Source organism: Streptomyces sp. NBC_01261, from assembly GCF_036226385.1.
GTDB lineage: Bacteria > Actinomycetota > Actinomycetes > Streptomycetales > Streptomycetaceae > Streptomyces.
Genome location: NZ_CP108463.1, coordinates 688,889 through 745,106 on the forward strand (window position 1 = coordinate 688,889; position 56,218 = coordinate 745,106).

The following is a 56,218-nucleotide window of genomic DNA, read 5'->3' on the forward strand; positions in this document are numbered from 1 at the left end:
CGCGTTCCTCACCGCCAAGAAGTTCGCCTGACCGACACGTTCGTCCGACCGCCCCAAGGAGCCCAGCACCGTGGCCGAGATCCTCGTACTCGTCGATCACCTGGACGGCACCGTCCGCAAACCGACCCTCGAACTCCTCACCCTGGCCCGCCGGTTGGGCGAACCGTCGGCCGTCTTCCTCGGCCCGGGCGCGGACGCCGCGGCCGAGACCCTCGGCCGGTACGGTGCGCACAAGGTCTACGTCGTGGACGCACCCGAGGTCGAGGAACTCCTCGTCACTCCGGCCGTCGACGCGCTCACCCAGATCGCCGACAGCACGGCCCCGGCGGCGATCCTGCTGCCGTCCAGCCCGGACGGCAAGGAGACCGCCGCCCGGGTCGCACTCCGGCTCGGGTCGGGGCTGATCACGGACGCCGTCGACATCACGGCGGGCATGGACGGGCGCCCGGTGACAGAACAGTCCGCGTTCGCGGCGACCTACCAGGTCACGGCCCACGTCACGCAGGGCATACCGGTGATCACGGTGAAGCCGAACGCCACCGCGCCCGAACCGGCCCCCGTCACAGCCGAGTTGGAGAAGCGGGACGTCGTTCTCGGCCCGACCTCCGCCGCCGTACAGGTCCTGTCCCGCACACCCCGAGAGCGCGGCGACCGGCCCGAACTGGCCGAGGCCGACATCGTCGTCTCCGGCGGCCGGGGCGTGAACGGTGCCGAGAACTTCGCCGTGATCGAGCACGTCGCCGACGTCCTGGGCGCGGCGGTCGGCGCGTCCCGGGCCGCCGTCGACGCGGGCTGGTACCCGCACAGCCACCAGGTCGGCCAGACCGGCACCCAGGTCTCCCCGCAGCTCTACCTCGCGGCCGGCATCTCCGGGGCGATCCAGCACCGCGCGGGCATGCAGACCTCCAAGACCATCGTCGCCGTCAACAAGGACGCGGACGCCCCCATCTTCGAACTCGCCGACTACGGCGTCGTAGGGGACCTCTTCCAGGTGCTCCCGCAGCTGGTGGAGGAGATCGAGCGGCGTCGGAGCTGATCCCGGGCCCTGCCTGTGACCTCCGCCCCCGCCCGGCCTTCCACCTGGCGACCGATACAACTAAACTCACTAACTGATTACATCTATTGACCCGAAGGAGCACCATGACGAAGATCTGGGTCAACTCCGGGGACTCCCACGTGATGGAGCCCGACGACCTGTGGGTCCGGGCGCTGCCGCCGCGCCTCGCCGACCGGGCGCCGCGCAGTGAGCGCGGTGACAAGTACGAGGTGCTGTACATCGACGGCGAGCGCATCGACCGCCAGCTCAACGACTTCATGGACGCCATGCGTCCGCCGGGTGCCCGGGACCTCCAGGTCCGCCTGAAGGACCTGGACCAGGAAGGTGTGTGGGGTCAACTCGCCTTTCCCTCCATGGGGTTCTGGCTGGTGTCGATCACCGACCGGGAGCTGGCCCGGGAGACCGTGCGGGCCTGGAACGACTGGGCGCACTCCGAGATCCTGGGAACGCAGAAGCGGATCATCACCCCCGCCTGCGTGTCGACCGCCGACGTCGACGACGCGGTCGCCGAGGTGGAACGGGTGGCGGAGATGGGCTTCCAGTCGGTGTTCCTTCCGTGCCAGACGCGGCCCGGCGAGGAGTACGCCCTGGACCGCTGGGAGCCGCTGTGGACGGCGGCCGAGCGGGCCGGTCTGGTGCTGGGCTTCCACATCGGCACCGGCGGCGAGAACGTCGTCTTCCGCGGGCCCGGCGGCGCGGTCGTCAACTACATGGAGACGACCTACCCGGGCATGCGCGTCGTGTCCCACATGGTCGCGGGCGGTGCCCTGGACCGGCACCCCGACCTGAAGATCCTGATCGCGGAGGGCGGCGCGGGCTGGGTGCCGGCCATCGGCGACCGGATGGACGAGGCCTACCGCCAGCACGGCATGTTCGTCCGGCCGAAGCTCGGCCGGCTGCCCAGCGAGATCATCCGGCAGCAGGTGTACGCCTCCTTCCAGCACGACAAGAGCTCGGTGGAGATCGTCGAGTCGACCGGCTACCGCAACGTGATGTGGGGCGACGACTACCCCCACCTCGAAGGCACTTACGGCCACACCCAGTCCACCCTGCACGACCTGTTCGACGGCGTGCCCGCGGACGTCCGTGAACGCGTCACCCGGGGCACCTTCGACGAGCTGTTCCGCCTGCCGGAGCGGACTCCCCAGGAGGCGGCCGTCTGAGCGGCGACACCCCGATGAGCAGTCCGCCGTACCCCGAGGACCTGGAACGACCGGGCCTTGTGCGCACCGGCCGGTCGACGTTCGTCCGGCCCGTCCGGCCGGAGGACGCCGACCGCCTGGTCGCCTTCGTCGGCGGTCTGTCCCGGGCGACCCTGGCGTATCGGTCTCTCGGCCCGGTGGTCCGCGCCCGCGACGACGTCATCCGGCGTGGCGCGCACGTGGACTACCTCAACGAACTGGCGCTGGTCGCCCTGGCCGGTGACGAGATCGCCGGTCTGGTGCGCTACGTCCGCGACCCCGAGGAACCGGAACACGCGGAGGTCACCTTCACCATCCGCGACGACCACCAGAGCGAGGGGTTCGGCAGGCTGCTCCTGGAGCACATCGCGGGCGCCGCCCGCACTCGGGGCATCCGGGTCCTGGAGGCCGACGTCCTCGCCGACAACACCCGCATGATCAACGTGTTCCTCGGCTCCGGCTACCGGGTCGAGTCCGGGCCGCCCGGTCAGATCGTCCACTTCGAGATCGCCGTCGACCCGCAGGCCCAGGCCGTCGCCCGGGCCGAACGCCGCGAGCACACAGCCGTACGACGCTCCCTGCGACCGCTGCTCGAACCCCGCTCGGTCGCGGTGATCGGCGCGAACCGCGGCCCCCTGACGATCGGCCACGAGATCGTCGCCAACCTGCTGCGGGGCGGTTTCCGCGGCTGCGTGTTCCCGGTCAATCCGCGGGCCGAGCTGATCGCCGGCGCACGGGCGTATCCGAACGTCAGGGCGCTTCCCGAGGTGCCGGATCTGGCATTGGTCGCCGTGCGGGCCGAGGCGGTTCCCGAGGTCGTACGCGAGTGTGCCGAGGCCGGCGTCAAAGCCGTGGTCGTGGTCTCAACAGGCTTCGGGGAGACGGGAGTCGAAGGTCGGACGGCCGAGCTGGAGCTGGCCCGCTTCGCCCGTGCCTCCGGGATGCGGCTGGTGGGCCCGAACTGCATGGGCGTGGTGAACACGACGCCAGCGGCCCGGCTGGCCGCGACCTTCTCCCCCGCGCTGCCGACGCCGGGCCGGGTCGCGATGTCCAGCCAGTCCGGACCGCTCGGACTGGCGGTGCTCGACTTCGCGCGGCGGCTGCGGCTGGGCTTCTCCGGGTTCGTGTCGGTGGGCCACGCCGTGGACGTCTCCACCAACGACCTGCTCCAGTGGTGGGAGGAGGACCCCGAGACCTCGGTGATCCTGCTGCACGTCGAGACCTTCGGCAACCCCCGCCGGTTCGCCCGGGTCGCGCGCAGGGTCGCACCGCGCAAGCCGATCGTCGCGGTGCACCCGGGGCACGCGGACGCGGCGGTCGACTCGCTCTTCGCCCAGTCCGGCGTCATCCGTACCCGCAGCCTCCAGGAGCTCTTCGACGTCGCGCTCCTGCTCGCGCACCAGCCGCCTCCGCCGGGCAACCGGGTCGCCGTGATCACCAACGCGGGCGGGCCGGCCGCGCTGACCGCCGGGGCGTGCGAGGCGAGCGGACTGCGGGTGCCCGAACTCGGCGAGCGCACACGGCAATCACTCCGTACGGCCCTTTCGCCGCGCGCGGACGTCACCAACCCGATCGACCTCACGCCCATGGCCACCGCCGCGCACTACCGGCAGGCACTGGACGCGGTACTGGCCGACGACGGCTTCGACGCCGCCGTGGTGCTCTTCATGCCCCCGCTCGCGGACAAGCCCGACGAGGTGGCGGCAGCGATCCTCGACGCGGCCGAGGCCGCGCCCGAGAAGCCGGTGGTGGCGAGCTTCCTGGGCGACGCGGGCGTCGCCGACCTCCTGCACCGGGGCGGACTCGTCGTACCGACCTACGCGTTCCCCGAGTCGGCCGCGGTCTCGCTCGGTCACGCCGCCGCGTACCAGACCTGGCGCGCAACTCCGGCGGGTGTCATACCGGACCTCGCCGGAGTCGACCCGGACCGGGCCCGCGCACTGGTCGCCGCATGCGTACCCGGCACCGTGCCGGCCCGGACAGCCACCGACCTGCTGGACTCCTACGGCATCTCCGTACGGGACACGGGCTCCCAGGGCCCGGACGCCTTCCTCTCCGTCCGGCCGGACCCGGTCTTCGGCCCGGTGATCGCCTTCGGCCTCACCGGTGACTACGCCGACCTGATGGCCGACGTCGCCCACCGGATCACCCCGCTCAGCGACCGCGACGCCCGGGAGATGATCCGCTCGCTGCGCGCCGCGCCGCTGCTGGACGGCCGGGTGGGCGGCCCGGGTGTGGATCTGACGGCCCTTGAGGAGACCATCCTGCGGATCTCCGCGATGGTCGAGGAGCTGCCCGAGATCGAGTCGATGGACCTGCGTCCGATACGGCTGCTGTCGCCGGGGCACGGAGTCGCCGTAGCCCACGCGACGATCCAACTCACCGACGACACAAGGAGAGGCGGCCCCTCATGAAGGTCGGCATCTACTTCGACATGCGCAACCCCCCGCCCTGGCAGCGGAGTTGGTCACGCGTCTACGGATTCGCCCTGGAGATGTGCGAGGAGGCGGACCGCCTCGGCCTCGACTCGGTCTGGTTCTCCGAGCACCACGGCTTCGAGGACGGATACCTCCCGCAGCCGCTCACCATGGCCGCCGCGGCAGCCGCCCGCACGCGCCGGGTCCGCCTGGGCACCGCGGTGATCCCCGCACCTCTGCACGCGGCCCCCGAGATCGCCGAACAGGCCGCGCTCGTCGACATCATCAGCGACGGCCGCCTGGACCTCGGGCTCGGCACCGGCTACCGCGTACCCGAGTACCGGTTGTACGGCGCCGATCTCGCCAAGCGCTACTCCACGACGGACCAGCGGGTGCGGGAGATCCGCGGCCTGTGGTCGGAGTCCCTGGTCACCCCCGGCCCGGTCCAGGACCCGCTGCCGATCTGGCTCGGCTACCAGGGCCCGCAGGGCGCACGCCGGGCGGGACGGCTGGGCACGGGGCTGCTGTCCCTCAACCCGGCGCTGCTGACGCCGTACCGGGAGGGCCTCGCTGAGAGCGGCCACGACGTGTCGGCGGCCCGGATGCAGGGCTCGTTCACCACGTTCGTCACCGAGGACCCCGACGGCGACTGGCCGGTGGTGCGCGAGCACCTGGCGTACCAGTGGGACAGCTATCGCCGGTACATGGTCGAGGGGACGGACCAGCCCGCCCCCCGCCCCATCGACCCCGAGAAGTGGCGGGAGACGGGACTGCGGGCGGCCGGTGTCGGTCAGTTCCTCTACGGCACCCCGCAGGACGTCGCGGACGCCGTCAAGGAGTACGTCGCCGGGCTGCCGGTCGAGGGCGTGTTCCTGTGGGCCTCGCTCGCCGGGATGCCCGAGGACATGGTCGCCCGGCAGGTCCAGTTGATCGCGGGCAAGTTGCGGCCACTGCTCGCCGATGTCTGACACGAGGAGTTCGAGCATGTCGATGGGAACCGGTGGGACCGGAGTGTGGGCGGGGTCGGACTTCCAGGAACCGCCCCGCACCCGGGGCGGGGTGGCGCTGTGCGGTGCCTGCCGTGTCACCGGTTCCTGCCGCCTGGGCGTGGAGCGCGAGCGGCTCGACGAGGACGGCGTGGCGTGCTTCGGACTCGTCTGCCCGCGCTCGCAGGAGGGCGGGCCGAATGTCGCGCACGGCGGCTGGACGGCGGCCGTGCTGGACGACTGCCTGGGTCATCTCCCGCTGCTGCACCGGGTGTTGAGCGTCACGGCGGAGCTGAGCGTGAGCTTCGTGAAGCCCGTGCCGGTGGAACGGCCGTTGGAGGTCCGGGCGTGGGTCGAGCGGCGGGAGGGCCGACGCTGGTACATCGCGGGCGAGCTGGTGCTGCTGCCGAATCGTGCCGTGCTGGCCCGGGCCTCCGGGATCTGGGTGACCCGGGACCAGGGCCACTTCGCACGGCACGAGGCGTGGCTGGCCGACCAGGAGTCGGCGGGCGGGGCCGAGGGTCAGTAGGACCGCAGCCCCATGCTGCGGGCGATCCCGTTGCGCTGGATCTGGCTGGTGCCGCCGGAGATCGTGGCCACGATCGACTCCCGGTAGCGGAAGCTCATCACGCTCTCGGTCGAGAAGCCGTGCCCGGCACACACCTGCATCCCGAGCCGGGCGGCCGCCACATACGTCTCCGACCCCTTCAGCTTCGCCATCGAGCCCTCGCGGGTGCACGGCTTGCCCTGGGCGAGCAGCCAGGCCGCGCGGTACGCGAGCAGCCGGGCGGAGTCGATCTCGGTCTGCAGGTCGGCCATGTCATGGGCGAGGGCCTGGAAGTTCCCGATCGGACGGCCGAAGGCGTGCCGGGTGCGGGAGTACTCCAGCATCTCGTCCAGCGTGGCCTGCGCGGCGCCGAGATATCCACCGGTGATGATCACCTTCTCCAGTTCGATGTTGGAGAGCATGACCTTCCAGCCCTCGTCGCGCGGGCCGACGAGGTTCTCCTTCGGGACCAGGGCGTCGTTGAAGAAGACCTCGTTGGTGCCGAGGATGTGCCGGGCCAGCGTCGGCGTCCGGCGCACCTCGACGCCGTCCGTCGCGGGGTCGACGAGCAGCAGGCTGATACCGCCGTGCTTGGGCTCGCGGGGCCCGGTCCGCACGTAGGTCGCGATGGTCGTGTCGGGCAGGCCGCCGCCGGTGCACCACGCCTTCTGCCCGCGGACGAGGAACTGGTCGCCGTGGTCCTCGGCGGTGGTACGCAGGGCGGCGGCGTCGGACCCGCTGTCCGGTTCGCTGAGGCCTACGGCGAGTCGATGACGCCCCGTCATCACCTGCTCGCGGATGAAGGTTCGCTGGGCTTCGTCGCCCCACCGGAACACCGTGATCCCCGGGATGAGTACGCCGATGTAGCACATGGCGACGTCGAAACTGGCCCGCCCCAACTCTTCGGCGATCAGGACGAGTTCGAGCGGGCCGCCACCGTCGCCGCCCTCCTCCTCGCTGAACGGGAGGGAGAACCACCCCAGATCGGCCATGCCGCGGAACAGTTCGGGCGGCACGATGCCCTCCTCGTCCCACCGCTTGGCCTTCTCGGCCGGGCACACGTCGGCGACGAACTGCCGTGCCGTCGCGCGCAACAGGTCCTGCTCGTCGGTCAGCCCGAAGTCCACGGCCACTCCTCGACAGCACTAGGCTATTCATCTATCTAATTGTTCTATGTTAGCGGATACGGCGGCCCGACCGGAATACACCTCCCGCCACCGGCGCCTCGCATCCCGACTCCGGGTTGCCCTCGGTGGTGCGGGGGTCTCCGACGGCCGGGGCTTTCTCCCCCACCCGTGACCTGCCAAGCCGACCCGCCTCACCACCGCCGCGGGTGGGCGCACAGTTCGAAGTCGGCGTAGCCGCTGTCGACCAGGTGACCGTGACACCGGGAGCGACGGGCTGGGCCGCCCTCCGACTGGTCCATGGCGCGGGGCCCGATGAGCGCGAGGCCGGCCTTCTCCGCAAGGACGGCGAGTAGTTCGGCGGCGTCGAGGTTGCGCTGATTGGCGGGGGTCCGTGGGTGCCGGGGCGAAACACAAGCTGGTCTTCGTCGGCCGACTGTCAACCACCCTCGTCCACCTTCGCCATGGCGCCACCCATGGCGTGCCGACCTGCCGGTTCGGCGTCGACCGCTCCCCCATCACGCGCGCAATCGGCGATACACGGCCGCTGCCGTCGATGCGCGGCTGTACCGTCGCCCCCGACGTCCGCCTGCGTACGCTCGCCGAAGTCATCGACGATCTCGGCGCAGGCGGGCAGACCGGGATCATCGACGGCACCGAGATCCGGGTCCGCCGCCCGGCTGCCGGACGCAAGGACCGGGAGAAGTTCGTCTCCGGCAAGAACAAGCACAACGCCGTGAAGTCCATGGTCGTCATGGGCGCTGACGGGCGGCTGCTGTTCCGCGGCCCAGCCGAACCCGCGAGCTGCGCGGACATCACCCATACCGGGCAGTTGGGCCTGGTCGAGCTCCTGGCCAGCGGACCGGCCGTGGAGATTCTTGCCGACGCCGGCTACCAGGGACTGGGCGCTCAGACAGGCGGGCGCGTAGTGACACCACCGCACCGCAAGGTCAAGAAGAACGCCCTGGACTGGTACGAGGAGATGCGTGAAAGCCAGCGCACAGCCCACTCCTCACACCGCATCCGGGGCGAGCACGGCATCGCGCACCTCGACGTGCCAACACCAGCCATGGACGAGACGTGACGGGCGTCAAGGCCACGTGCCGCAGCGGCCGCTCAGAGGTGGCCGTCCAGAAGCGTCCGCACCTCGGCGGTGGTCATGGGCCCCGTGCCGTGCGCCACCGCCTCTCCCTCCTTCAGCAGGACGCAGGACGGGGCTCCGGTGATCCCGTATCGCTCGGTCGCGGCCGGACAGCGGGTGATGTCGGCGCGGACTGCCGTCAGGCGGCCCGTGTAGTCGTCGGCGATGCCACCCACGACGAGGTCCATCACCCGGCAGGGCTCGATTGCCTTGGGCCATGTCCCGGTGAAGTATGCGAGGACCGGGACTCCGCTCATCCCGAGGATGAAATCGAACTCCGCGTCCTCACGGGGTCGGTGAACCCGCTCCGCCATACAAGCTCCTGACCTCACGTTCCGTCATTTCATCCCTATCATCCCTCGCGCGGTGTGCCAGTCCGGCCCGGTCGGTCGTCCGGTTGACGTGTGGGAGGGGAGGCGCAGGGGCCGTAGCAGAACCACGGTGGTCCCCGGCGCTAGCGGCGCGGCCCGCGCCCGTGGGTCGGCTCGTGCCAGGACAGCGTCCCCGACGGGTTTCCCGAGGTCTTGTCCGGTCTTCGCGTCAACACCCGGTATCAGCCGGCTGACGGCACCGAGAACGAGGCACGATTCCCGGACCGCTCGCGGACGCGGTCGGTCGAAGTACGGGTCAGCCGACCCGAAGACCGACCGCCAGCGTCAGTTCAAGGACCCGGTGCGGCGATGCGAGATCCGGAAACAGCTCCCGCAGCTGCGACATCCGGTACCGGACCGTCTGGGGATGGACGAACAACGCCGCCGCCACCTCGTCCCGCCTGCCCTGGTGCAGCAGCCACTCCCGCAACGTCTCCTCCAGCCGCCGCGCGGTCGCGACAGGCAAGGTCCGCAGCGGTGCGAGGGCTCGGGCACGCAGGTCCGCGAACGCGTCCACGTCGGCGCTCAGCACCAGCTCGGGCAGGTGGTCCTCGGTGTCGCGAATGGCAGAGGACAGGGAGCGGGCTCGTACGGCTCGTGCGTACGAGGCGGACGCACGAGTCCATGGCCGGGCCGGGCCGACCACGGCGGTGCGCTCGGCCAGCTGCCGCAGGAGATGTGGCCGGTCGGCATCGGGGACGAGCAGCACACCGGTGGCGTCCGGCAGATCGTCGAGGACGAGGGTGCCCGGGTCGAGCGCGCGGTAGGCAGGTCGGGCCTGGGCGGCGGGCAGCAGGACCGCGGTCAGCGAGACCGGAGGCTGCCACCCGGCCCGTTGGACAGAGGCCAGCAGCACGTCCGGGCTCGCGCCGGCGAGGAGGTCGCGGGCCAGGTGTTCGAGGTGACGCTCGTGGTCCCTGCCCCGGGCGGTCAGTTCGTCGGCGTGGCCCGCGGCGCTCGCGGCGGAGAGCTCGTCGATGTAGGCGAAGGTCAGTTCGGCGAACTTGGCGACCTCGGCGGCGGGCAGACCCGCGGGTACGGCACCCGCCGCCAGGCATCGCCAGGCCACACGGGCGCCCACGCGGTAGGCGCTGAGCAGGGCGTCCATCGAACGGCCGTCGCGCACCTCGCCGCGGCCCAGCTCGTAGGCCGCGTCACCGGCGTCGCCGCCCGTGGCGTTGCCGCTCGCGAGGTCCAGGTAGTGCCCCAGGGCGGTGCGGACGGCTCGGCGCATGGTGGCGCCCATGCGGCCCGAAAGGGCGTTGGCGTAGGAAGGGACCTCGTCGATGATCGCCTCGACGACCTCGTCCGCGGTGGTCTTCAGCGCGGCCCGAAGTGCGGTGACCGTCGTCTCATCCAGGGCCAGTTCGCTGGCCCTCCGAACTGCATGCCCCATGTTTTGTTCCCTGCGAACAATTCAGCCGACCAGATTTACGTCCTGCGGTCAGGACTTTACGCCCTGAGGCGCAGCAGGCTGGAGTCATGACGAGTACAGCCCTTCGCAGCAGGGCGTGGAAACTGCTGGAGATGGTCACGACGCCGCTGCTGCCGTCGGACTACCTCGACCTGGTCAGCCCGCTGCGTGCGGGCGCTGACCTGCGTGGGCGCATCGAGGCCGTGCACCCCGAGACGGGTGACGCCGCGACCATCGTGATCAGGCCGGGACGGGGCTGGCGCGGCCACACGGCCGGTCAGTACGTGCGGATCGGGGTCGACGTCAACGGAGTGCGCCTGTGGCGTGCCTACTCGGTCACCTCACCGACAAACCGCCAGGACGGCCGCGTCACGATCACCGTGAAGGCGATCCCGGACGGCAAGGTCAGCAACCACCTGGTCCGCAGAGCGAAACCGGGCACGCTGATCCACCTCGACCAGGCGACCGGTGACTTCGTGCTGCCGCGGGCCAAGCCCGCCAAGGTGCTCTACCTGACGGCCGGCAGCGGCATCACGCCCGTGATGGGCATGCTGCGCGACATCGAGTTCGACGACGTCGTCATGGTCCACTGCGCGCCACAGCCGCAAGACGTGATCTTCCGCGACGAACTGCACGACCTGGTCGCGGACAAGAAGCTGCGGCTCACCGAGGTGCACACCGACACGGACGGCCAGCTCGACATCGCCCGTCTCGACGAACTCGTACCCGACTGGGCCGAGCGCGAGACCTGGGCCTGCGGACCCGCGGGCCTGCTCGACGCCGCCGAAGAGCACTGGACCGAGCACGGCGTGCAGGAGCGCCTGCACACCGAACGCTTCCGCCCCAGCGTCGTCGTCGCCGGCGACGGCGGCGAGGTCACCTTCAGCGCCACCGGCAAGACCGTCGACGCGGACGGCGCCACGCCGTTGCTGGACATCGGCGAGGAGGCCGGCGTACTCATGCCCTCCGGGTGCCGCATGGGCATCTGCTTCGGCTGCGTCACGCCGCTCAAGGCGGGCGCCGTCCGCGACCTGCGCACCGGCGAGATCACCGAGGCCGAACCGGGCGTCCTCATCCAGACCTGCGTGTCCGCCGCGGCGGGCCCCTGCGACATCGAACGGTAGGAGCACCTTGACCGCCACCGACCCCACCGCCCACCTGACCGCGGAGCAGATCGAGGAGCTCGGCCGCGAGCTGGACGCGATCCGCGACGAGGTGATCGCCGGCCGCGGCGAGAAGGACGCCGCCTACATCCGAAAGGTCATCTCGGCGCAGCGCAAGCTCGAACTGGTCAGCAGGGGCGTGCTGCTGTTCTCGCTCTTCCCGCCCGCGTGGCTGCTCGGCACCGCCGGTCTGTCCGTGGCGAAGATCATGGACAACATGGAGATCGGCCACAACATCCTGCACGGCCAGTGGGACTGGATGCGGGACCCGAAGATCCACTCCACCACCTGGGAGTGGGACCACGTCTCGCCGTCCGAGCAGTGGAAGCACTCGCACAACGAGCTGCACCACACGTACACCAACGTGATCGGCAAGGACAACGACCTCGGCTACGGCATCATGCGCGTCGACGAGGACCAGCGGTGGCACCCGTTCCACCTCGGCCAGCCGCTGTGGAACTTCCTCAACGCCTGCTTCTTCGAGTACGGCATCGCGGCGTACGACCTGGAGCTCGGCAAGAACCTGCAGAAGCGTCGCCGCAAGAACCCGGAGTTCCGCGAGCGGGCCAAGGCCGTGGGCCGCAAGATCCGCAAGCAGGTGCTCAAGGACTACGTGATCCACCCGCTGCTGTCGGGCCCGTCGTTCCTTCCCACGCTCGCCGCCACGTTCACCGCGAACCTGGTCCGCAACGTCTGGACCCACTCGGTGATCATGTGTGGGCACTTCCCCGAGGGCGTGCAGGTCTTCGAGCGCCGGTCGATCAACGGCGAGACCCGCGGCCAGTGGTACCTGCGCCAGATGATGGGCTCGGCGAACATCAGCGGCAGCAGGGCCATGCACTTCATGACCGGCAACCTCTCCCACCAGATCGAGCACCACCTGTTCCCGGACCTGCCGAGCAACCGGTACGCCGAGGTCGCGGTGAAGGTGCGCGCGCTGTTCGAGAAGTACGAGCTGGAGTACGTCACCGGGCCGCTGCCCAAGCAGGTGCTCTCCGCGTGGCACAAGGTCTTCCGGCTCTCGCTGCCGAACAAGAAGCCCAAGGTCAGGACGCCGGACCGCGAGCAGGAGCTCGTCGCGGCCTGATCCTGGTGTCAAGCTGCCGTAGTCGCTGAGGGCCCTTCGTAACACCGTCGGTCAGGGATCAGCGCCCACAGGACGGTGACGCGTCGGCGGGCGAGGGCGAGGCACGCGAGTTCGGGTCGCAGCAGACGCTGACCAGGGTGGAGGCGCAGAAGACGCGCTGGAGTCTTCGGTGGTAGGCGATCGACCGGTGGAGGTCGCCGCCGACCTTGCCGGAGTCGCGAGATGCGGGGGCGCCGCCGACGTAGGCCCCCAGGGCGTCCGGGGAGTCGAAGTCGTCCAGGCTGCCGCCGACAGCGGCGACGAACTCGGCGCCCAGGACGGTGCCGATGCCCGGGACGCTCTGGACGATGTCGGCGAGTTCGTGTTCGCGAAACCGGCCCTCGATGAGCCTGGCGATCTCGGAGATCTGCTCGTTGAGGGTGCCGGCTTCCGGGCATCGCGAACCGACCGGACGCCCTCGTGGCGGGCCGCGGCCGGCGCGGCGGAGCGGTCTGCGCTACGGGCGGACTCGGCGTCCGCCGGGGTCCAGGGAAGGCTGGCGGTGTGGGCTCGATCGGCGACGGCTGCGGCGTCTCGGGAGACGGCAGCGCTGAGGTCGGCGGCTGGCCGGGCGGCGGGTTCGGTCTCGGCGCGGGCGCGGCCGGTGGCGGCCGTGCGGCATTCGCGTTCGTCGGCCGCCCGCCGGGAGGTCTGCTCGCCAGTGCTCACCAGGCCTTCCAGGTCGGCCAGTTGCTCGATGACCTGGTAGGCGGCGGCGGAGCGCAGCTGGTCGAGACGGGCACGCCGGGCGGCGAGCGAGGCGTCGGCCGACTCGGCGCGTGGCTCGGCGGCGGCCCGCTGCTCTCGGGCCGCCGCCAGGTCCACGGCGGCGGTGGGCAGTGACGGCCGCATCAGGCCGGTAGTGCCGCACGAGGTCCGCCCGTCGGGCCGCTCACCACGCCGGACGATCTCCGGGCACTTCTGCGATGCCCGTCACGCGGACGTCGGAGGCGTCCAACGCTGCCCAGCGCTCCCCGTGCAGGTGGCGATGGTCAACTGGGTCTTGTTCGTCGCGCCGTTGCTCGAATCGGTGAGGCACAGACCTGAGACCGGGTTGACGATCTCCCCGGACGAGTACGCCTGCCACTGCTCGGCCTGGGTGCCGTTGCAGGTGTGCAGTTGGACCCTGGTACCGGACGTGGTCGCGCCGGCCGTCACGTCCATGCAGTCGTTGAGCACCTGGAGGGTGCCGTCCGGGACGACCTTCCAGGTCTGCGCGGCCGTGCCGTTGCAGGTGTAGATCTGGATGGCGGTGCCGTTCGAGGTGCCCGAGCCGGCGTCGTCGACGCACTTGCCGGTGGCGGTCTCGGTGAGCGTGCCGCTGGGCTGGGCCACTCCGGTGCCCGGGGTGCCGTCGTAGGACGGCGGTGCCGCCGAAGGGGTGGCGGCCCAGGAGGTGTTGGCGGACGAGGAGAGGGTGAAGACCAGTTCCGAGGAACCGGCCAGGTACGACGCCGGTACGTACGCCTTGTTCCAGGAGCTGCCGTTGAGGCTCAGCGACTGGACGTACGGCGAACCGTCCGCCGCCGCGGGGGCGTTGACGGTGAGCGTGTGTCCGCCGGCCGTGACGACCACGGAGGTGAACATCGGGCTGCCGACGGCCAGGTCGGCGGTGCCCGGGATCTCCGGGTAGAGGCCGAGAGCGGACCACACGTACCAGGCGCTCATCTCGCCGAGGTCGTCGTTGCCGGGCAACCCACCCGCGGTGTTGGTCCACAGCTGGTCCTGGACCGCTCGCACGGTGGACTGGGCCTTGTACGGCTTGCCCACCCAGTCGTACTCCCAGGGCAGCCCGATACTGGGCTCGTTGCCCATGTTGGACTGGGTGCCGATGACGCTGCCCAGGCCCTGGAAGCCGCCGAGCACACTGTCCAGGTACGACGCCAGGGACGAGGTGCCGCCCTCCAGGGACGCCAGCTTGGCGAGGTTGAAGGGGATCATCGGCGTGTAGGTGAAGGCGTCGCCCTCGGCGAAGTCGTTGCTCGAAGTGCCGCTGAGCAATTTGGCGTTGAAACCGTCCATCCAACGGCCGTTGGAGTGCAGGGGCTGAATGTAGCCGGAGGACGGGTTGTAGATGTTCTCCCAGTCCTGCGCCCGGTCCTGGAACTTCTTCTGCGTGGCGGTGTCACCGAGCGCGCCCGCGAACACCGACAGCGCGAAGTCATCGGTGTCGTACTCAAGTTGGGTCGAGGTGGTGGCGTACTCGTGGCAGCAGCCGTAGAGCGAGTTGGTGGGCAGGTAGCCGAAGGAGTCCAGGTACGTCACGCCGGGGGTGACGTCGGTGTCGGTCGTCTGCTCCTTGACCATGGCGGACAGGGCCGTCGACGTGTCGAAGTCGCGGGCACCGAAGGCGTAGTAGCCGGCGAGCAGCGGTACGGCCGAGTCGCCCACCATGATGTGCGTCTCGCCGGTCTCCATGCCCCACTTGATGAGCGTGCCGCCCTGCCGGTAGTCGTCGACGACCGACTGCGCCATGTCGGACGCGGCCGACGGGTCGAGCAGCGCGGTGAGTTGGGCTTGCGAGCGATAGGTGTCCCAGGTGGAGAAGTCGGCGTACTCCGCGGAGTGTCCGCCGCCCACCGTGTGCACCGCCTGGTCGAAGCCCCGGTAGGAGCCGTCGACGTCGCTGATGACGGCGGGGAAGAGCGAGGCGTGGTAGAGCGCGGTGTAGAAGACGTGCTGCTGGTCGGAGGTTCCGCCGGTGACGGCGATCTTCGACAGATCGGCGCTCCATGCCGAGGACGCCGCCGACTTGACGGCCGCGAAGGTCTTCCCGGTCACCTCGGCGTCCCGGTTGGCCGCGGCCTCCGTCACCGAGGTGTAGGAGATGCCGACCCGGGCCTCCACGGTTCTGCTGCTCGTGGTGTCGAAGGTCAGGTACTCGCCCCCGCTGAAGGTGCCGGTGGTGGTGAAGGGATGGTCGAAGGTGATCGCGTAGTGGAGCGTGATCGGGGTGGTGTCCTCGCAGAAGCCGGTGCTGGTGATCGACCCGGTCACGGTGTTGCCGCCGCTCAGGTCGAGCGTCGAGGAGGTGTACGGCGTCTGCGTGTCCTGCACCTTCAGGAGCAGGCTCGCCTGAGTGGTGGACGGGAAGGTGAACTGGCCGATGCCGGCGTGTGTGCCGGTGGTCAGCGCGACGCTGGTGCTGTTGCCCAGGCTGACGGCGTAGGAGCCTGGCGAAGCGGTCTCGCCGGAATGCGAGAACGACTCCGTCGTGGATGCCGGGTCCGAGCCGAGCGAGCCGACCACGGGCAGGATCGGCAGATCTCCGGCCGCGTCGCAGCCGACGCCGGAGACATGAGTGAGGCTGAAGCCCGAGACGGCCGAGTCGGCGTAGTTGTAGCCGCCGCCCTTGGGACGTGACGTGGTGTCGGGGGACCACTGGAGCATTCCGTGCGGCACGTCGGCACCCGGGAAAGTGTTCCCGGCGCTGAAGTCGCCGTTGCCACCGGTGCCGACGTAGGTGTCGACCAGCGACACGGGATCGGTCCCGGCCGCCGCCCGTGCCGTGCCGCCCGGTTGGCCGGACACCGCGAGCGCCAGGGCCGCGACCCCGACGGCCAGGACGCGCGGCAGCGTGCGAGGGCGCAGGGCGTCAGCCACGGGTGAGCACCTCCCCGAGCACACCGTCGGCCGGGGCGGTGATCCAGTCGCTGGAGACGTACGAAGCTCCGTCCGCGGCGAGTTGGGCGATCCGCGCCTGCGCATCGGCCAGCGACGGGGCGGAGGAACTGAGCGCGGGTGAGACGTCGTATGCGTCGGTGACGACCGTCAGAAAGTGGTTGGTGTCGTACCACTCGGTGTTGCCGTCACCGACCCAGGCGGCGGCGTCCGCGTCGAACACCACGAACCAGGGGCGCAGCGTGGTGTCGCTGTAGCGTGTGCGCGGGTCGACGACCTGTGCGCCGAGGACGCTGGGGAAGACCGCCGCCTGGCCGATGTTCCCCGCGGCGGCGAGGTCCTTGAGGTGCTGGGCGTAGACGACGTCCGACCACGAGGAGGCGGGGCTGACCGCCTGCTCGAAGGTACCGGGGATGATATCCACGATCGCCCGGCCCGCGAGAGAGCCGTAGTTCGCCCAGTTGTTCGCCTTGGCGGCGGTGTCGAGGTCCGGGTACCGCGTCCCGTCTTTCTTGGTGAGCAGGTCGGCAGGGGTGTAGAGGACGCTGCCGAGGTGTGCCTTGACGTAGCCGTCGAACTCGGTCGGATTCATGCCGAGGGTGTCGTAGAACCCGTTCTTCATCTCGATCTTGACCATGACCGGGTGGCTCGTCGGGTGAGCCTGGAGCCAGATCCGGATGTCGTCGAGGCAGCTGTCGAGGTTCTGGTTGCGGTTGCCGGTGTAGAGGTCGGCGGCCGTGCTCGCCTGGACGCAGTTGTCGTCGCTGCCCAGCGGGTTGCTGTGGCTCACGTCCCACTTCCCGTTGAACACGTTGTGCCAGGTGTCGAGTTCGACCAGGGACGTACCCGTGTCCAGGGCGTTGGCCAGGTAGGTGTATGTGGACTTGTCGTTGTACGTGTTGTGGATGCCGGTCCCGGACACGCCCGCCAGCGTCTGCCCGTTGACGTCGGCGGCGTGCGCGGTGGGTGACGCCACCGCACCGAGCAACAGGGCCGAGACGCACAGGAGCGCAATCCTCAGTCGGCGATGGATCATGCCCATGCCATCCTCTTTCCCGCAGTGCTCGGTGGTCGCGCAGAGCCTAGAGGGGACGGATGTCCATCCGCTACGCCCCGGTAACAACTTGCCGTCGCGGCAACGAAGTACAGCTGTGATGCGGAGAAAACCTCATGATGCCCGCCCCGCCCCGTCGAAAGAGTGGGGCGAACACACCGCAGGCATAAGCTAGTTGCGTGACGGTCGCACCCTCCGCACTGGGCGCCGCATCGACGCCCCCTTCGGCATGATCCGCGACGGCACCTTCTACCAACCGCTCACACCAGCTACGGCTCGACCAAAGCCGTAGAGGCACTCTGTGGCCCTGCCGTGGGCGGTGTCGTCGAGGCGATGCAGGACCGCTTCATGCAGGCGGCCCCAGACAGCGGCTCTCGACCAGATCAGGAACCGGCGGTGAGCGGTCGACTTCAATGTGCCGAAGCAGGGCGGCAGAGCGCGCCAGGCGCAGCTACTGACCGGCACGTAGACGATCGCCGCGAACAGCGGCTCATCAGGGGTGTCCTGTGTTCCGCCGCCCTGCGGTCGCACTCTCGGCATGTACGAGTGGGCTTGCTCGGCCGATACCGTGGAGGCGTTGATCGTCCATGGCGGGTACAGGGGAAGGGTGGCGGTGGCGTTCACGGACCCGACCGGGTGGGGAGACCTGTTCACGCGCGATGCCGTCTGGCGGATGTCGGATGGATAGGGGCCCCACCCCTCGCGACGGGTTGGTCAGCCCTGCGCCACGTTCGCCGCGCTCACATTCTCGATCACGCGGCCGAGTTTGGTCTTGGCCCGAGTCAGGTCCTGAATGCGTGCGGCGATGCGGTCGCGTTCGATGATGAGCTGGTCGAGCATGGCGGGGGTCGCGACGCCGGTGCTCACGCACGGCAGGAGTTCGACGACGGTACGGCTGGAGAGGCCGGCCGCGAAGAGGTCCTGGATGAGCTGGACCCGCTCCAGGGCTTCGTCGGGATAGTCACGCTGACCACCGGACGTCCGCGCCGATTCCAGGAGCCGCTGTTCCTCGTAGTAGCGCAGGGCCCGCACGCTGACCCCTGACCGCCTGGCGAGCTGTCCGATGCGCATGACGCAGGACACTCCCTTCCCGCTCATACCTCACGTTGACGTCAGGTTCAGGCTAGCAACACCGGCTCCGGTGGCGGACCCCAGGGCGTTCACGCGGTCCACATACGCACGGCAGTCCTCGCGTCGTGCCGGGTCGCCGCGCCTGCCCGAGGGCACATGGGTGTCGACCGTGGCGAGCAGCGTGAACCCTCGTAGTGGCACAGGCCCCCACACTCGCCCCCGCCCGCTCGGCGACCTCACCCGTCCGCACCTGCCCTCCCCCGGCTGAGCGGCAGTTGCGGCTTGCACCTCACGTCAACGTCAGGTTCTAGAGTGCCGAGCGTCGGATGAACACGTCATTCCGGCCCGTCAAAGTAAGGCAGACCACTATGCGCGCAGCCCGGTTCCACGAATACGGCGGAGCGGAGAGCCTCGTGATCGAGCAGGCCCCCGACCCCCACCCCGGACCCGGTGAGATCCGTGTCCGAGTCGCGGCGGCCAGCGTCAATCCCATCGACTGGAAGCTGCGCTCCGGCGCCCTGCACCAGCTGATTCCCCTGGATCTGCCCGCCGTTCCCGGGCGCGACGGCGCCGGTGTGGTCGACGAGATCGGCGACGGGGTGCAGGGGGTGAGCATCGGCGACCGTGTCTTCGGACTGGGCGGTGTCACTGGCGCGACCGCGGAACTGCTCATCCTCTCGGCCTGGGCGCACACCCCCGCCACGTGGAACGACGAGCAGGCCGCGGGCGCCGGTCTCGCGTCCGTGACCGCGATGCGCGGGCTCGACGCGCTCGGCCCCCTCGCGGGGCGCACCCTCCTCGTCGAGGGCGCCGCCGGAGGCGTGGGCAGCGCGGCGGTCGAGATCGCGGTAGCGCGAGGTGCCACTGTGATCGGGACAGCTGGCGAACGCAACCACCAGTTCCTCACTTCTCTCGGCGCCGTTCCCACCACCTATGGTCCCGGCCTCGCACAGCGTCTGTCCGCTCTCGCCCCGCACGGAGTCGACATCGTGCTCGACACAGCGGCCTCCGGCTCCCTGGACGACCTCGTCGCGATCGCAGGTGACCCGAAGCGCGTCGCGACGGTCGCCGACCACGCGGGCGGGCAGCGCCTGGGCACGCATGTGGTCAACGCGGAGAACGACTCCACCCTCCTGTCCGCTGCCGCGGAACTGGGCCGGCAAGGCCGCTACACACCCCGTATCGAGCAGGCCTACCCCCTGGAGCGGATCGCCGACGCCCACGCGCACGCCGAGTTCGGACGCACCCGAGGAAAGATCGTGATCTCCATCTGAACAGGCCCACGAGGTAGGCAACTCGCAACGTGCGGGCCTGCGTGGCGAGCGTGCCCTCGATCGGTACCGGCGAGAACCGCCATGGGCATCCAGGAGACGAATACGCCTTCGGGGCAGCGCCGGAATCACCCGATGCCGGGCCGGGGAAAAAGCCGAACCCGGGCCGGCACGCGCGCAGTTACCTTCTCCGCGGTGTCACCGTGGTCGAGTTCCACGGAACCATCGACCTGAGCAACATCCTTGACGTTCAGGCGCATACCGATGCCGCGACCACCCGGTCGGACGTCCGCGTGGTCATGGACCTGATGTCGGTGGAATTCCTCGACTGCTCCACCCTCGGACTGCTCTGCCGGGCCCGGCGCCGGGCCCTGGAACGCGGCGGCAGCCTGGCCTTGGTCTGTGTCCCACCCTGGCACCTGCGGATTCTCAAAGCCGCCGGGCTCCACCCGCTCTTCGAGCCACTCGCCACCCTGGACGACGCACTGGAGGACGGAGAGTCCCCCGTTATATTCTTCGCGGTCCTGCAAGAGGGCCGCTGGCCTCCGGGCCCGGCATGCCTGTTCCCCCCTGTCGAAGGCATGACCTGGGGGGTGGTGCCAGCCTGGTGAAAATTTGGCGCCAGGTGCCGTTCCTCTGCCATCGCCGGAACAGGTCATACACCCGGCCCCACGGCCCGTACTCGACAGGTATATCCAGCCACGGAACACCGGTACGGACCCGGAGGCGTATGCCGTCGATCAGCTGTCGCCGAGGCCAGACGGGCGGCCGCCCCGGCCCGGCGCCCTTCGGCATCAGTTGCTCCAGCACTGTCCACTGCTCGTCCGTGAGATCCCCCCCGCCCCATGAACCGTGATCATTCACAACCCAAGATCCACTTTCGATACACGGCCTAGGTCGGCCTAGGTCAGATGGCCATCCAGGTCGCCAAGCGGCTCGGCGCGGGGCGGGTTGTCGGCGCGGGCCGTGACCGGGCTCGCCTGGCGACCCTGCCGGGGCTCGGCGCCGACGCGACCGTCGCGCTCACCGACGACGCCGAGGCCACCGCGGCGGCGCTGGCCGAGACGGCCGCCGAAGTCGACCCGGTCGTGGACTGCCTCTGGGGCAGGCCTGCCGGTGACGCGATCATGGCGCTGCTGCGGGCCCGCGCCGGCCGCAGCCGCGCGCTGAACTGGATCCAGATCGGCTCCATGGCCGACCCGACCATCGAACTGCCCTCCGTGGCAATGCGTTCGGCGAACTTCCGGTTGCAGGGCAACGGCCAGGGCGTCGTGTCCACCAGGCCGTATCTGGCCGTACTGCCGTCCCTCATTGAGGAGATCGACGGCGGCACCATCGCGGTCACCGCCAGGACGATGCCCCTGGCCGAGGTCGGGACCGCGTGGACCGAGCCCGAGGTACCGGGCGTACGCACCCTACTGACGCCCTGAACCGCCGTGGTCAGCCGGGCAGTTGGAGAGTGAAGACCGTCTCGGTTCCGGGGGTGCTGGTGACGCTGAGGCTGCCGCCGTGGGCCTCGGTGAACCGGCGGGCGATGGAGAGGCCGAGGCCGCTGCCGCCGGTGTGCCGGTTGCGGGACTTCTCAGCGCGCCAGAACCGGTCGAAGACATGCGCCAGGTCCTCCGGGCCGATGCCGGAACCGGTGTCGCTGACCTGGATCAGGACGGTGTTCCCGGTCCGGCGGGACCGCACGGTGACGCTGCCGCCGGGAGGAGTGTGGCGTACGGCGTTGGACACCAGGTTGCCGACGGCCTGGCGCAGCCGCATGGGGTCCGCGTACAGCTCGGTGTCACCGTCGGTGTGGACGTCCAGGGTGATGCGGGCGCTCTGGGCCTGGCCGCCGTGGGCGGTGGCGACGTGGTGCAGGAGGTCGCCCGCGTCCAGGAGCTCACGGTGCAGCTGGAGCGTGCCGGCCTCGGCCGCCGCCAGGTCCCGGAGGTCGTCGATGATGTGCTGGAGGAGAAGGGTCTCCTCCAGCAGCACCGAGGTCACGTCGTCGTCCGGGGTGAGCACACCGTCCTGGGTGGCTTCCAGCCAGCTGCGGATGGTGCTGAGCGGTGTCCGCAGTTCGTGGGCGATGTCGCTGACCATGGCCTTGCGCTGCGCTTCGGTGCGTTCCCGGTGCTCGGAGAGGTCGTTGAAGGCGGCGGTGAGGCGGCCGATCTCGTCGCCGGTGGTCACCGGGACGCGGAGCTGCCGGCGGCCCGGGTTCCGTACGGCGCTGGTGAGCGCGCGCAGCGGTCTGACCAGGCGAACGCCTATCACCACGGTCACGGTCATGGTGAGCACGAGGACGAGGGCGACGACCCCGATGATGCGGATGGTGTTGGCCTGCGACAGGTCGAAGCCCGGAACCGCCGATCCGGCCGGTTCACTGACGAACAGCTGTGCCGCCGGGGCGACGTAGGCGGCTAACTGTTCGCGCCGGCTGGAGTTGACACAGTTCTGCGCGGCCCGGCTGTCGGCGTCGCCCGGCTTGTGGGAGAGCGTGAGGTCGAGCACCACGGTCGGCCGGCCCTGATGTGCCAGACAGGTCCTGATCAGCTTGTTGAGGCTGTCGAGAGCCTTCAGCTCGCCCGGTGTCGCGAGTGCGAGCTGGAGCGTGGATTCGCACTCGACCAAGGCGTAGGCCTCCTTGGTGCCGTCGTCGGTCTCGATGCTGGGGTGACCGCTGAGCGAGACCGAGACCTTGGCGGGGAAGCCGTATTTGATCATACAGTTCCTGAGCTTGCTCGCGCTCCTGAGGAGATCCTGGCGCTGTGCGGCGGAAAGCCGGAACGGGCCGAGGGCACGGGGGTCGATACGGTCGGCGCCGGCGTCGGGGAACAGCGTGGGGTCGACCTGGAGCGGGTCGATGACCGCGAACGCACGGTCGGGCAGCGGCGATGTGCCGGGCGCGGAGTCCGCGATCGTCCGGCGGCCGTGGTCCTGGGCGGTGAGGGTGATACGCCGGTTGGTCCGGTGGGCGAGCTGGCTGATCGTCCGTGTGACTCCGTCCCAACTCGGGTGGACGGCGGCGTAGTCGGTGAGCACCTTGTAGATGTCCGTGTCGTCGGAGAGGACCTGCCCCTGCTCCTGGCGGATCGCGCTGGTGGTGGTCCGTACCGCAAGCCAGGCGGTGGCGGTGATCGCGCAGAGGGCGACGAGAAGCGAGGAGGCCAGCAGTCTGACCAGCAGACTTCTGCGCAGCGGCACCCTGGTCTCGGGGGTCTCGGCGTGCACCGCGGGCTCAGTCCGCACGGTGGCCCTCTCGGCCGTCAGCCATCTTGTAGCCAACCCCGAAGACGGTCAGCAGGAGGACCGGCTGCTTCGGGTCGGCTTCGAGCTTCTTGCGCAGGTTCAGGATGTGCACGTCGATGGAGCGCTCGGTGATGAAGCGGTCGGACCCTCGGGTCCGGGTCAGCAACTGCCGCCGGGTGAAGACCCGTTCGGGCTCGGCGGCCATGACCGCCAGGACCTCGAACTCCCCCGGGGTGCATTCCACCTGCCGCCCCCCGAGGTGGACGGTGTGCCGGACCGGATCCACCGAGAGGGCGCCGGCCCGCAGGACCGGGTCGGCCGGCCGGCGGTCGTCAGGGACGGCGGCGCCACCGCCGGTACGCCGGCTGCGCCTCAGTAGGGTGCGGATACGGGCCATCAGCTCACGTGGGCTGTAGGGCTTGGTCATGTAGTCGTCGGCGCCGAGGTCGAGGCCGAGCAGCAGGTCCTCCTCGGTGGCGCGCGCGGTCAGCATCAGCACCGGGAGGCCGGACGACTCCCCCCGCAGAATGCGGCAGACGTCCAGGCCGTCGACCACTGGCATCATCACGTCGAGGACGAGCAGATCGGGCGGTCGGCGGCGGGCCTCGTCGATCGCGGCACGTCCGTCGTGCACCACAAGGGCGGTGTGGCCCTCGCGCTCCAGATAGCGCCGGATCACCGTGGCCTGTCTGACGTCGTCCTCGGCCACCAGAACATGTGCGCACATGCTGCCGACCATAGGGCGGCGCGTTGCGATTCAGACAGGTTTTAGATGGCAGCCTGACAAGATCCTCATATCGCTCGGCCATGGTGGCCGCCATGCCGAACACCAATGACCGCCCAGGCCTTGATGCTGTGGCCGCAGACGTGTCCCGGCTCCGTCCGGTAGCCGGCTCGTCCTCAATCGCCGCCGGACGGTCCCTGTGGCTTGTCCTCAATCGCCGGACGGGCGGCAATCCGCCCGTCCGGCGATTGAGGACACAGCGCTGCCGAAGACTGCGCAACCCGGCGAACCAATGCGGCCACAGCACCAGGTCCCGATCCGTCGTGTTGGCCGCCCTCGGGGTGGTGGCAGTTTCCGCGCTCACCGCGTGCGGTGGCGGATCATCCGGTGCGGGCAGGGCCGGTGACACCGATGTGGCCTCGATCTCCAGCCCGGCCGCGAGCGCCGGATCGGCCGGGCCGAGCGCCGACCCCGACTCCGGCCGCCCCCAACTGCGCCTGGACGGCAGCGAGGAGGAACACCGGAAGCTCAATAACGCCTGGGTGTCATGCCTTCAGGACCACGGAGTGAGGACGTACACGAAAGGCTCGGCGGGCGCCGAATGGATCTTCCCGGGTGTGAACGCTTCGGACTTTCCCGCATCCGCGAAGGTCTGCGCCTCGAAGCAACCACTTCAGCCCGTGGAGACGGACCCGAAGAAGAACCCGCATTACGCGGATGACTTCCGCGAATGGATCAGGTGCATGAACTCCAAGGGGCTCAAGGTTGTCGGGCTGCCCGACAACGCGGGCTGGAACTACGCCTCCAACAACCAGCCGGCAAATTCGGATGCAATCGAGAGCAGTTGCCGGCTGGAGGCATTCAGTGCGAAGAAGTGAGTACGCTCAGGCCGACGAGCCGCCCGGCAATGCGGCGCCGGGGAAAGCGCGGAAACGGGTCGTCATCGCGGTGGCCGCACTGCTCACGGCAGGCGTGGTGGGGGTCAGCCTGGCCGGGGTGAGGAGTGGCGGGAAGCCGTCGGGCGCCGCGGCGAGCGGTGCGCCCCGGGTGAGCACCGTCGCGGTGGTCAGGACCGACCTGTCCAGCACCCTTTCGCTGAACGGAACCCTGGGCTACGGCAGGACCGTATCGGTGAAGGGCGGCAAGGACGGCCTGGTCACCCAGCTGCCGACGGTGGGGGCCAAGGTGTCCAGGGGCAGGTCCCTGTACCGGCTGGACGATCGTCCGGTGCCGGTGTTCTACGGGACCACACCGCTGTTCCGCCCCCTGGACACGCGGGGTCTCATGGGCAGGGACGTCAAGGTGGTCGCGGACAACCTCAGGGCGCTCGGCTACGACATCGGCGCCCAGCCGGCGTCGGGCAGTTGGGTCGCGCAGCGGCCGGAGCCGCCCGGAGCCGCGAGCGCGACTCCGGGCGGTACAGCGGCGTCGGGGGCTCCGGCGAGCCCGTCGCCGGCCCCGTCGCCGGCCTACGTCCGGGTCAAGCCCGGCGAGGGGGTGCTCACCGCCTCCCTGATCGCGGCGGTCGGGCGGTGGCAGACCCAGGTCGGTATGCCCTCCACCGGAGTCCTCGGCGCCGGCGACGTGGCGGTGCTGCCGGGCGAGGTACGGGTCGGTGCCGTACAGGCGCAGCCCGGCGACCCGGCCACCGGAACGCTGATGTCGGTCACCGGTACCGCCAAGTCGGTGTCGGTGCCGCTGGACGCGACCGACGTCGACTCGATCCAGCAGGGTGACAAGGCGACCGTGACGCTGCCCGACAACTCCGAGGCCCATGGCACCGTCTCGGCCATCAGCACGGATGCCCAGGCCTCCGACCAGGCAGGCGGTGACTCCGGCGGCACACCGCAGCTGGTGGTGACCGTCTCGCTGGACAGCACGGCGGCGCTGCGCCGCCTCAACTCCGCACCCGTACAAGTGCAGTTCACCGGGCAGACCAAGAAGGGCGTACTGGCCGTGCCGGTCGGCGCGCTGCTCGCGCTGAGCGGCGGCGGTTACGCGCTCCAGCTCCCCGGCGGCCGTCTGCTGGCCGTCGAGACGGGGATGTTCGCCAAGGGACTGGTGGAAGTGACCGGCACCGGCATCACCGCGGGCACCAAGGTGGCAACGGCCTCATGACCGACCGCACCCCTCCGGTACTCACCGTCCGCAACGCGAGCATGGCGTATCCCGGCGGGGTCAACGCGCTGGACGATGTCTCGCTGGCCATCGAGACCGGTGAACTGCTGGCCATCGTCGGACCTTCCGGGTCCGGCAAGTCCACTCTGCTGAACATCATGGGCACCCTGGACCGGCCGACGAGCGGCACCGTGGAGATCGGCGGCCGGGACGTTTCCTCGCTCTCCGACCGGCGGCTGTCCGCGCTGCGCGGCCGCTGGCTCGGCTTCGTCTTCCAGCAGTTCCATCTCACCGAGGGGCTCACCGCAGCCGAGAACGTCGCCACCGGTCTGCTCTACGCGGGTGTGCCGCGCGGCCGGCGCCGTCCGCTGGCGCTGGAGGCGCTGGCCCGGGTCGGCCTGGCGCACCGGGCCGGACACCTCTCGCACCAGCTCTCCGGCGGTGAACGCCAACGCGTCGCCATCGCCCGGGCCCTGGTCAACAACCCTGCGCTGGTGCTCGCCGACGAGCCCACCGGCGCGCTGGACACCGCCAACGGACGGGCCGTCCTTGAACTGCTGACCGAGCTGAACGACGAGGGCACCACCATCGCGATCATCACCCACGACCGGGACATCGCCGAGCGGCTGCCCCGCCGGGTGGAGATCCTCGACGGGCGCCTCGTCGCCGACACGTATGAGGGGTCATGAACACCACCGTCACCGCGACGCCGACCGCCGTCACCGAGGCGAACAGCAGGCCGGTACGGCTGGCCCCGCTGGACCTTCTGGGGCTGGGTCTGCTCGGCATCCGTACCCGCAAGATGCGGGCCGCGCTGTCGGCCCTTGGCATCTCCATCGGCATCGCCACCATGATCGTCGTCACCGGGATCCCGGCCTCCAGCCAGAAGGCGCTGCTGAACGAGCTCTCGGCGATGGGCACCAACATGCTCCAGGCGCAGCCGGTCCCCAACCCGAACTCACCGGTGCTGCTCCCGCCGGAATCGGTGGACATGGTCCGCCGTATCGGTCCGGTCACCATGGCCAGTGCCGTCGCCAACACCCATGCCACCGTGCATCGTTCGGACCGTGTCGACCCCAGCGACTACGCCGGACTCAGCATCCTGGCCAGCAAGGCCAACCTGCTCCCGGCCATCAACGCCGAGGTGCGGTCGGGCCGCTTCCTCAACGCCGCCACCGAGAGGTTCCCCACCGCGGTGCTCGGTTCGGTCGCCGCCACCCGGCTCGGCTTCGCAAAGCTGAACGACCGGGGACCCGCCCCGCAGATCTACATCAACGACCGCTGGTTCACGGTCATCGGCATCCTTGCCCGGACCCCGCTCTCCCCCGACATCGACCGCTCGGTACTCGTCGGATGGGACGCCGCCCGCGCCCAGTTGAAGTTCGACGGACACCCCACGGTGATCTACATCAAGGTCAGGGAATCCGCCATGGAGGCGGTCCGGGGCGTGCTGCCCGCCACGGTCTACCCGCAACTGCCCGGCATGGTCCAGATCAGCCGCCCGTCCGACGCGCTGGCCGCGAAGCGCGCCACCCAGACCACCTTCTCCGCCCTTTTCCTGGGACTCGCCGGAGTCGCGCTGCTGGTCGGCGGTATCGGAGTGGCCAACACCATGGTCATCTCGGTCCTCGAACGCCGCCGTGAGATCGGCCTGCGCCGCGCGCTGGGCGCCAACCGGGGCCAGATCCGCGGCCAGTTCCTCACCGAGTCCGTCGTACTGTCCGCGCTCGGCGGTGTGGCCGGTACGGTCCTCGGCGTCCTGGCCACCGTCGGCTACGCCACCTACCAGCACTGGCCGCCGGTCGTCCCGCTCACCTCGGTGGCGGAAGGGTTCGGCGGCGCCGTACTCGTCGGCATGATCGCCGGTGTCTACCCGTCCATCAGGGCCGCCCGCCTCACCCCCACCGAGGCCCTCGCGTCGGCATGAACGACATGGGCGACATGGGCGAAGGGCGTTGGGCCGTTGAGCGGCCCAACGCCCTTGCGTATGCGCCTACTTCTGGAAGGCTTTCACCTGGCAGGCGGTTTCGATCTCATTGAAGTGCGGAGGATTCGGCTGGCTCTGGTCGAACGAGTAATCGGAGTCGCCGACCATGGTGGCCCTGATGCCGTGGGCGTTCAGGCACTTCACCATGACCCGCAAGTCGTCGGAGTAGTCCGGATTCTGGGCCGGGTCCAGCTCCGGCGGCGTGATCGGCTGCTTCGACGCGCAGGCCTTCGCTCCGGCCTTCGCGGCCGGGGTGGTCGGCGCCCCCTTCAGCGGCCCGCCCTTCGCCCTCAGGCAGGCGTACCAGCTGTCCCACATCCGGTTGGTCTCCTCGGCGGAGCTGTCCAGCCGGATAACGGGGCGGCCGGCGTCGGGGTCCGTTGTCCGTGTCGGTGTCCCAACTGCCTTGCCCGGGCTCGCGATCGAGGCGACATCGCTGTCGCCGGCACTGCTTCTGTCACTCCCGCTGCCCGAGCCGCCGCCACCGCACGCGGTGAGGACGACAAGGCTCGTTGCGCCGATGCCGGTGAACAGGGCTGCCCGCGCGGAGCGGCCGGGAACCGGCCGGCTGCGATGAGAGGGGTTCGTCATGGCGGCCACTGTGGCCGGACCATATGAGGATCCGGTCAGATTGCTGACAAGGGCCTGTGTCAACTTGACTCGGCCGTAAACGACCGGGCTTGGAGGTAGGGCACCACTGGCTGTGGTGTGCCCTCCTCCGTCCAGACACCTAGGAAGGTGCTGGGACACGTGACTCACGCCCCGCAATCCGCACAGCCTCGCCGCGTTGGGCGATGTTGCGGGAAGCAGCACACTTGGTCTTCACGCCCAAATACCGGCGTGGACCGTTCACGGACGAGATCCTCCGACGCTGCGAGGAAGTCATGCGCGCCGTCTGCGCCGACTTCGAAACCGAGCTGGTCGAGTTCAACGGCGAACGCGACCACGTCCACCTCCTCGTGCACTACCCGCCGAAGGTCTCCCTCTCCAAACTGGTGGGCTCCCTCAAAAGTGTCTCCGCCCGCAGACTCCGCCAGGAGTACCCCGACCACATCCGCAAGTACCTGTGGAGCGCGCACTTCCGGTCACCCTCATATTTCGCGGCGAGCAGCGGCGGAGCACCGTCGGCTGCCATCAAGGAGTACATCGAACAGCAAAACGTCCGTCGTGATCTGCACGTCAGAGCAATCCAGAAAAGCGATTCCTCCCGAGCGTGAACACCCCAGGGTTCCTCGCTCCGACCGCGTCATGCGACGGCCGACGGCCGACGCCCTCGCTCAAGGGCCCCTCGACCCGCTCACTCGGCAGAAACGCCTACGTGTCACGACGGACGTGTCCGTGCGCACAGTCATGTCGGCCAACACCGGCTTCACCCGCGCGCGGGCGAAAGACCGAGCCTGTTTCCCGGGCACGTGTTCAAGGCCGCGTGCAACCCACGCGAACTCTCAAGGGTGTTACTCACAGAAGTACGCGCTCCACGACCGGAGCGCGGAACAGCGGATGAAACGGGGAAACCGGGGTGCGCGTATGACGAGCCCTTGTACGCCTGCCGCCTCTGGGAGAGCGGCGGCCTGGAGATCGGTCCAGGAGACGGACACCAGCACGGGACCGGAGCGAGAGGAGGACCTGTCTGAGCAAGGTCTGCAGGATCTGGGGGACTTCGAGACCTACGCGGCCGTCCGCTGGTCGCGGATGCTGCGCATCGCCTACCTGCTGACCAACGGTGACCACCACGAAGCGGAGGATCTCGTCCAGACCACCCTCGCCAAGGTGTACCTGCGGTGGGACCACATACGTACCCTCGACGCACCCGACCAGTACGTCCGCCGGGCACTGATCAACAACAACACCACCCGGCAACGCAGACGACGGGTCGTACAGCTCCTCACACCTCACCTGGCCGAACCACGGACACGGCCGGGCGAGATCAGCGAACACGACACCTACGTCAACCGCTCCGAACTCCTGGACGCCCTCGCCGCGCTCCCGCCCCGCCAACGCGCCGTCGTCGTACTGCGGTACTGGGAGTGCCTCAGCGAACAGCAGACGGCGCAGATCCTCAATTGTTCGGTCGGCACCGTGAAGAGCCAGGCCAGCCGCGCCCTGAAGAAGCTGCGCGACAGCGCGGCACTGTCCGACTACGCCGCCGCAGCGGCACAAGGGTGAAAGGGGACACGCCATGACGACCGACATGTCATCGCAGCCACCGCTGCCCGAACTGTGGCAGGCACTCGACGAGGCCGCGCACGAGTACGTCCCCCCACCGTTCCCGCACGACCAGATCAGGCACCGCGGCCGGACCATCAAGCGACGCCGTGGATGGGCGGCCGCCGCCCTCGGCGCCGCACTGCTGGTACCCGTGAGCGTCGCGGTCGCGTCCCTGTCCGAGTCCGCTCCCTCGCACACCGTCACCAGCGCCGATCCGGCCCCCTCACACTCCCTTTCCGGGCACGACGCACCCAGCCGTGACCCGAAGGCGCGGATCGTACGCCCGGGAGAACGGGTGCAAGCGGGCCTCGGCGTCTGGTACCTGCTGAAGCCGCGAGAGATCTGTGACGCGGCACCCGGTCACGAGAAGCCCACCTGCGTGGGCTATCTCGACGTCAATCAGCCTGGCGCGGTGCCGATGACCATGAACATGCATCCGTTGCCCCAGGGCGTGGTGTACGTCCTCGCCTACACCGGGAAGACGCCCGCCGCCAGGATCACGATGACGGACAAGGGAAGGACCACCGAACTCCCCATCGTGCGGCTGGGCGGGAAGCCCGCCTACGTGAGCAGCTACGCCGTCGGCGCCCCCCGAGACGCCTCGATGGACAAAGAGGGCGCACTGAGGTTGAACGGGCCCGTCTTCCGTGTGTACGACGCCCACGGTAGGAAGGTGGCGGAGATGCAGGGATGGTGAAGGGCCTACCGCTCCCCCGCTCTCCTGGCGCCGGGCCACACAATTGCTGCCGCCCGAGTTGGTCGGCACGACGTGCTCCGCAGAGGGCGCACTCACAGGTCGACGAGCTCGGGGACGGCAACGTACTCAGGCGACAGTGGCAAGCGCCGCCACCATCGCCACCGCCGGGAACCTCAAGGAACAGGTGACGAAGACGCTTGCTTGACGACCTTTGTGCAAGAGTCCTCGCGCATGCAACCTCCGCACTCCGTCAGGGGTGTTATTCAATGGGGCTCGTGTGCTCCTTCGACCTGCATGCGAAAAAGTGGAAGTAATCGGGGTAAAGAGGGTGTGCGCAATGATCAGCGCTTGTGTGCCTGCCTTATCTGAAAGACGAACTGCCCGGAATGGGGACCGGGAAGCAGGGGTTGGCAAAAGGCAGTCGGCCTGCGCGGGAAATTCGACCGCGGCCGGAATCGGGGGACGATGAGCGGCGTACTGATCCATCTGCCACAGGACCCGCCGCAGACGCTACGGCTCGGCGCGGGCGAGGTCGCCCGCTTCGGCCGCGGCTCGGACACGGTCGCTGTGGAGTTGCGGCTGGACGATCCGGCGGTGTCGCGGTTGGCCGGGGAGATCCGGGTGAGCGAGGACCACTGGCTGCTGAGCAACCACAGCGCCACACAGAGCTATCTGGTGGAGAACCCGGAGGGCGCGGGCGAGTACCTGCGGGTGCCACCGCGCCGCCTGGCGGCACCCATTCCCTTCGAGTTCGCGCGCGTGGTCCTGCCTACGCGGGACCACGTGGTGAGCTTCCAGGTCTTCGCCCCCGACCACGCCTACCTGGACCCTCATGGGCCCGCCGGCGGCCGTCGCGGCACCCAGACCCTGACCGCGTACTCGCTGGACGAGACCGCCACGTACTTCCTGGTCCTGGTCGCCCTGTGCGAGCCGCGACTGCGCGACGAGTCCGCACTGGCTGTTCCCACCACGCCCGAGATCGTCGAACGCCTGCGGCGGCTTCCGCAGTGCGAGCGCCTCACCGCCCGCGGGGTGAGTGCTCACATCGACTACCTCGCCGAGGAGAAACTCCGCATCGTCCTGCCGGAGCAGCGTGACGCGGGCCGGGGCGCCCGCCGCAACGGCAAGCGCGAGGCACTGGTCGGAATCGCCCTGCGGTTCGGGCTGGTCGGCGAGACCCATCTGGGGCTGCTTCCGTCACGTTCGGCTGCCGCCTGCCACGGCGCTCAGACGCAGGCGGCAGCCCGGTGAACCGGAAGGCCGAGCGTGTTCCGACCGGCTATCGGCTCGGAGACTGGGAGGTCGGGGAGCCGATCGCGGACGGGGGCTGGGGATGGGTCTACGAGGGCCGGAGCGTGCGCGAGACGGACGAGCCGACCCTCGTCGCGTTGAAGTTCCTGCCCACGTCCGGACTCGCCCCTCGGCAGGCGCGCGGGCTGCTGGAGTCCGCCCACCGCGAGAGCGAGTTCGGGCGCCGGACACGGCATCCCCGTCTGATCCGGGTGCTCGACTCACTCGTACTGGACGATCAGGATCATCCCGAACTCGACGGCGCGATCGTGTTGGTGATGGAACGCGCCGAGCACAGTCTGCGCCAACTCATCGGTGCTGAAAGTGAGTTGACGGAGGGTCAGGCCGATCGGATCCTGACGCAGATCTGCGAAGGCCTGGCCCATCTGCACGACCTGGGCTGGGTGCACGGCGATCTCAAGCCCGACAACGTTCTCCTGATGGCGGACGGGTCGGTTCGCCTGTCGGATTTCGGGCTGGCCGCGGAACTCGACGGCACCCACGGCACGCACGCGTGGATCCCGCCCCAGGGCACGCCCGACTATCTGCCACCCGAACGCTGGAAGGCCCCGCTGGGCGAACGCGGCGTACAGACCCGGCCGAGCGCCGACATCTGGGCGCTCGGCATCATGGTCCACCAGATGTTCACCGGCGGCACCTCGCCCTTCCCCGGCGCGACCCCGGCCGCACGGGGAGCCGCGGCGCAGGAGTACGCAGGCGGACGGGCGTCGCTGCGCCTGGATCCCGCCGTGCCGCGGTTCTGGCGCGATCTGGCCACCGACTGCCTGGCTCCCACCCATGAGGCACGCGCCGCCTGCACAGCGGGAGGCCTGCTGGCCCGCATCGGCGCAGCGGCCCAAGGTGATGGCACTACGGTCGGCGGCACAGGTGCGGCGCGTGCCCGCGGCGGTCAGCGCCGCCGACGGCTCGTCCTCGGCACCGCGGTGGCCACCGCGGTGTGTGCGGCGACGGCCGCCGTATGGGTGCACGTCGCGGACGACGGTGCGACGCGGGACGACCCGGTTCATGCCGAGAATGTCTCCGAGACCGCCGACCCCTCCCCCATCAAGGTGTACAACGTGGAGCCGACCTGCCGGGCCCATGCGGCCGACCGCGATCAGCAGTGCAGCCTCGGTCTGGCGATCGACCCCCTGTCGCCGTACACCGTCGACAACGTGGTGACCACCCGCGTGTGGCACGGAGACGTGCTCACGGCGCAGTGCCGGTTGCCTCAAGGGCTGCCGGTGACCGACGAGTTCGGTCACCGTTCCACCCAGTGGTACCGCGTCCGGTTGCCGGCCGGCGCGTCCGTCTCCACCGCCTGGTTCCCCGCTGTGCGCACGAAGGACAAGCCTGCCCTGCCCGCGTGCAGGTGAGCCCTCCCGATCCGGCCGGCGCCTCCGCCGTCGGCCGGGTCAGGTGCACGCGGGGATGTCCCGGCCGTCGTTGTCCTTCGCCTCGTCGTTGCCCCAACGGTCGAGGTAGTAGGCGGAGACGTACGCCCGCCCCCGGCCGCCCGCCGTGACCTCGTCGAGGTCGGTCAGCAGCCACCAGTGGTTGTACGCCGCGCCGACCCGGACCTCGTCGCCCCACTTCCTGCACAGGACGTAGCTGGTGCCCTTGCGCAGCGTGCCCTGAGCAGCGCACCGGGGTGTGCCACCGTTCACGCAGTTTGCGTCCGGATAGCCGGTGGCGTCGGCGAAGGTGTCCACCCAGTACCGAGCCGGCTGTCCTCCCCCGCCGTCGCAGGCGTTGGTGCTGGTGACGCGGGGGAACGGGCCGTCGGGCGTGAGCCGGTACTCGGTGCCCTGGAGCACCGGGTTGACCATCTCGTCCGTCTCGCCGTCGTTGTCGCCGTTGGTGTCGTACAGCTGCTCGTAGTGCAGATGCGCCTCCTCCGTGCCGACCAGCCCCAACCGCCCGACCGGTTCCCCCGACGCGACCTGCTGGCCCAGGTGTACGTCGATCCGGTCCATGTGCAGGTAGACGCTGAACCAGCCGCCGCCGTGGTTGATCTCGACGCCGCCGGGCTCGAAGAACTCCGTGACCGTACCGGCGGCGGACGCGGTGACGGTGGCGCCCAGGGTCGGGCCGTCGACGTGGTACATGTCGAGTTTCTTGTCGTCGGGCTCGTGGCCCAGGTACGTCTGCAGCTGCCAGGTCTGTCCGCAGGGGAACGGCATCCGGAAGTCGGGGCGGGCGGTGGGCGCCGCCGACGCGGCCGGTGCGCTCGCGCACAGTCCCGCCGTCATCAGCAGCGCCGACAGTGCCGCCGCCCAACCCGCTCTTCCCCTCGGCCTCAACCTCATGGTCCTCGCCCTCTCTTCGTCACGGTGTGCAGGCAACGACGGTGCCGTACCGCGGCTCGGAAGGGACTCCGGCACGTTACGGGGTGACGGTCGGCACGGGACGGCTCAGGTTCCGCACTGGCGGGTCACACCGCCAGTCGCGTCCCCCTTGAGGTAGATGCCGCTGACGTAGCCCACGCCCCCGGAGTTCAGGGACAGTTCGATCCACTTGTCGCTGGTGTAGCCCTCGTCGGTGACGACCTGGCCGGTCTTCCAGCAGTTCGCCGGGTAGCTCTCGTTGGGGTACACCTTGCTGACCGCGCCGCAGGAGGTGGAGGCGCAGGAGCGGACGTTGGCCTCCATCCACGCCGTGACGCTCGACTGCCCGCCGGTGTCGCCGGACGGCTGGAAGGTCACGTCCACCCAGTCGTTGTCCGTCATGCCCAGGCCGTCCCAGAAGGTGCCGTCGGCCACGTCGATGCCGGCCGGGTTGGCGACCCTGCGCCCGAACTCGTCCAGGCCGCCGTTGTAGCCGGACTGGTAGGCCGCCTGCGCCTCGGGCGTGCCCTGCGGCAGGTCACGCCACATCTGCCGCTGCGCGGACGGGTTCCAGTAGTCGTCCTGGGTGTTCCAGGGACCGACGTCCCACACCGGTGCCGTCTCGCAGCGTCCCGTGCGCTGGTAGCACAACCGCACCTGGTACTCCTGGCCGCCGTTGGAGGCGAGCATCCGCCGGGACGGCAGCGCGACGAAGTGGTCGCGCTGCTGGATGACATGGCCGTTGGCCGTGGTCTGCCCGGCCAGGCCCTCCCGGGTGGCGAAGATCCGGTACGTCGGGGAGGCCGCCGTCAGCGCGCGGGGTGCCCGGGGAGCGGACTGCGCGAGGTCGGCGTGGACGGAGACGGCCGAGACCACGGGGTCGGCGGTGCGGCTGCCGAGCAGGGTCAGCCGCACCTGGACGACGGAGACGGCCTGCGCCAGCCGTAGCCGACCGGCGCGATCCGGGGTGGTCCACTGCGTCCACCGTCCGGGGTGATCGCTTCCCCTCACCTCGGTGACCACCTGCGTTCCCGTCGGCACGTGGGCCCGTGGGCGGATCGTGAACGCGTCGGCCTGCCGTCCGAGGCTGCGGGCCGGGGCGGTGTACACGGCGAACGCCCTGCCGGGAGTGGACGTGGTGCGGGCGCGGCGGTCTCCGATGGTCAGCGCGCCGTTCCCGCGATGGTCGATGTTGTGCTGATCGGCCGACGCGGCGGCGAGATCGATGCGCCAGTCGGTCGCCGGCCGGGCGGCGGGGCGTTCGTGGCCGGGGCCGTCGGCGGCAGCGGCGGCGACCGGCGGCAGCCCGCCCAGAACCAGCAGGACGCACAGGCCCCGTATCAGTCTCCTGGTGGTGGATCGCATGTCGCATCTCTCCAACTGGTCGTGAAAACAGTGCGGTTGTCGATGCACAGCCCTATCGGCCCGCGCGCCGTTCCGTCATTCCGGAACGTTCCGGATGCCGCCGGCCCGGGGGGCGCGGATAGCTTCCGTGCCGTCCACCAGAACTCACCGGAGAGGAAGCCTCGTGCGTCTGTTCCCGTACGCCGGACTCGTCACGGCCGCTGCCGTCCTGCTGCCGTTGACGGCGGCCCTGCCCGCCGTCGCGGCACCGTCCACCGCGGCCGCGTTCGCCGCCTCGTGCCCGACCGCCGGGGTCATCACCCAGGGGTACAGCGACAGCCACGACGGCGTCGACATCGCCAACGCCCAGGGCACGCCCATCTACGCCGTGGGCGCCGGCGAGGTCATCAACTCGGGTCCCGCCAGCGGTTACGGGCAGTGGATCCGCATCCTGCACGACGACGGCACGGTGACCGAGTACGGGCACATGTACCAGCGCGACGTCGTCGTCGGCCAGTACGTCCAGGCCGGTCAGCGCATCGCCCTGATGGGCAGCGAGGGCGAGGCGACGGGGCCGCACCTGCACCTGCGGGTCAGGATCGGCACGTCCACCACGGTGCGCGGCATCGACCCGGTGCCGTACCTGCGCGACCGCGGGGTGAACCTGCCCTGCACGCCCGGCGGCGGTGGTGGGCAGAGCGCCACCGTGACCGCCTGGGCGGAGGCCAACGTCCGCTCCTGCACGGCCACCAGCTGTGACGCCGTCAGCAAGGTGTATCCCAACGAGAGCTACCCGGCGAACTGCTGGAAGACGGGCCAGCTCGTCACGGCCGAGGGCTACAGCAACGACAAGTGGATCGAACTCCCCCTGAACTCCGGGGGCGTGGGCTACGTCAGCGCGATCTACCTCAAGGGCGACGACAAGGGCAACGTCGCCCGCCAGTGCGGCTGACCGCTCTCCGACCCGAGCGCCCACACCCGACTCCCCGCCGCACTCCGCCGCGGGGCACCACCACCCCACCGAAGGGAACACCCATGTCCGTCTCCGTCCTGACCCGCGTCGCGGCGCTCGGCGTGTCCGCCGCCGCCATCGCACTGCTGCCCGCCGCGACAGCCTCGGCGGCCGACGCCGTGAACACGTTCAAGAACCAGGCGACCAGCCGTTGCATCGACGACACCGACGCCGGCTTCCGCACCTGGGACTGCAACGGCTCCACCCCGCAGAACTGGATCGTCCACAAGTGGGGCGACGGCACCGTGCAGTTGAAGAACGCCTTCACCAACCGCTGCATGTTCGACAGCGACCAGGGGTTCAAGACCGCGTCCTGTGACTCCAGCACCAACCAGAGCTGGATCGTGCACCAGTGGGGTGACAACACCATCGAGCTCAGGAACCAGGCGACCGACCGTTGCATCGACGACAGCAACGCCGGCTTCCGCACCTGGTCGTGCAACTCCGGTCAGAACCAGAGCTGGTTCTGACACCTGCCCACCCATCCTCATCCCTCACGCGCTCCGGTGCCACCGTTGTCCGACGGTGGCACCGGAGCGCGCCGGTGTGGGAGCGCGACTTCCGGCACGCGCACTGCCCGAGCGACGAGCAGCGCTCCGTAAGCCTGAGAGCGGGGAGCGACCCGCAGGTCCAGTCGTTCGGGGCGATCGACGTCTGACAGCGGTACCGGGGAGCCGACTGCGGGCGGCGGCCGGCCGGTACCCCGGGCCCGCTCAGTGTGGTCGACTACGCGGGCCGGGCTGCGGACGGTGTCCGGCGGATCGGGATCACCGGGTTCGCCGCCCTGGACCACACCGGTACCTCGTATCTCGTCCGCTTCGCCCTCAACCGCTGCGCCACCGACGCACAGCCGGTGAAGACGGAGCTTTCCCTTTGGCCCCCAGCCCCCGGGCCCAGCCCTCGTCCTCCCAGCCCTGTTCGAGCCCGGGATGAACTCCCGCGCACCCCGGGTGGGTAGCGAGGACGGTTAGCGCGAGGCCGCGTGTGGGGGGCCGCGCCATCCTCACACCTCGCGGTCGCCGATGCTCACCCGCATACAGCGGCGGCCGTTGACGACTCCTACACCCGTGCTCCGGGCAATCCAACTCCACCTCAACGTCGGCGACCCCGACAGCCTGCCCACATCCCTCATCGCCCGCGGTTCGCTCAAGTTCTCGCAGCGCTAGCTCTGTCCGCAGTTCGACTCGTGCGGTGAATTCGGCACTCACCACGAACTTCTCCGGCAAGACACCGGCGTGTCCCCTGCGGCACCTGTCGCCGTCGAACCGACCGCGGTGACCTCACCTGCAACCGCGAAGGCGGCGCACACGTGAATACCGCGACGGTGGAGGGCGGACGAGCCCCGGCCGTGCCGGCGCCCCGGACGAGCGGGCTGAGGGCCGGGCAGACACTCAGCGGTCGAGAGGCACGTAAGTGCCGCCGCGCAGGTCCGGTGTTTCGGCGGCGTCGAGCATCGCGGCGGCGACGGTGGCGCGGCTGACGCGGGCGGGGAAGAGCCGGTGGGGTGCCTGGCTCAAGTCCACGGTGCGACGGTGTTCGCTGAGCGGTCCGGCGGACAGCGGCCCGCAGTGAAAGACCACGCCCCCGGCGTCGAGGATGGTGGTGTCGGCGGTGACCTTGTCGGTGAGTTCGGCACCCATGGCCCGCAGCAGGGTGCGCGTCAGGGCGCCGGCCGCGTCGGCGGAGGCGCCGGTGCCGAACGCCCCCATCCAGATGATGCGCTCGGGGGCTGCGGCCACGGCGCCACGAGCACCCGCGGTCAGCACGCCGACCTGGTCACGGCTGGGGATGCCCAGCGCGGAGATGATGGTGGTGGCGTCTTTGAGCGCACGTCCGAGGGCGTCGGTGTCCCGTACGTCGGCGCGCACTCGGCTCAGCTGGTCGTCATGGCCGGTGGCCGGGAGGCTGTCGGGATTGCGGGCGACGGCCGTGACGGTGTGGCCACGATCAAGGGCCTGCTGGATCAGCTGCTGCCCGGTGGCACCCGAGGCGCCCAAAATGGTGAGATGCATGGTCGAACTCCTTATAGGCAGGCGGTACTTGGGGGTTTGGCAATTTCTTCCGGGTGACGGACGCCGCGGCGGTTCAGGGGGTGCTGGACAGCACGTCCAGAGCGGCGGCGTGCACTCCTGGCGCGGCGACCAGCAGGTCGGCGCCCAGCCGCCAGGGCCGGCCATTCAGGTCGGTGGCTATGGCGCCGGCTTCGGTGGCGAGCAGCACACCAGCACCCACCCCTGACATCTCGGGCTGGAACTGCCAGTAGGCGTCGTACTGGCCGGCGGCCACACCCAGCAGCGGGAAGGTGCTGGGGATGGTGCTGCGTACCAACAACGCGTTGCCCAGCATGGCGGCGAACGCCTCCGCCATGTGTCGGCGTTGTGCATGGTCTTCGCCGCCGTCCTGGCTGGTGGTCGTCATTGCCACTTTGAGGTCGGTCTTGGCGGACGCCTGCAGCCGGGTTCCGTTGCGGAAGGCACCACCGCCGCGCACGGCCGTATAGGTGACGTCGCCGATGGGCTGATGCACCACGCCGAGCACGGGCTCGTTGTCGCGGACCAAGGTGATGGTGGTGCCCCATTCGGTCAGCCCGTGCAGGTGGTTGATCGCGCCTTCGACGATGTCGCTCACCCACCATTCGCCGGCGGGCAGGCCGCCTTGGAGCTGTTCCTCCTCGTCCTCGCCCAGCCAGGTGGCCTGCGGCCGGATCGCGGCCAGGGCAGCCTGAACGCCCTCTGCGGCTTCTTCTTCCATAGGTCCGAAGCGGTTCATGATGTCCTCACGGGTGGCCGGTCGGGCATCTGGCGAGTAGCGGGCAAGTACGCGGGCGCCGATCCGTTCGGCGACCTCGACGACGGCGGTGAGCATGGCCGAGTCGTCGGTGACCGTGGTCGGCACGGCAGAAGTGGACTTGGCAGGAGCAGACATGTCAGGGACCTCCGATAGGTGAGGGAGATGAGTGGAAGCCGCTGCTTCAGCGGTGGTTGTTCGTGTACGGGTGCATCTGCATACGCCCGGTGGCGACCTGAGACACCTGGTGGATGACCGGCACGGGTGTCCGGGAGCCGCGCTACTTGCGAACTCGGCCCCATGGTTTGAAGACCGAGAGGACCATGGCAAAGCTCAACAGCGCCAAGGCGGTGGCGGCGAGGAACGAGACGAACCAGATGTCCTGCAACGGCTGCTCGCCCGTGGTGAGTTCGGTGACGGGACCCAAAAACGCCGGCATCATCGCGCAGGCGATGACGTTGAGGACCAGCTTCACGGCGACCCACCAGTAGCGTACGAGGCCCCACTTGGTCGCCAACCCCAGCAAGGCGCCGGTGAGCAGGCAGATCGTCCCTGCTATGAGTGCCGAGAGCAGAAGAGGGACGACGAAGAAGTCCGCGAGTGCGCGATATACGGTGGTGCGGTCCTGGCCCGCGCGTGCCCAACCGATCGCCACCAGGACGATGGAGATGACATCGATGCCGATCCAGGCTCCCGCCGAGGCGACGTGGGTGACCAGGATGCTCTTGCGCAGCCGGACCGGGATGCTCCACAGGACCCGGCGAGCCCGTTGCGGTGGGGTGGTTGGCGTTGTGGAAAGTGTGGTCATGGCTGTCCCGGTCTGTGGATCTTCTCGGCTACGGCTCAGCAGTCGGAGCCTGTGACGGGGCCCGTCCTGAACGGATGGATGACATGCGGTGTGCGACCGTCCGGCCTGTCTGTCTCGCTGGCTCGCTGGCTCGCTGGCTGGCTGGCTGGCTGGCTGGCTGGAGCACTACGGACCATGTCCTCGCTCTGTGCGTGCCACAGCCAGTCGGCCCGGTCATACATCGACTCGAAGCCGGCGCGCACCAGGTTGCGCCGGGGCGGGGCGGGTTCGGCGGGGCCGCCGCGCTCGTCCGGCAGCATGGCCCCGGCGAACGTGTGGGCGCAGTCGGCGTCTGCCCGCGCGATGACGAGTTGGAGCGGTACGGCCAGGGTGATACGGCAGGGAAGCCGATCAGATCGAGGACAGGACGTCCAGCGCAGTGGTGTGGATCTGCGGGGCGGCGGCCAGGAAATCGCGGCTGGCCGCGTTCCAGGGTTTGCCGTCCAAGTCGGTGACGGTGCCTCCGGCCTCGGCGACCAGGAGGGCGCCCGCGACGAGACCGGAGCGGACGTCCGAGAACTGCCAGAAGGCGTCCATACGTCCGGCGGCGACGTGGATGAGCTGCAGCGTGGCAGGCACGGACACACGTACAACCAGACCGGCGGTGAGCATGACGGTGACCGCTTGCCCGACGCGGCGGAAGGTGTCGGTGCTCTCGCCGGGCCGTGCCTGTCCGGTGCCGATCAGCGCGGCTCCCAGGTCACTCTTCGCCGAGACCGTCAGCGTACGGCCGTTGAGCTGGGCGCCACCGCCGGCGGTGGCGGTATAGGTGACGCCGGTCAGCGGGAGGTGAACGACCGTGAGGACCGGCTGGTTGTCGCGCACCAGGGTGGCGGTCACGGCCCAGTCCGGCATGCCGTGAACGTGGTTGATGTTGCCCTCGGCCGGGTCGACGACCCACCACTCGCCCGGCGGAAGCGTCCCGCCGGCCAACTCGTCCTCCGCCCACTGCGATCCCGACCTCGCCCGCAACAGCGGCTCTCGCAGAACGGCGAGGACCGCGTCGTCATTCGCGTGGATCTCGCCGACGACCTCCTCCAGGCTCACGCCCCGGGCGTGGGTCGTGTAGCGCTCCTTCAGGGCGACTCCGGCGTCCTCCACCGCAGCGGTCACCGCGGACAGGAGCGTGGCGTCGGGGTCAAAAGGCATGGCTGTGGTCATGGGGCATTCCCTCGGGGTCGGTACAGGCGGGGTGTTCATGGACGCTGTCCCTGCCCCGCACCTCGAAGGTAGAAGCCGTCACTGTTAACAGCAAGTGCATGTTTCTCACTTGTATAGTTACTGCCATGCAACTGGATCTGAACCTGCTCGCCGCCCTGGACGCGCTCCTGGAGGAAGGAAGTGTCCAGGGTGCCGCCGCCCGCCTTCATGTCACCTCCCCGGCGATGAGCCGCTCTCTGGGTCGTATCCGCAAAGCCACCGGCGACCAGATCCTGGTCCGCACCGGGCGCCACATGACTCCCACCACCCGAGCCCTCGCCATGCGCACCCAGGTCCACGCCTTGGTGCAGCAGGCCCACCACCTGCTGTCCGCTCAGACGGAACTCGACCTGGCGAGGCTGGAGCGAGTGTTCACCGTCCGCTGGCACGACGCCCTCACCACCACCTGCGGGACCGCCCTCATCGCCGCGGTGCACCGCCAGGCCCCCGGGGTACAACTCCGACTGACCGCCGAGCCCGGTGACGACACCCCCGAGCTACGCCGCGGTGAGGTCGACCTCGCCTCCAGTGCCGGCCCGCCGTCCCTGCCCGACATCCGCCACCGCCTCATCGGCCACGACCGGCTCGTCCTGGCCGTCCGCCCAGACCACACCCTCACCCAACAGCCCGTCACCCCCGAGAGATACGCGGCGGCCGATCACCTCACCGTCTCCCGGCGCGGACTCCTCCACAACCGGATCGACGACGCCCTGAACACCCTCGGCCACAAACGCCGCGTCATCGCCTCCGCCCCCACCACCGCCACCGCACTCCAACTCGCCCGCGACACCGACCTCGTGGTCACCCTCCCCGACGCGGCCACCCGCTCCACCCGCAACCAACTCGGCCTGACCACCCTGCCAGTGCCACTCGACCTGCCCGAAGTACCTCTGCACCTGCTCTGGCACCAACGTCACGACAACGACCCCGCCCACACCTGGCTACGCGAGACAGCCACCCAAACCCTGCGCACCCTGTTCACCTCACCCAGCCAGTAGCAGCCCAACGGGCCACACCATCGCTGGTCGATCCACCTGTGTGCCGGCGGCCCGCGCTCCAACTCCCGCTCCAGCCTGGCCATTTGTGCGTCAGACAGTCGAGATCGACCAGGTGATCCCTTCTACGACGCCCCGGCGCGGCCGTTCTCGCGCCACAGCAGGCGCAGCATCGCGGTCTCCCTCTCGGGTGGCCTCAACAAGGTGACGGTGACCGGAAGTTCGTCCGCCACCCTCATCGACCGCCTCACAGTCATGCCGACCAAGGGCGCGCTCCCGGCACACACGTACGAGGCACAGGACGCGAAGCTCGCGGGCTCGGCAACGGGAACAGCGCGACATTCACCGTGACCGCCGACCGGACCGGGCTGTACGCACGACGCATCCGCTACTTCAACCCCGAGCAGGTCGAGGCCACCCACTACAACCCCGACCCGCTCGCCCGCCACTCCGTCATCAGCGTCAACGGAGGAGAGATACGGCGCGTCAGCTTCCCGCACGGCTTCCACCAGAACAACTTCTGGGAGCTGACCGTCCCCGTCCACCTAAAGAAGGGACAGAACACGATCACTTTCCGCTCCGAGGACGCGATGAGGTAAACACCACCGCTGCGGGTCCTGCGGGCAGGGTCTGGATCAAGGCGAGGGCCAAGAGTGCCGTACCCAGAATGTGGAGCCCGCTCACGCGCGTCGGCGAGTGACCGGTCAGCTCACCCATGCGCCGCAGCCGGTAGTCGATTGTGCTGCGGTGAACCATGAGTTCAGCCGCGGCACGGGCACGGTTGCCTTCTGCGGCGATGAGCGCTTGCGGCGTCTGCAGCAGTTCGGGCCGGGTGGCGACCGGCTCGATCAGCGCTGCCAGGTGCCGGGAAACCTCCGGACACCGGGCCACGACGTACTCGACGGGTGCATCCTCGCGCCGGTGGACTCCCGGTGGGCGTTTCAGCGCGCGCACCAACCTGAGGACGTCCTCGGCCTCCCGTACAGCCGAGCGCATGATGGTCGGCCTGGGCGACGAGGTCGCAGGAAGACACGGCCCTTCGTCGGCAGAGCCCCGAGTCACCCTTGAACAGCGGCGGGCTTCGGTGCAGGAGACCAAGAACGTGTGACGCACAAGGGGTCCTTGCCCTGGCTGAACACGTAGGCGCGACAGCGCAGTCAGCCAGGGAGGTCTGAGACCATTGGGCTCGGGCGTACGACCATCGGGAGGCACCGTGACGCGGGAGACAGGGCGGGGCGGGAGTTCCACCCCGCCACGCAGCGTGGATGTGGCCCAGTTGGCGGGGGTCTCCCAGAAGACGGTGTCGAGGGTCTTCAACAACGAGGCGTACGTCTCCGCGGACGTACGCCGACGCGTGCTCGAAGCCGCCGAGGAACTCGGCTACCGGCGCAACAACGCGGCTCGCGCGCTCGCCTCGGGCCGGACACGTTCCATCGGTGTGGTGACGCTCGGTACCGCCCTGTACGGGCCCGCGTCGCTGCTCATGGGTGTCGAGCGGGCGGTCCGGGACGCGGGATACGCGCTTCGTGTGGTCAACACCGTGGAAGGGGACCCGACGGGCATCGCCGGCGCCGTGGACTCGTTGCTGGACCAGGGTGTGGACGGCATCGTCATCTCCGAGCCGATCGACGAGGGTGGGGACGGAGCAGAGGGCTCCTTCCGCGTCGACGTGCCGGTCCTCGTCTGCGGCGCGCCGCCACCGTTCGTCGCGCCCAGGGCGCTGGCCGCGGGGGTCGGCGCCGAGCTGATGGCGCGGACGGTCACCGAGCATCTGCTCGACCTGGGGCATCTCACGGTCCATCACCTCGCCGGTCCACAACGGTGGTACGCCGCCCGGGACCGTCTCGACGGATGGCGGGCGGCACTCGCGGCCCGCAGCCGGGACGAGCCGCCGGTCGTCGAGGGCGACTGGTCGGCCGCCTCCGGCTACGCGGCGGGCCGTGACCTGGCCGCCGACCCCGACGTGACGGCGGTCTTCGCAGCCAACGACGACATGGCCATCGGGCTGATCCGCGCCCTGACGGAGGCCGGCCGTCGGGTGCCTCAGGACGTGAGCGTCGTCGGCTTCGACGACATCCCGGTCGCCGCCTTTGTGACCCCTCCCCTGACCACGGTGCGTCAGCCCTTCGACGCCGTGGCCCAGGAAGGACTCAAACATCTCGTGCACGCCATCGAGAACCCGCAGGCCGCTCCCTTGGCGGCGAGTGACCCACCGGTCGACCTCATCGTCCGCACCTCGACGGCGCCTCCCCCACCGTCGAACGGACGTACCTCCACACAGCGTTGACCAGCTCAACCGGAGGCAGCCGTCTCCGGGGTGACGTAGTAGGGGTTGGGGCCGTGTTTGCGGGTGTAGTGGCGGGCCGGGAGGTGCAGGGCCGCCGGGGACCCGTAGTCCATTTCCTACGAACCAGGCGTAGATGTCGCCGACGCCGCTCTGCCCGGCCTCGTAGCCCCAAAGTCCCGGTAGGATGCCGCCTTCGACCACCCCGCACATGCCGGGCACTTCGGCCCACTGGTCGCTGCTCATCACATGGCAGGTGGAGGTGCCCATGATGGCGACCATGCGGCCGGGTTCGACGGCGGTGGCCGCGGGCGCCGTCAACCCACCGGCTCGCTCGCCGAGTTGGCCGATCGGCTGGTCCAGCTTGTCGGTCACGAAGCCGGCGAAGGCGGGGTTCAGCGCGGCCAGGTAGTCGGAGGAGGGGTAACTGCCGTCCTGGAGCTGGCCCTTGTACCCGGCGGTGCACGCGTTGCGGACGTAGGCGCCGCTGAGACGCCACACGATCCAGTCGGCGGCCTCGATCCAACGCTCGGTCAACTCGTGGAGTTCCGGGTCCTCTTCGAGCAGTTGCAGGGCTTTGGCGAACTGTAGTCGGAGGGGACCTGGAGCGCCCAGTCGGGCGGCAGCGGGGTGCGGTCGAGGACGGCGTGGGTGTACGGGTGCTCGGCGACGGCCAGTGCGGCGCCGCCGGGCACGTGTTTCTCAAGCTCGGCGTCCACCATCGAGCCATCTCCTTTTCGGAATGTCGAACCTAGCTCGACATTCCGAAGACGGAGGAGCGATCCTGCGCTGTCAGGGGCCCGCGAGGCCTGGCCTGATCGCCGGGCCCCGACCGCACGCGCAGGGGCCTACTTGACCAGCTTCCAGTCCTGGGAACCATCCGTGAGCGCGGTCTGCAAGGTCAGTTGCGCTCCGGCCGACGCACCGGTCAGGTACAGACCCGTGTTCTTGACGGACTGCAGTTTGTAGAACCCGTCGCTGGTCTTGACGAGGTTCCAACTGCCGATGTTGCTGTTGTCGATCCACTGGCCGATCTTCTGTCCGGCCGTGGCGTTGCCGGTCCAGATGGCCGCCGCGCGACCGCCCGACTTGTTCAGCAGGCTCACGCCACCGTTCGGCTCGGTCGTGACGTGCCAGTACTGGGTGTCCGTGGTCGCTGCCGCGCCGGAGTCCTCCAGGGCCACGTCGGGCGCGTCCGCGTTGCCGAGGTTCGCGTCGTTGGTGTTGTTGCCGGTGCCGATCACCTGGCCCGTCTTGCGGTTCAGCAGCCTGTAGTAGGCGCCCGCCGAGTGACCGAGGTCGACCTCGGCGTGGGCGATCGTGGACGTGCCCTGGTTGTTGAGGATCACGACACGTCCGGTCCCGCCGACGTACTGCAGGTCGCGGCTGTAGCCGGCGGGCGAGGTGGTCTGGTACTCCTTCCACACGCCGTCGCCGCGTCCGCTGTCGTTGACCCAGACGTCGCCGCTGCCGGCCGCGTTGTAGACCAGGCGTCCGTCGGGAAGCCGGATGATCACCGGACTGCCGCCGGTCGCGAGGGGCCGGGATCCGGCGACGACCGGCAGCGAGGTGATAGCCATGCCCGTGGAAGAGCCCTTGAAGAACGTCAGCGGGTCGTCCGCGAGCACGTACCTGATGTTGGCGCCCCCGGCCCAGTACTCGAAGGTGAGCAGCCATCTCCCGTCCGTCGTCCGGACGACGTTCGTCATGCCCGGCCTGCCGCCGCCGATCTCCTTCTTCCCGCCGCCCATGTCCTGGTTCGAGCCGGCGATGTCGACGACCGGAGCACTCCAGTTCCCTTCGTTCCCGTTCCAGGTCCTGTGGACGAGGATCTGGCCGTGCGAGTCGGCGGCGGTGTCGTTGGCCGGGTCGAGGGTCGGGACGCCGGTGACCGGGTTGAAACCCGTGTAGTCGTTCTCGTCGGAGTAGAAGCAGACGAGCTTGCCCTTGTAGACCATCAGGTACGGCTCCCAGAGGGGATCCACCTGCTTGTTCGTGTTGGCGTCCGCGATGTTCTGGCCGATCGCGCCCGCGCTGCCGCCCTGCCAGCCACCGGTGGCGATGACGTTGACGACCCCCCAGGTCTTGCCGTCGTCGGAGCTGGAGTACAGGGCGATCGCCAGGTCCTTGCGGTCCCCGTCGTTGTTCGGCGTCCAGTTGGGGTCGGCCACCTTGTGCTGCTTGTAGTAGTAGTCGTCCCCCGACACCACGCTGGCCAGGAGCAGCGTGCCCTTCTTGAGTTTGCCGACCGTCTCCGGAAGGACGTAGAGGTACGGGTTGGTCCAGTTGCTCGTGTACCTCGCGTAGCGGGGGTTCTTGGAGAGGTACGCGGGAGCCTTGACCTGCGACAGCGGCTGCCATGACGTTCCGTCGTCGTCGCTCTTGTAGACCGGCAGGGTCTGCCCGTCGGCGCTGCCCGTCGCTGACACGACGGTGGACCTCTCGAACGACGCCACCAGGCGTCCGCTCGGCAGCTGCGCCGACTTCGGGTAGACCGCGCAGTTGCCCCGGCCCTTGAGGCACGGCTCGCTTCCGAGCTGGTACAGGGTCCCGCCGGTCGGGTTGTACGCCAGCGCACCGGACGCGGGTATGGCCAGCAGCGCGGTCGCCGCGGCGAAGGTACCCAGCGCCTTGCCCAGAGATTTTCTCTGCATGTTTCCTCCTTTGGGGGGTCAGCTGCCGGTGTCGGCGGAGACGAGCACGCGCACGTCCCACGGGCCCAGATCCAGGACGGTTCCGGCCGGTACGTGGTAGTCGTTCAGGACGTCGGACAGGTGCGCCGGGGCCTGGGCGCGCGCGGGCTCCCAGCTCCAGTTGTGCACGATGTGCACGCGGCGTCCGTGGGGGGAGGTCCCGGTCGTCACGGTCACGGACGCGGGGAGCCCCTGCCAGCCGCTGCGCGCCGCCGGCATCAGCCAGGCAGCCAGCGTCCGGGCGAGGTCGCGGCCGGGCACGGTGCCCACGCAGGTGACGCGGCCGGCACCGTGGCGGCGGGTGGTGACGGCCGGCCAGCGCCCGAAGTGCGGGTGCTCGTAAGTGGCCAGCACGTCGGCGTCGACGACGGTGAGACCCTCGGCCCAGTGCGTCGCCGTCGCGTTGGCGGGCACTTCGAGCGGGCCGCCGGGTACGGCGCGGACCGGGACCGTCCCCGCCAGGTTGCTGAACTCGTCGTAGGCGACTCCCGCGGCCTCGGCAAGCCGGCCGGGGGCCGGTTCGTGCCGGGCGCGGGCCTCATGGTCGGCGTACGCGGTGCGCGGTCCGAGGACCAGGTGGCCGCCCGCGTGGGCGTAGGCGGCGAGCCAGTCGACCGTGGCATCGTCGACGACGTACAGGGCCGGGGCGACGAGGACCGGGTGGCGTCGCACGGCTTCCTCGGGTGTCATCCCCGCCTGCTGCCCGCTCGGGTCGTGCAGCTGCCGGGCGTGCACGATCCGCACCTGTCGACCGGCGTCGAAAGCGCCGCGGTAGAAGGGGTCGAAGATGCGGTGGTAGGCGGCCGGGTCCGGTTCGCCGTCCGGCTTGGACAGCGGCGGATACTTCTGCATCAGCCATTTGCTCGGCACGGAATAGATCATCGTGATGTCGGCGTCCGGTTCGATGCCCGCGACGAGTGGGCCCGCCTTGTCGAACTCGGCTCCCAGACGGGCTATTTCGGCGTAGGTACGGCCGGGCCGGCCGCTGTGCGGGAGGACGCCGCCCCAGTAGGTCTCCGCGCCGAAGCGGAGGGTCTGCCACTGCCAGTACTCGATCATGCGGGCGCCGCGCGCGACGTGCGCCCAGGCCGTCTGCCGCCACTGGCCGTCGTACCCGGGGCGGTTGTCCCAGGGAAGGCCGATGGAGTTGGCGTTGGTCTCGGTGACCAGGAAGGGTTCCTGGCGGGAGGAGAACATCCAGTCGGCGGTCTGGTACATCGACCAGACGCCGGTGGTCTTCCACTGCTGCTCGTGGGTGTCGGGAGTGGGGTCAGGGAGCAGCAGGCCGTCCTGCATGTCGTAGTACGGGTTGCCCGACGCGATGTCGAGGCGGTCCGTCAGTTCGTCGTCCTCCACCCCCGGGCGGGTGTAGGAGATGCACGTGGTGACGAAGTGCTCGGGCTGCGCGAACTCGCGGACGATGTCCGCCTGCCAGCCGATGAACTCGGTGACCTGGCGGGCCTGGAACTCCCGCCACGCGACGTCGTACTGGGGTTGTTCGTTGCCGTCCGGGGTCCACAGGTCGGCCCAGTTGGACAGGCGGTGGGACCAATAGACCAGGCCCCATTCGCGGTTGAGGGTCTCGACGTCCCCGTACTTCTCCCGCAGGTGGTCCACGAAGCGCTGGAAGACACCGTGGTTGTGAAGAAGGTGCAGGCCCGGCTCGTTGTCCACCTGCCATCCGATGACCGCCGGGTGGTCGGCGTACCGGGCCACCATCTTGCGGATGATCCGCTCGGCGTGGAACCGGAAGGCGGGGTGGGTGAAGTCGATCTCCTGGCGTGCACCCCATCCGATGCGCTCACCGGTACGCCGCTCACCGGCGATCTCCGGGTACTGACGGGCCAGCCACTGCGGCGCGGCGTACGTCGGCGTACCGATGATGACGGAGATACCCCGCTCGTGGGCGCCGTCGAGCACTGGCTGGAGCCAGTCGAGATCGAAGCGGCCGTTCTCCGGCTCCCAGGTGGACCAGACCGACTCGCCGACCCGGATGACGGTGAAGTTCGCCTCGGCCATCAGGTCCAGGTCGGTCTTGAGGCGTTCGTCGGGCGGCAGTTGGGAGCCGTAGGCGGGCGTGTACTCGTGGTAGTACGCGGCGCCGAAGAGGACACGGGCAGGCAGAGCCGCCATGAAGGGAAACCTCCGGGGAAACGGGGAGTGGTGTGGGGAATGCGCGGGCTACTGCTTGACGCCACCGGTGGCCAGGCCGCTCTGCCAGTACCGCTGGAGCAGGAGAAAGGCCAGGACGAGCGGGATGATCGAGATCAGGGAGCCGGTCACGACTAGGGCGAGCATGTCGCTGCTGGCTCCGGCGCCGCCGTTCTGCGCCTGAGCGGCCCAGGAGGAGAGCCCGACCGTGATGGGGTACAGGTTCGGGTCGTTGAGCATGATCAGCGGCAGGAAGTAGTTGTTCCAGGTGGCGACGAGGGTGAAGAGGATGACGGTCACCAGGCCGGGGGCCAGCAGCCGCAGCGCGATCGTGACGAAGATCCGGAGCTCCCCGGCGCCGTCCATGCGGGCGGCCTCGATGAGGCTGTCGGGGACGGCGTCCTCGGCGTAGATCCGCATGAGATAGAGCCCGAAGGGGCTGATCAAGGAGGGCAGGATGACGGCCCAGGGAGTGTTCACCAGGCCCGCCTTGGCGAAGAGCAGGTAGGTGGGGATCGCCAGCGCGGTGGTCGGGATCATGACGGCGCCGAGTACGAGGTTGAAGGCCGCGCCATGACCGCGGAAGCGGTACTTGGCGAAGCCGTAGCCGGCCGCCGCCGCGAGCAGCGCGGCACCGAGCGCGCTCGCCCCGGCGTACATGACCGTGTTGAGCAGCCAGCGGCCGAACACGCCGTCGTCCTGGGTGAAGGTGGCGTGGATGTTGGACAGCAACTGCGGGGCGTGCGAGAACCACAGGCCGAAGCTGTTGAACAGGTCCTGGGTGCTCTTGGTCGAGGCGACCAGCAGCCAGAACAGCGGGAGCAGGAAGTACGCCAGGACGGCCAGCATCGCGATGGTGAGCGGGGTACTGCGGCGGTGCGCGGGCGAACGCCGCGACGGGCGGCCGTCGGCGGGAAGTCGCTTGGCCGGCACGGGGGTCGAGGTGGTGGGCGTCGTGGTGGTCATACGGTCCTCCTGCGGTTCGCGGTGAGCAGGAAGGCGTACGACACGATCACGATGACCAGTCCGAGGATGAAGGACACCGTGGCCGCGTAGTTGGTCTGCTGGCTGATGAACGCGACCGAGTAGGCGTAGAGGTTGGCGGTGTAGGAACTGCTGATCACGTCCGGAGCGACACTCATCAGCAGCTTCGGCTCGTTGAACAGCTGAAAACTGCCGATCACCGAGAACAGCAGGGTGAGGGTCAACGCCGGGCGCAGCGCGGGGAGTTTGATGGACCGGGCGATGCGCCAGGCGCCGGCGCCGTCCATGGCGGCGGCCTCGTAGAGCTCGGCGGGGATGGTGCGCAGGGCGGCGTACAGGATGATCATGTTGTAGCCGACGAACTCCCAGGTCACGATGTTCGCGAGGCTGCCGAGCATCCAGCCGTCGGTGAGGAAGTGCGGGGCCGGCAGGTGGAGGTCGTGGCTGATCTGGGCGAAGGGGCCGAAATCGGGGCCGTAGAGGTAGCCCCACATCAGGGTGGCGATCACGCTCGGGACGGCGTACGGGACGAAGATGCCGAGGCGGATCACCCGGGCCAGCCGCAGCAGGCCGCTGTCCAGGGCGAGGGCGAAGCACAGGGCGAGCAGCAGCATCACGGGGACCTGGATGACGAAGAACAGGGCGACTCGGCCTATGCCCTTGAGGAGTTGGGGGTCCTTGAGGGCGGTCACGTAGTTGTCCAGGCCGACGAAGGTCGAGCCGCCGATGAGCTTCTCCTGGAAGAGGCTCAGGTAGGCGGCGTAGCCGAGCGGGGCGAGGAAGAGGAGCAGGAACAGCACCATGAACGGTGCGACGAACAACGGCCCTGCCGACCGGCGGCGGCGTGTGCCGCCGCGCCGGGGGCGTGTCGGCCCGTCTCGGCGCCGGCCCTTGGGGGAGGCCGCGGTTGTGGCAGTCATCATCGGGCCTTTCTGAGGGGTGGAAGGGTGTTGGTGGGACGGATGGGTCCCACGCCGCGGTGCGGGACCCGACGAACCGTCAGGAGGTCTTGACGGTGAAGCCCTGGCTCTTGGCGTAGGTGGTGAGCCGCGTCTGCCATGAGCCGAGCGCGCGGACCGTGTCGGACTTGTCGGCGAGGGATTTGCCGACGGTCTCGGTCCAGTCCGTGGCCACCTGGTCGAGGAACGGCGGCCACTGGAACGAGGGATTGACCGTGCTGCTGATATCGGCGAAGACCTGGTTGACCTTCTGGCCGCCGTAGAAGGACGGCGCGTCCGCGACGAACTCGGCGTCCGCGAGCACGGCCTTCGTCGCCGGGAAGAAGAACTGCTCGGTGGCGAACATCTTGGCGCTGGCGGGGTCGCTGTTGAGGAACTGGGCGAACTGGGCGGCCGCGATCGGGTTCTTGGTGGAGCGGATCACGGCGGTGGTCGAGCCGCCCCAGTTGCCCGAGCTGGGCTTGGCGGCGTCCCACTGCGGGAGCGGGGCCGCCCGCCACTTGCCGGCGGTGGCCTTGGCGGAGCCGGAGAGGAAGGCAGGGCCCCAGGCGGCGGTGAGCCAGGTGGCGTACTTGCCCTTGTTGAGCCCGGCGTACCAGGAGTCGGTGAAGTCCGGCTCCACGCTGATCACGCCCTCCTTCGCGAGTCCGCCCCAGTACGCGCCGAGCTTCCGGGAGACGGCGTCGTCGACGCTGATCGCGATGTCGCTCCTGCCGGAGGTCACGTACGGCTTGGCGCCCGCCTGCCAGAGCAGGCCGTGCCACGCGGCGGCCTGGTTGGCCGCGAGGTTGGTGAGGTACACATTCGGGTCGGCCTTGTGCAGCTTGCGGGCCGCGGCGGCGAACTCGTCCCAGGTGGTGGGCACTTGGATGCCGTGCTCGTCGAAGATGTCCTTGCGGTACAGCATGCCCATCGGGCCGGTGTCCTGCGGGATCGCCCAGACCTCGCCCTTGGTGCCGCTGACCTGGCCCCAGGTCCAGTCGACGAACCGGCTCTTCAGCGCGGAGGCGCCGTACGGTCGCAGGTCCAGCAGGCTGTTGGTGATCGTGAAGGTCGGGATGGCCTGGTACTCGATCTGCACCATGTCCGGGGCGCCGCTGCCGGCCTTCAGGGCGGTGCGCAGCTTCGTGTACTGCGGGGTGCCCTGGCCCGCGTTGACGACCTTGATCTTGATCGCCGGGTACTTCATCTCGAAGAGCGCGACCTCCTGGGCGATGTTCGGCACCCACGTCCAGAACGTCAGCTCGGTCGGGGTCTTCATGGCCTTGTCGATGTCGGCCTGGCCGACCGGCTTGGCGGAGGTGGCGGACGAGCCGCCCGAGCCGCCGCCACCGCAGGCGGACAGCGTGCTCGCGAGCGTCAGGGCGCCGGTCGCGGCGAGCAGGCCACGACGGCTCAGGGAGGCCGAGGAGGCGGCTGTGGAAAATCTGGACATGGTGAACTCCGCAGACAGGCGTAGGGGATCCGCACACCGGGCGACGGCGTGCCGAAGGGATGCCGGATGGTGCGTTGAGGCGTGGGGAGCGGGGCTTGGCCGGCGGGGCGAACGCGTTCCGCTCGGATCCGGGGGCCTGGCACGTCACGCTCGTTGGCTGACAGGGGGCTCGCGCCGGTGAGGGCGTGAGACGGGGCGGAGGCCTGGGCTGTGATCGGCTCAGTGGGAGGCGTCCAGGCCGCGGCGCTGGTGAGTGGGCGGAACTCCCATCATGGTCGGGGAACGGAGGTCTCGCGGAGTCGGTCCGTGGTCCGTCGGCGGTCCGGGGTCGTCCGGTTCGGCGGGGGTGCGGTCGATTCACGGACGACGAGGTTGACCGGCGGGTTGTCCACCGGTATCGGATCCGCGTCCGGGTTCTCGATGGCGTGCACGAGCAGCTTGAGGCCGTCCTGCGCCGTCGCGTCGAACGGCTGTCGGACCGTCGTCAGGGGCGGTGTCACATAGGCGGCGACCGGAATGTCATCGAGACCGACGACACTGACGTCCTCCGGTACCCGCCGGCCGGCTTCCAGCAGCGCGCGGATCAGCCCGATGGCCATGTCGTCGTTGGCGGCGAAGACGGCCGTCACGGTGCCGTCGGCCGCCAACCGGCGACCGGCCGCGTAACCGGAGGCGGCCGACCAGTCACCCTCGATGACAGGTGGTTCCCGTCTGCCATGCGCGGCCAGCATCGCCCGCCATCCGTCGAGGCGGTCCCTGGCGGCATACCAGCGTTGGGGACCGGCGAGGTGATGGACGGTCGTGTGCCCCAGTTCGAGCAGGTGCTCGGTGACGGCCTGTGCCAGCTGATGGGAGACGAGCCCCGCGGTGACCACCCGGGAAGCGGCGAACGGGGGCGGTGCGCCGAGGATCAGGACCGGCATGTCGACGCGGAGGGAGAGGTTCGCGCCGCCCTCCTCGTCGATCGGCTCGGAGATGACGATGCCGTCCACGCCCTGGTCCAGGAGCGAGTCGACGGCACCGGCGATACCCGCGGCGTCGCCTTCCATCGTGTTGACCACGCGGAGCGCGTAACCGGTGTCCCGTACAGCTCGCTCGACGCCCATCAGCAGCGACGCGGGGCCGTACAGAGCCGTCCCGAGCGTCACCACACCGATGGTCTGGGTCCGTCCGGAGGCCAGCGCCCGGGCGGCGTGGTTCAGCCGGTAACCGAGCGCGTCGGCAGCTTCCAGGACACGTCGGCGTACGTCGTCGGAGACGTACTGCTCACCGTTCATGACCCGGGACACCGTCTTCTGCGAGACGCCCGCCAGCCGCGCCACATCGATGCTGCGCGGCGCGGTGCCGGTGCTGCGGGCTGCCAGTCGTGCCATGGGTGTCTCCTGATCGCCGACAGGTGACAGCGTGGCCAGTTTTCGCCTGACTGCGCCGTCATGACTGCGCAGACATATCTACGCAACGGAACGAGACGCGTCAAGGGGCTGCGCAACATCTCCGTAATCGAAGCGCGCTGCCGGATGGGGATGGTCCGGGTGCGAGGCAGCCGGTGCAGCACGGCGGCGACCGCTTCGACCGCGGCGTCAGACACGGGCGCTGGATGCCTCCACGGACTCGCTCCGGGCGCGGACATCACCAGCAACAACGGCCGGACAGTGGGGAGTTGGGACAAGGGCCGACTGGGGCACTCCCCATGTGGCTGATGGCTCCTGAGAGAGCGGTTGCGCGCATCCCGCAACGTCAACGACAGCGTGTACGTGGGCAACACGGGCAAGGACGCACCACGGACCGGGGATGGCTCCTCGGCCACTTCAAGGCGGTCGGCGATCCACGTCACAGCGAGGCCGTGGAGATCAAATGGGGTGTCCACCCTCGCGGTGACGAGCGACTGCAGTGGGTGAGAGCCGAGGAACGCACAGTACTTCTGGTTCTTGTCAGCGGGGCACAGCACCGCTGCGTCGCGATCGGCGAGGGGGCTGTCGTCGTGAGAGTGCGGTCAGGCGGCGAAGGAGGCGAGCAGTTCGTTGTACTGCTTGGCGGCGGTGGCCAGGTCCTCGCCGGAGAGGCCGAATGCCGTGCCGTGGAGCTTGGCCACCGGCTGGATGTCGAACTGGCACGGCCGCAGGGTGGCGTGCCGGTTGCTGAGGACGGTCTCGATGGTGGCCTGGTTGGCGCCTTCGGGGGTGTAGTGGTCGGCGAGGACGCCGGTGGTGACGGCGACGACGGCCTTCCTGTCGGTCGGTTGCGAGGCAGAGCCGTCCATGGTGAAGGCCCAGCCGAGGTGGAAGTCGGGGCAGGTGGCGTAGAGGTCGTGCACGGATACATGCGCCAGCTCGCGGACGGCGTCCACCAGGGCCTTGTTGGCCTTCGACTTCAGTGATCAGTGAAATGGGTGAACGGATTCGGGTCGGTCGGGTGCGACGGGTCAGCAAGTCGTCAGCTGAGGGCGTCAGATCACCGGTCGATGCTGGCCATGTTGGCCTCGTCATGGCGTTCGCCCGCGGCCGGTGTGAGGTTGTTCAGGCGGTCGAGCTGTACGGCGCTGAGTTCGACGGCGTCGGCCGCGATGTTCTCTTCGACGCGCGTAACCCGGCGGGTTCCGGGGATGGGGGCGATGTCGTCGCCGCGGGTCAGCAGCCATGCCAGCGCGGTCTGGGCCGGGGTGGCGCCGATCTCGGCGCCGATGGCCTGTACTTCGTCGACGATGCGCAGGTTGCGCTGGAAGTTCTCGCCGGTGAAACGCGGGTTGGTCTTGCGCCAGTCGTCGTCGGCGAAGTCGTCGACGGTGCGGATCTGCCCGGTCAGCAGGCCGTGGCCGAGGGGCGAGTAGGGCACGAATCCGATGCCCAACTCGCGCAGGAGCGGGAGGATTTCGGCCTCGACGTCGCGGGTCCACAACGAGTATTCGGTCTGCAGCGCGGCCACCGGATGCACGGCGTGTGCCCGGCGGATCGTCTCGGGACCGGCCTCGGAGAGGCCGATGTGGCGCACCTTGCCCTCGGCGACCAGTCCGGCGAGCGCGCCGATGGTCTCCTCGATGGGGGTGTCGGGGTCGACGCGGTGCTGGTAGTAGAGGTCGATGTGGTCGGTACCCAGCCGCAGGAGCGAGCCTTCGACCGCGGTCTTCACGTTGCCGGGGCTGCTGTCGATGACGCCGGGGCCGTCGCCGGCGTGGGAGACGAGACCGAACTTCGTCGCCACGACGACATCGTCGCGGCGGCCCTTGATGGCCTTGCCGACGATTTCCTCGCTGTGGAAGGGGCCGTAGATCTCGGCGGTGTCGATGTGGGTGACCCCGAGGTCCAGCGCCCGGTGGATGGTGCGGATCGACTCGGTGTCATCGAGTCCCCCGCCGGTGGTGTAGGTGCCGGCCATGGTCATGGCTCCCAGGCCGA

52 protein-coding genes and 5 pseudogenes (2 of these 57 cut by a window edge) are annotated in these 56,218 nt (G+C 69.6%); 28 read left to right on the plus strand and 29 right to left on the minus strand.

Annotated features, from left to right (window positions below):
- From OG226_RS02935 to OG226_RS02960, 6 genes are all read left to right on the plus strand, one after another.
- Positions 1 to 31, plus strand: partial view of an electron transfer flavoprotein subunit beta/FixA family protein gene (locus OG226_RS02935; RefSeq protein ID WP_329347738.1) — the end only. 731 nt of this gene lie to the left of the window's left edge; the window shows 31 of its 762 coding nt (coding positions 732-762); its start codon lies off the left edge, out of view; it ends in the stop codon at positions 29 to 31.
- A 39-nt stretch (positions 32 to 70) separates the two neighbouring features.
- Positions 71 to 1,036: an electron transfer flavoprotein subunit alpha/FixB family protein gene (locus OG226_RS02940; RefSeq protein WP_329347739.1), complete on the plus strand. Its 966-nt coding sequence runs from the start codon at positions 71 to 73 to the stop codon at positions 1,034 to 1,036.
- Positions 1,037 to 1,140: 104 nt separating this feature from the next.
- Positions 1,141 to 2,220: an amidohydrolase family protein gene (locus OG226_RS02945; RefSeq protein ID WP_329347740.1), complete on the plus strand. Its 1,080-nt coding sequence runs from the start codon at positions 1,141 to 1,143 to the stop codon at positions 2,218 to 2,220.
- A gap of 14 nt (positions 2,221 to 2,234) precedes the next feature.
- Positions 2,235 to 4,652 (plus strand): bifunctional acetate--CoA ligase family protein/GNAT family N-acetyltransferase, encoded by a 2,418-nt coding sequence (locus OG226_RS02950; protein ID WP_329347741.1) that lies wholly within the window; start codon positions 2,235 to 2,237, stop codon positions 4,650 to 4,652.
- Complete coding sequence (locus OG226_RS02955; protein ID WP_329347742.1) at positions 4,649 to 5,623, plus strand: LLM class flavin-dependent oxidoreductase; 975 nt, start codon at positions 4,649 to 4,651, stop codon at positions 5,621 to 5,623. The genes OG226_RS02950 and OG226_RS02955 overlap by 4 nt, the downstream gene beginning before the upstream one ends.
- Positions 5,624 to 5,639: 16 nt before the next feature.
- Positions 5,640 to 6,170, plus strand: a complete 531-nt coding sequence (locus OG226_RS02960; RefSeq protein ID WP_329347743.1) for a PaaI family thioesterase — start codon at positions 5,640 to 5,642, stop codon at positions 6,168 to 6,170.
- Here the strand turns inward: OG226_RS02960 and OG226_RS02965 are convergent.
- Positions 6,164 to 7,315, minus strand: coding sequence for an acyl-CoA dehydrogenase family protein (locus tag OG226_RS02965; RefSeq protein ID WP_329347744.1), 1,152 nt, complete (start codon positions 7,313 to 7,315; stop codon positions 6,164 to 6,166). The two genes, OG226_RS02960 and OG226_RS02965, sit on opposite strands and share 7 nt — an antisense overlap.
- A gap of 391 nt (positions 7,316 to 7,706) precedes the next feature.
- Between OG226_RS02965 and OG226_RS02970 the strand changes: the two genes are divergently transcribed.
- Positions 7,707 to 8,396: a transposase family protein gene (locus OG226_RS02970; protein ID WP_329347745.1), complete on the plus strand. Its 690-nt coding sequence runs from the start codon at positions 7,707 to 7,709 to the stop codon at positions 8,394 to 8,396.
- A gap of 32 nt (positions 8,397 to 8,428) precedes the next feature.
- Here OG226_RS02970 and OG226_RS02975 read toward each other — a convergent pair whose 3' ends face one another.
- Entirely contained in the window at positions 8,429 to 8,767 is a 339-nt protein-coding gene (locus tag OG226_RS02975; RefSeq protein WP_329347746.1) for a thioredoxin family protein, read from the minus strand.
- Between the two features lie 313 nt (positions 8,768 to 9,080).
- Positions 9,081 to 10,220 carry a PucR family transcriptional regulator gene (locus OG226_RS02980; RefSeq protein WP_329347747.1) on the minus strand — a complete coding sequence of 380 codons (1,140 nt, stop codon included), beginning with the start codon at positions 10,218 to 10,220 and terminating at the stop codon, positions 9,081 to 9,083.
- 86 nt (positions 10,221 to 10,306) lie between these two features.
- Here OG226_RS02980 and OG226_RS02985 point away from each other — a divergent pair, with 86 nt between their 5' ends.
- Together OG226_RS02985 and OG226_RS02990 are read left to right on the plus strand one after the other, a co-directional pair.
- Positions 10,307 to 11,362, plus strand: coding sequence for a ferredoxin reductase (locus OG226_RS02985; protein ID WP_329347748.1), 1,056 nt, complete (start codon positions 10,307 to 10,309; stop codon positions 11,360 to 11,362).
- 7 nt (positions 11,363 to 11,369) lie between these two features.
- Complete coding sequence (locus tag OG226_RS02990; protein ID WP_329347749.1) at positions 11,370 to 12,488, plus strand: fatty acid desaturase family protein; 1,119 nt, start codon at positions 11,370 to 11,372, stop codon at positions 12,486 to 12,488.
- An 8-nt stretch (positions 12,489 to 12,496) separates the two neighbouring features.
- Here OG226_RS02990 and OG226_RS02995 read toward each other — a convergent pair.
- Positions 12,497 to 12,918 (minus strand): annotated as a pseudogene (locus tag OG226_RS02995) (transposase); the annotation flags it as partial.
- 113 nt (positions 12,919 to 13,031) lie between these two features.
- On the opposite strand from OG226_RS02995, the gene OG226_RS03000 reads away from it, so the two are divergent.
- Complete coding sequence (locus tag OG226_RS03000) at positions 13,032 to 13,370, plus strand: hypothetical protein (protein WP_329347750.1); 339 nt, start codon at positions 13,032 to 13,034, stop codon at positions 13,368 to 13,370.
- A gap of 90 nt (positions 13,371 to 13,460) precedes the next feature.
- Here the strand turns inward: OG226_RS03000 and OG226_RS03005 are convergent, their stop codons facing one another.
- The 4 genes and pseudogenes from OG226_RS03005 to OG226_RS03020 form a co-directional block, all read right to left on the minus strand.
- A complete protein-coding gene (locus OG226_RS03005) occupies positions 13,461 to 16,130 on the minus strand; it encodes a lectin (protein WP_329347751.1) in 2,670 nt (889 codons plus the stop codon).
- On the minus strand, positions 16,123 to 17,190 hold the full coding sequence (locus tag OG226_RS03010; RefSeq protein WP_329347752.1) for a hypothetical protein: 1,068 nt from the start codon (positions 17,188 to 17,190) through the stop codon (positions 16,123 to 16,125). Before OG226_RS03010 ends, OG226_RS03005 begins: the two co-directional genes overlap by 8 nt.
- A 333-nt stretch (positions 17,191 to 17,523) precedes the next feature.
- Positions 17,524 to 17,736, minus strand: a pseudogene (locus OG226_RS03015) (transposase); the annotation flags it as partial.
- Positions 17,737 to 17,916: 180 nt separating this feature from the next.
- A complete protein-coding gene (locus tag OG226_RS03020; RefSeq protein WP_329347753.1) occupies positions 17,917 to 18,273 on the minus strand; it encodes a MerR family transcriptional regulator in 357 nt (118 codons plus the stop codon).
- A gap of 368 nt (positions 18,274 to 18,641) precedes the next feature.
- Here OG226_RS03020 and OG226_RS03025 point away from each other — a divergent pair, with 368 nt between their 5' ends.
- Positions 18,642 to 19,547 carry an NADP-dependent oxidoreductase gene (locus OG226_RS03025; RefSeq protein ID WP_329347754.1) on the plus strand — a complete coding sequence of 302 codons (906 nt, stop codon included), beginning with the start codon at positions 18,642 to 18,644 and terminating at the stop codon, positions 19,545 to 19,547.
- Positions 19,548 to 19,597: 50 nt separating this feature from the next.
- On the plus strand, positions 19,598 to 20,155 hold the full coding sequence (locus OG226_RS03030; RefSeq protein ID WP_329347755.1) for an STAS domain-containing protein: 558 nt from the start codon (positions 19,598 to 19,600) through the stop codon (positions 20,153 to 20,155).
- Here the strand turns inward: OG226_RS03030 and OG226_RS03035 are convergent.
- The gene (locus tag OG226_RS03035) at positions 20,052 to 20,408 is read right to left on the minus strand and encodes a transposase (RefSeq protein ID WP_329347756.1); all 357 of its coding nucleotides are present in this window, start codon (positions 20,406 to 20,408) and stop codon (positions 20,052 to 20,054) included. The two genes, OG226_RS03030 and OG226_RS03035, sit on opposite strands and share 104 nt — an antisense overlap.
- Before the next feature lie 47 nt (positions 20,409 to 20,455).
- Between OG226_RS03035 and OG226_RS03040 the strand changes: the two genes are divergently transcribed.
- Entirely contained in the window at positions 20,456 to 20,974 is a 519-nt protein-coding gene (locus OG226_RS03040; RefSeq protein WP_329347757.1) for a zinc-binding dehydrogenase, read from the plus strand.
- 10 nt (positions 20,975 to 20,984) lie between these two features.
- On the opposite strand, the gene OG226_RS03045 is transcribed toward OG226_RS03040, so the two are convergent.
- Both OG226_RS03045 and OG226_RS03050 read right to left on the minus strand, forming a co-directional pair.
- Positions 20,985 to 22,784, minus strand: a complete 1,800-nt coding sequence (locus OG226_RS03045; protein ID WP_329347758.1) for a sensor histidine kinase — start codon at positions 22,782 to 22,784, stop codon at positions 20,985 to 20,987.
- A complete protein-coding gene (locus tag OG226_RS03050) occupies positions 22,774 to 23,511 on the minus strand; it encodes a response regulator transcription factor (protein WP_329347759.1) in 738 nt (245 codons plus the stop codon). Before OG226_RS03050 ends, OG226_RS03045 begins: the two co-directional genes overlap by 11 nt.
- Before the next feature lie 320 nt (positions 23,512 to 23,831).
- Here OG226_RS03050 and OG226_RS03055 point away from each other — a divergent pair, with 320 nt between their 5' ends.
- Genes OG226_RS03055 through OG226_RS03070 form a run of 4 tightly spaced genes read left to right on the plus strand, consistent with a single transcriptional unit; the run spans position 23,832 to position 27,553 of the window.
- Positions 23,832 to 24,386: a hypothetical protein gene (locus OG226_RS03055; RefSeq protein ID WP_329347760.1), complete on the plus strand. Its 555-nt coding sequence runs from the start codon at positions 23,832 to 23,834 to the stop codon at positions 24,384 to 24,386.
- Positions 24,373 to 25,626: a hypothetical protein gene (locus tag OG226_RS03060; protein ID WP_329347761.1), complete on the plus strand. Its 1,254-nt coding sequence runs from the start codon at positions 24,373 to 24,375 to the stop codon at positions 25,624 to 25,626. The genes OG226_RS03055 and OG226_RS03060 overlap by 14 nt, the downstream gene beginning before the upstream one ends.
- Positions 25,623 to 26,315 (plus strand): ABC transporter ATP-binding protein, encoded by a 693-nt coding sequence (locus tag OG226_RS03065; protein ID WP_329347762.1) that lies wholly within the window; start codon positions 25,623 to 25,625, stop codon positions 26,313 to 26,315. The genes OG226_RS03060 and OG226_RS03065 overlap by 4 nt, the downstream gene beginning before the upstream one ends.
- On the plus strand, positions 26,312 to 27,553 hold the full coding sequence (locus tag OG226_RS03070; protein ID WP_329347763.1) for an ABC transporter permease: 1,242 nt from the start codon (positions 26,312 to 26,314) through the stop codon (positions 27,551 to 27,553). Before OG226_RS03065 ends, OG226_RS03070 begins: the two co-directional genes overlap by 4 nt.
- A 66-nt stretch (positions 27,554 to 27,619) precedes the next feature.
- Here OG226_RS03070 and OG226_RS03075 read toward each other — a convergent pair whose 3' ends face one another.
- Positions 27,620 to 28,204: a hypothetical protein gene (locus OG226_RS03075; protein ID WP_329347764.1), complete on the minus strand. Its 585-nt coding sequence runs from the start codon at positions 28,202 to 28,204 to the stop codon at positions 27,620 to 27,622.
- Between the two features lie 203 nt (positions 28,205 to 28,407).
- On the opposite strand from OG226_RS03075, the gene tnpA reads away from it, so the two are divergent.
- From tnpA to OG226_RS03100, 5 genes are all read left to right on the plus strand, one after another.
- The gene (gene tnpA / locus OG226_RS03080) at positions 28,408 to 28,830 is read left to right on the plus strand and encodes an IS200/IS605 family transposase (protein ID WP_329347765.1); all 423 of its coding nucleotides are present in this window, start codon (positions 28,408 to 28,410) and stop codon (positions 28,828 to 28,830) included.
- Positions 28,831 to 29,140: 310 nt separating this feature from the next.
- Complete coding sequence (locus OG226_RS03085; RefSeq protein ID WP_329347766.1) at positions 29,141 to 29,779, plus strand: SigE family RNA polymerase sigma factor; 639 nt, start codon at positions 29,141 to 29,143, stop codon at positions 29,777 to 29,779.
- A gap of 13 nt (positions 29,780 to 29,792) precedes the next feature.
- Positions 29,793 to 30,518: a hypothetical protein gene (locus OG226_RS03090; RefSeq protein WP_329347767.1), complete on the plus strand. Its 726-nt coding sequence runs from the start codon at positions 29,793 to 29,795 to the stop codon at positions 30,516 to 30,518.
- A gap of 465 nt (positions 30,519 to 30,983) precedes the next feature.
- Positions 30,984 to 31,769 carry a serine/threonine protein kinase gene (locus tag OG226_RS03095; RefSeq protein ID WP_329347768.1) on the plus strand — a complete coding sequence of 262 codons (786 nt, stop codon included), beginning with the start codon at positions 30,984 to 30,986 and terminating at the stop codon, positions 31,767 to 31,769.
- Positions 31,766 to 33,184 carry a serine/threonine-protein kinase gene (locus OG226_RS03100; RefSeq protein ID WP_329347769.1) on the plus strand — a complete coding sequence of 473 codons (1,419 nt, stop codon included), beginning with the start codon at positions 31,766 to 31,768 and terminating at the stop codon, positions 33,182 to 33,184. Before OG226_RS03095 ends, OG226_RS03100 begins: the two co-directional genes overlap by 4 nt.
- 39 nt (positions 33,185 to 33,223) lie before the next feature.
- Here OG226_RS03100 and OG226_RS03105 read toward each other — a convergent pair whose 3' ends face one another.
- Together OG226_RS03105 and OG226_RS03110 are read right to left on the minus strand one after the other, a co-directional pair.
- Positions 33,224 to 34,117, minus strand: coding sequence for a M23 family metallopeptidase (locus OG226_RS03105; RefSeq protein ID WP_329347770.1), 894 nt, complete (start codon positions 34,115 to 34,117; stop codon positions 33,224 to 33,226).
- Between the two features lie 105 nt (positions 34,118 to 34,222).
- Positions 34,223 to 35,500, minus strand: coding sequence for an SH3 domain-containing protein (locus tag OG226_RS03110; RefSeq protein WP_329347771.1), 1,278 nt, complete (start codon positions 35,498 to 35,500; stop codon positions 34,223 to 34,225).
- A gap of 163 nt (positions 35,501 to 35,663) precedes the next feature.
- Between OG226_RS03110 and OG226_RS03115 the strand changes: the two genes are divergently transcribed.
- Both OG226_RS03115 and OG226_RS03120 read left to right on the plus strand, forming a co-directional pair.
- The gene (locus OG226_RS03115; RefSeq protein WP_329347772.1) at positions 35,664 to 36,431 is read left to right on the plus strand and encodes a M23 family metallopeptidase; all 768 of its coding nucleotides are present in this window, start codon (positions 35,664 to 35,666) and stop codon (positions 36,429 to 36,431) included.
- Between the two features lie 83 nt (positions 36,432 to 36,514).
- Positions 36,515 to 36,961 (plus strand): RICIN domain-containing protein, encoded by a 447-nt coding sequence (locus OG226_RS03120; protein WP_329347773.1) that lies wholly within the window; start codon positions 36,515 to 36,517, stop codon positions 36,959 to 36,961.
- A 921-nt stretch (positions 36,962 to 37,882) separates the two neighbouring features.
- Here the strand turns inward: OG226_RS03120 and OG226_RS03125 are convergent.
- The 4 genes from OG226_RS03125 to OG226_RS03140 form a co-directional block, all read right to left on the minus strand.
- On the minus strand, positions 37,883 to 38,503 hold the full coding sequence (locus OG226_RS03125) for an NAD(P)-dependent oxidoreductase (RefSeq protein ID WP_329347774.1): 621 nt from the start codon (positions 38,501 to 38,503) through the stop codon (positions 37,883 to 37,885).
- A gap of 73 nt (positions 38,504 to 38,576) precedes the next feature.
- Positions 38,577 to 39,386 carry an inositol monophosphatase family protein gene (locus tag OG226_RS03130; protein ID WP_329347775.1) on the minus strand — a complete coding sequence of 270 codons (810 nt, stop codon included), beginning with the start codon at positions 39,384 to 39,386 and terminating at the stop codon, positions 38,577 to 38,579.
- A gap of 172 nt (positions 39,387 to 39,558) precedes the next feature.
- On the minus strand, positions 39,559 to 40,086 hold the full coding sequence (locus OG226_RS03135; protein ID WP_329347776.1) for a hypothetical protein: 528 nt from the start codon (positions 40,084 to 40,086) through the stop codon (positions 39,559 to 39,561).
- 390 nt (positions 40,087 to 40,476) lie between these two features.
- Positions 40,477 to 41,286 (minus strand): inositol monophosphatase family protein, encoded by an 810-nt coding sequence (locus OG226_RS03140; RefSeq protein ID WP_329347777.1) that lies wholly within the window; start codon positions 41,284 to 41,286, stop codon positions 40,477 to 40,479.
- Between the two features lie 125 nt (positions 41,287 to 41,411).
- Here OG226_RS03140 and OG226_RS03145 point away from each other — a divergent pair, with 125 nt between their 5' ends.
- Positions 41,412 to 42,323 (plus strand): LysR family transcriptional regulator, encoded by a 912-nt coding sequence (locus tag OG226_RS03145; protein ID WP_329347778.1) that lies wholly within the window; start codon positions 41,412 to 41,414, stop codon positions 42,321 to 42,323.
- Positions 42,324 to 42,340: 17 nt separating this feature from the next.
- On the opposite strand, the pseudogene OG226_RS51490 reads toward OG226_RS03145, so the two are convergent.
- Positions 42,341 to 42,520 (minus strand): annotated as a pseudogene (locus tag OG226_RS51490) (IS630 family transposase); the annotation flags it as partial.
- A 147-nt stretch (positions 42,521 to 42,667) separates the two neighbouring features.
- Here OG226_RS51490 and OG226_RS03150 point away from each other — a divergent pair.
- Positions 42,668 to 42,919: a hypothetical protein gene (locus OG226_RS03150; RefSeq protein ID WP_329347779.1), complete on the plus strand. Its 252-nt coding sequence runs from the start codon at positions 42,668 to 42,670 to the stop codon at positions 42,917 to 42,919.
- Here OG226_RS03150 and OG226_RS03155 read toward each other — a convergent pair.
- Positions 42,888 to 43,316 carry a PucR family transcriptional regulator gene (locus OG226_RS03155; protein WP_329347780.1) on the minus strand — a complete coding sequence of 143 codons (429 nt, stop codon included), beginning with the start codon at positions 43,314 to 43,316 and terminating at the stop codon, positions 42,888 to 42,890. The genes OG226_RS03150 and OG226_RS03155 overlap by 32 nt on opposite strands.
- A gap of 217 nt (positions 43,317 to 43,533) precedes the next feature.
- Between OG226_RS03155 and OG226_RS03160 the strand changes: the two genes are divergently transcribed.
- Positions 43,534 to 44,607, plus strand: coding sequence for a LacI family DNA-binding transcriptional regulator (locus OG226_RS03160; RefSeq protein ID WP_443066856.1), 1,074 nt, complete (start codon positions 43,534 to 43,536; stop codon positions 44,605 to 44,607).
- 105 nt (positions 44,608 to 44,712) lie between these two features.
- Here OG226_RS03160 and OG226_RS03165 read toward each other — a convergent pair.
- The 7 genes and pseudogenes from OG226_RS03165 to OG226_RS03200 form a co-directional block, all read right to left on the minus strand.
- Positions 44,713 to 45,243 (minus strand): annotated as a pseudogene (locus tag OG226_RS03165) (FGGY-family carbohydrate kinase); the annotation flags it as partial.
- 209 nt (positions 45,244 to 45,452) lie between these two features.
- Positions 45,453 to 47,258 (minus strand): RICIN domain-containing protein, encoded by a 1,806-nt coding sequence (locus OG226_RS03175; RefSeq protein ID WP_329347782.1) that lies wholly within the window; start codon positions 47,256 to 47,258, stop codon positions 45,453 to 45,455.
- Positions 47,259 to 47,276: 18 nt separating this feature from the next.
- Complete coding sequence (locus tag OG226_RS03180) at positions 47,277 to 49,430, minus strand: beta-galactosidase (protein WP_329347783.1); 2,154 nt, start codon at positions 49,428 to 49,430, stop codon at positions 47,277 to 47,279.
- Between the two features lie 48 nt (positions 49,431 to 49,478).
- Positions 49,479 to 50,414 (minus strand): carbohydrate ABC transporter permease, encoded by a 936-nt coding sequence (locus OG226_RS03185; RefSeq protein ID WP_329347784.1) that lies wholly within the window; start codon positions 50,412 to 50,414, stop codon positions 49,479 to 49,481.
- Positions 50,411 to 51,355, minus strand: a complete 945-nt coding sequence (locus tag OG226_RS03190; protein ID WP_443066857.1) for a carbohydrate ABC transporter permease — start codon at positions 51,353 to 51,355, stop codon at positions 50,411 to 50,413. Before OG226_RS03190 ends, OG226_RS03185 begins: the two co-directional genes overlap by 4 nt.
- Before the next feature lie 76 nt (positions 51,356 to 51,431).
- Entirely contained in the window at positions 51,432 to 52,826 is a 1,395-nt protein-coding gene (locus OG226_RS03195; RefSeq protein ID WP_329347785.1) for an ABC transporter substrate-binding protein, read from the minus strand.
- 269 nt (positions 52,827 to 53,095) lie between these two features.
- Complete coding sequence (locus OG226_RS03200; RefSeq protein WP_329347786.1) at positions 53,096 to 54,199, minus strand: LacI family DNA-binding transcriptional regulator; 1,104 nt, start codon at positions 54,197 to 54,199, stop codon at positions 53,096 to 53,098.
- A gap of 345 nt (positions 54,200 to 54,544) precedes the next feature.
- Between OG226_RS03200 and OG226_RS03205 the strand changes: the two are divergent.
- Positions 54,545 to 54,765: pseudogene (locus OG226_RS03205) on the plus strand (signal peptidase I); the annotation flags it as partial.
- A gap of 54 nt (positions 54,766 to 54,819) precedes the next feature.
- Here OG226_RS03205 and OG226_RS03210 read toward each other — a convergent pair.
- Together OG226_RS03210 and OG226_RS03215 are read right to left on the minus strand one after the other, a co-directional pair.
- Entirely contained in the window at positions 54,820 to 55,173 is a 354-nt protein-coding gene (locus OG226_RS03210; RefSeq protein ID WP_329347787.1) for an NAD(P)H-dependent oxidoreductase, read from the minus strand.
- Positions 55,174 to 55,277: 104 nt separating this feature from the next.
- A protein-coding gene (locus OG226_RS03215) for an aldo/keto reductase (RefSeq protein ID WP_329347788.1) crosses the window boundary here: on the minus strand, positions 55,278 to 56,218 show its 3' portion. 40 nt of this gene lie beyond the right edge of the window; 941 of the gene's 981 nt are visible here — the last part of the coding sequence; its start codon lies beyond the right edge, outside the window — the gene reads right to left on this strand; its stop codon occupies positions 55,278 to 55,280.

Excerpts from the sequence above, each read along its gene's own strand:
- OG226_RS02945 (WP_329347740.1), top strand. The coding sequence starts at position 1,141 with ATGACGAAGATCTGGGTCAACTCCGGGGACTCCCACGTGATGGAGCCC.
- OG226_RS02950 (WP_329347741.1), top strand. The coding sequence starts at position 2,235 with ATGAGCAGTCCGCCGTACCCCGAGGACCTGGAACGACCGGGCCTTGTG.
- OG226_RS02955 (WP_329347742.1), top strand. The coding sequence starts at position 4,649 with ATGAAGGTCGGCATCTACTTCGACATGCGCAACCCCCCGCCCTGGCAG.
- OG226_RS02960 (WP_329347743.1), top strand. The coding sequence starts at position 5,640 with ATGTCGATGGGAACCGGTGGGACCGGAGTGTGGGCGGGGTCGGACTTC.
- OG226_RS02975 (WP_329347746.1), bottom strand. The coding sequence starts at position 8,767 with ATGGCGGAGCGGGTTCACCGACCCCGTGAGGACGCGGAGTTCGATTTC.
- OG226_RS02980 (WP_329347747.1), bottom strand. The coding sequence starts at position 10,220 with ATGGGGCATGCAGTTCGGAGGGCCAGCGAACTGGCCCTGGATGAGACG.
- OG226_RS02985 (WP_329347748.1), top strand. The coding sequence starts at position 10,307 with ATGACGAGTACAGCCCTTCGCAGCAGGGCGTGGAAACTGCTGGAGATG.
- OG226_RS03010 (WP_329347752.1), bottom strand. The coding sequence starts at position 17,190 with ATGGGCATGATCCATCGCCGACTGAGGATTGCGCTCCTGTGCGTCTCG.
- OG226_RS03020 (WP_329347753.1), bottom strand. The coding sequence starts at position 18,273 with ATGCGCATCGGACAGCTCGCCAGGCGGTCAGGGGTCAGCGTGCGGGCC.
- OG226_RS03025 (WP_329347754.1), top strand. The coding sequence starts at position 18,642 with ATGCGCGCAGCCCGGTTCCACGAATACGGCGGAGCGGAGAGCCTCGTG.
- OG226_RS03040 (WP_329347757.1), top strand. The coding sequence starts at position 20,456 with ATGGCCATCCAGGTCGCCAAGCGGCTCGGCGCGGGGCGGGTTGTCGGC.
- OG226_RS03050 (WP_329347759.1), bottom strand. The coding sequence starts at position 23,511 with ATGTGCGCACATGTTCTGGTGGCCGAGGACGACGTCAGACAGGCCACG.
- OG226_RS03065 (WP_329347762.1), top strand. The coding sequence starts at position 25,623 with ATGACCGACCGCACCCCTCCGGTACTCACCGTCCGCAACGCGAGCATG.
- OG226_RS03070 (WP_329347763.1), top strand. The coding sequence starts at position 26,312 with ATGAACACCACCGTCACCGCGACGCCGACCGCCGTCACCGAGGCGAAC.
- OG226_RS03075 (WP_329347764.1), bottom strand. The coding sequence starts at position 28,204 with ATGACGAACCCCTCTCATCGCAGCCGGCCGGTTCCCGGCCGCTCCGCG.
- tnpA (WP_329347765.1), top strand. The coding sequence starts at position 28,408 with ATGTTGCGGGAAGCAGCACACTTGGTCTTCACGCCCAAATACCGGCGT.
- OG226_RS03085 (WP_329347766.1), top strand. The coding sequence starts at position 29,141 with ATGACGAGCCCTTGTACGCCTGCCGCCTCTGGGAGAGCGGCGGCCTGG.
- OG226_RS03090 (WP_329347767.1), top strand. The coding sequence starts at position 29,793 with ATGACGACCGACATGTCATCGCAGCCACCGCTGCCCGAACTGTGGCAG.
- OG226_RS03095 (WP_329347768.1), top strand. The coding sequence starts at position 30,984 with ATGAGCGGCGTACTGATCCATCTGCCACAGGACCCGCCGCAGACGCTA.
- OG226_RS03105 (WP_329347770.1), bottom strand. The coding sequence starts at position 34,117 with ATGAGGTTGAGGCCGAGGGGAAGAGCGGGTTGGGCGGCGGCACTGTCG.
- OG226_RS03110 (WP_329347771.1), bottom strand. The coding sequence starts at position 35,500 with ATGCGATCCACCACCAGGAGACTGATACGGGGCCTGTGCGTCCTGCTG.
- OG226_RS03120 (WP_329347773.1), top strand. The coding sequence starts at position 36,515 with ATGTCCGTCTCCGTCCTGACCCGCGTCGCGGCGCTCGGCGTGTCCGCC.
- OG226_RS03125 (WP_329347774.1), bottom strand. The coding sequence starts at position 38,503 with ATGCATCTCACCATTTTGGGCGCCTCGGGTGCCACCGGGCAGCAGCTG.
- OG226_RS03135 (WP_329347776.1), bottom strand. The coding sequence starts at position 40,086 with ATGACCACACTTTCCACAACGCCAACCACCCCACCGCAACGGGCTCGC.
- OG226_RS03140 (WP_329347777.1), bottom strand. The coding sequence starts at position 41,286 with ATGACCACAGCCATGCCTTTTGACCCCGACGCCACGCTCCTGTCCGCG.
- OG226_RS03145 (WP_329347778.1), top strand. The coding sequence starts at position 41,412 with ATGCAACTGGATCTGAACCTGCTCGCCGCCCTGGACGCGCTCCTGGAG.
- OG226_RS03155 (WP_329347780.1), bottom strand. The coding sequence starts at position 43,316 with ATGCGCTCGGCTGTACGGGAGGCCGAGGACGTCCTCAGGTTGGTGCGC.
- OG226_RS03175 (WP_329347782.1), bottom strand. The coding sequence starts at position 47,258 with ATGCAGAGAAAATCTCTGGGCAAGGCGCTGGGTACCTTCGCCGCGGCG.
- OG226_RS03180 (WP_329347783.1), bottom strand. The coding sequence starts at position 49,430 with ATGGCGGCTCTGCCTGCCCGTGTCCTCTTCGGCGCCGCGTACTACCAC.
- OG226_RS03185 (WP_329347784.1), bottom strand. The coding sequence starts at position 50,414 with ATGACCACCACGACGCCCACCACCTCGACCCCCGTGCCGGCCAAGCGA.
- OG226_RS03190 (WP_443066857.1), bottom strand. The coding sequence starts at position 51,355 with ATGATGACTGCCACAACCGCGGCCTCCCCCAAGGGCCGGCGCCGAGAC.
- OG226_RS03195 (WP_329347785.1), bottom strand. The coding sequence starts at position 52,826 with ATGTCCAGATTTTCCACAGCCGCCTCCTCGGCCTCCCTGAGCCGTCGT.
- OG226_RS03200 (WP_329347786.1), bottom strand. The coding sequence starts at position 54,199 with ATGGCACGACTGGCAGCCCGCAGCACCGGCACCGCGCCGCGCAGCATC.